The organism is Nocardia sputorum (assembly GCF_027924405.1).
GTDB lineage: Bacteria > Actinomycetota > Actinomycetes > Mycobacteriales > Mycobacteriaceae > Nocardia > Nocardia sputorum.
The window spans coordinates 393932-450536 of the sequence record NZ_AP026978.1; the positions used below are offsets into that span (position 1 = coordinate 393932).

Here is a 56605-nt window from a genome sequence, read left to right on the forward strand (position 1 = left end):
GATCCCGGTGCACTGGGCCAGGCTGGCGCATCCCGAGGCCGCACATCCCCTGCTGGCCCGGCTCGGCGCGCGCTCGGCCACCGCCGAGGATCTCCTGATCGATCCGGGCTTGCGCGCCGATTTGGAGGACCACCCGGACGACCCCGACACCGCCGACGCCGTCCTGCGTCTCGCCGCGCACGCCGACCGGGAGGCGCTGCCGCGGTGGCTGAGTTCGCTCGAATTGCCCGATGTGGAGGGCGATCTCCGGCCCGCCGACGAACTGTTGCTGCCCGGCGCGCCGTTGCGTGAGTTACTCGTGCCCGACGCGCCGTTCGGCACGGCCGATCCGGAGCTGGTCGACCGCTACGGTGCGGACGCGTTGCGCGCTGTCGGCGTCGGCTGGGACTTCAGCGTGGTGGTCGAGGCCGATCCAACCGGACCGGACCACGATCTGGACGACGAGGAACACTGGTGGTCCACGCTGGCGGACGATCCGCCGGAGCTGGTCGCCGTCCGCGACCTGGATCTGATCGACGACGCGGCGTGGCCGGAAGCGTTGCGGCAGTTGTCCGCGACGCCGCGCACCCGCCGCCTGCTCGCCGACGCCGACGGCTACACCGCGTGGTGGCTGCGCAGATACGCGCGGATCGACAGCACGCCGCTGGGACTGTTCCGCCATCCCGCCGACGTCGAATTCGACGGGCTGTTACCGGCGTTCGCCGTGGCGGGTGTCGACCCGGACGCCTGCCGCGCCGTCCTGGCCGATCCCGAGACGATCACCGAGGAGCTGGCCGCGGCGCTGCTGGAGGCGCTCGGGGATTCGTCGAGAACCCCCTCGGCGGAGGTGGTTTCGCGGACCCACGCCCGTTTGGCGGCCGCCGTCGCCGCGGACCGGCTCGATCTCGCCGATCTGCGGCCGCCGGATCGCGTGCGCGCGCTGTCCGGTGTCGTGGCCGATCCGGCGGACGTCTTCGTCCTCGACCGGCCGTGGTTCGGCTTGGTGGTGCCTGCGGATCGTCTGGTAGTCGGCGATACCGAAACAGCCTCGGCCCTGGCGGCTCTGCTCGACCTGCCGCTGGCGTCCGAAGCGGTGACCGCCGAGGTGATCGATACCGGCCGCCGCACGACGTGGGCGGCGGAGCCGCTGGGCGTCGTGCTGCGGCAGCTGTTCGCCTTGCCCGCGCAAGCAGGCGAGCTGGTCGTGCACCACGACCTGACGGTGCGGCTGAGCGGCGCGATCGAGGCCACGGTCGCGGTGCCCTGGTGGCAGACCGACTCGGCCGTGCACGTCCAGGCACCGCACCTGCGCGGCTGAACGCGGCTACTGTGCCGCGTATCCGGTGATCATCTCGCTCAGCAGATCGAGCTGGCCGCGCACGCTCTCGCTGTCGTTGTCCACCAGCCAGCGCAGCACCACACCGTCGATGACGTTGAGCGTGAACCGGCTCAGCGTCTGCACCGGGACCGACCACGTATTGCCGGTCGCGTCGCGCGCGTGCTCCAAGATGTCGGCGACGGTGGAGTCGTTGAAGTTGTACTGTTCGCGCGCGATCGCCAGTTTCGCCGGGGTTTGTTCGCCCTCACGCAACGCGTAAGTGGTGGTTTCGTAAGTGAGCAGCTGCCGTTCCGGAGTGGCTTCAATGTTCAGCCACATGAGTTCCAGTCCCGCGCGGATCAATTTTTGAAGGGCTTCTTTTCCACTTCCGACGTCCTGCCATACCGTTTCGTTTGCGTCGACGGAATCGCGTAATTCCATCGACAACGCTTTGACCAGCTCGGTCATCAGCGCGTCCTTGTTTTCGAAACAGTAATGCACCACACCCAGCGAGACACCGGCCGCCTGAGCGACATCGCGCGTGGTCACGCCCGCGACGCCCTTTTTCTCGGCAAGGCCGATCGCGGCCTCGATAAGGTGGGCCCGTCGTTCTTCGACGCTCAATCGGGAGGACACCCAAGGGAGTTAAGCGCCCACGGCCCCCGCAGTCAATTCGCCGGCCGGAAAAACTCGGACTGGACGAGTGACCAGTTGTGTGGTTCGCTGCATCGGGACAGAAGGGAGACGGGTATGCCGGTGTCACGCAGAACTGTTCTGGCCCGGACCGCGCTCGGTTCCGCCGCCCTCGCGACCGCGACGGTGCCCGGGATGAGTGACGCGCTCGGCGTTCCGGCGGCCGCCGCCCCGGATTCCGGCGACTACGAGATCGGCGTCGGCATCTCCGACATCACCGGCCCGGCCGCCGAATGCGGGATGATGGGCTACTCCCAGCTCGAGCAGCAGACCGCGGGCATCCACCTGCGCCCGCGCGCGCGGGCGTTCATCATCGGGAGCGCGGGACGGCGCGTCGTCTTCGTGGTCGCCGAGAACGGAATGATCTTCCAATCCGTGCACCGCGGCGTGCTGACCGAACTGGCCCGGCGCTTCGGCGGGCTCTACACCGAGCAGAACGTCCTGCTCACCTCGACCCATTCGCACGCGACCTGCGGCGGCTCCAGCAACGACTACGCCTACAACCTGTCCATCCTCGGCTTCCAGCAGCAGGTGTACGACGCCGAGGTGCAGGGGATCATCGAGGCGATCGCCGCCGCGCACGCCGATCTCGGCCCCGGCTCGCTCGCGCTCGGCCGCGCCGAGCTGCGCGACGCGAGCGTGAACCGCTCGCGGGTGGCGTGGGAACTCAATCCGCCTGCGGACAAACAACATTTCCCGGACGCCATCGACCCCACCGTGACCACGCTCGTCCTGCGCAAAGGCGGTCGGACGGCCGGGACCATCACCTGGTTCGCCACCCACAACACGTCCATGACCAACGCGAACCGGCTGATCAGCTCGGACAACAAGGGCTACGCCGCGTTCTCCGCCGAGCACATCGAGCACGGCGTGCGCTACCTGGACGGCAAGCCCGAGTTCGTCGCGGCCTTCGCGCAGACCAACGCCGGCGACATGTCCCCGAACCTGAACCTGCGCCCGGGTTCGGGACCCACCGAGGACGAGTTCGAGAACACCCGCATCCTCGGCGAGCGTCAGTACGCGGCGTCGAAAGACGCGGCGGCGCAAGCGCGACCGATTTCCGGCTCGGTCGACGCGATGCTCTGCTACATCGACTTGGCGGACATCGCCGTGGACGGTCGTTTCACTCCGGACGGCCTCCCGCGGCGCACCGCACCGGCCGCGGCGGGCGTCTCGCTGATCGCGGGCAGTGTCGAGGACGGTCCGGGCCTGCCCGGCGGCCCGATCCCCGAGGGTGTGCGCAATCCGTTCCTCGCGGCGCTGGGCGACCCCGCCCAGCCCGCGCCGGCCTGGCTGGCGGACGCGCAGGCGCCGAAAGCGATCGCGGTGCCGCTCGGCCTGCTGCCGCCGGTGGCGTGGGTGCCGAATGTGCTGCCCATCCAGCTCGTTCGCATCGGCGAGCTCTATCTGGCCGCCGCGGGTGGCGAGTTCACCATCACGTCGGGCCTGCGCGTCCGCCGAGCTGTCGCGGCGGCGCTGAACGTTCCGCTCGAGCAGGTGCTCATGCAGGGATACGCGAACGCCTACCACGAATACGTCACCACGCCCGAGGAATACGACTCCCAGCAGTACGAGGGCGCTTCGACATTGTTCGGCCGCTACACCCTGTGCGCCTACCAGCAGGAGTTCACCCGCCTGGCCGCGGCATTCGCCGCTCGCAGCGCGGTGCCGCGCGGCCCTGCGCCGCGCGATGTGTCCCAGCTACAGCCGAACTTCCAGCCGGGCGCCGGTCCGGACGCGTCCGCCCCGGGCCGCGGGTTCGGTGACGTGCTGGTGCAGCCGCACCCGTCCTACGCTCCCGGGGATCAAGTCCTGGCCGAATTCGTCTCGGCGCATCCGAAACACGACAATCGCCGCAACGGGACCTTCCTGGAAGTGCAGCGCAGGACCGCGTCGGGCGCATGGGCGCGGGTGGCCAACGAGGGTGAGTGGGCGGTGAAATACCACTGGAGCAAGCGCGGGCTCGCCGAGTCGGTGGCCCGATTCACCTGGGACATCCCGCTCGACGCCGAGCCGGGACGCTATCGCTTCCAGCACTACGCGACCCGCCTGGATCCCGATGGCGCGTTCTACCCGCTCACCGGCACGACCGACGAATTCGAGGTGGTCCGACCGTAAGCCGCGTGGGTCACAGACCCGTCTGCGCGCCCTTGTCCCCGCGCCGGGCGCCGCGCCGCTGAACCAGATAGATCACGAGTGCGATCAGCCCGACCACCAGTCCCATCAGGCAGACCGGCCGGGCCGACGCCCAGCGGTCGCCGCCCGCCCACACCACCACGGTGGCGATCAGCCACAGCGCGCTGCCGACCGCGAGCACGGGGCGCGGATCGGTCAGGCGCGGCGGCAGCTGCGGGACTTTCTGTGTCACGGGCCCAGCCTAATCCGCCCGCCCGGGTGCGGCGCTCCGGCCGACCCGAGCGGAGTGGTCGCGGCCTGGCGGGAAGCCGCGACCGGCCGCCCGTGGTCCCGTATCGTTTGGCACTGTGACAACGCCATCGGATGTCAGAGCCCTCGCTGGTGAGCTCTCGCTGGCGGTCGTTCGACTGACGCGACACCTGCGCGGCCGTCGTGCCGACTCGCAGATCTCGCTGACGCAACTCTCCGCGCTCGCCACCCTGGCGCGCGAGGGCGCGATGACGCCGGGGGCGCTCGCGGCGAAGGAACGGGTGCAGCCCCCCTCGATGACCCGGGTCATCGCCTCGCTCACCGACCTCGATCTGGTGGAACGCAACCCGCATCCGACCGATGGCCGTCAGATCATCGTCTCGCTGTCCTCGGCGGGCCGCGCGCTGATCGCCGACGAAGCCAGCGCTCGGGAGGCGTGGATGACCGAGCAGCTGTCGACGCTCACCGAGGAGCAGCTCGTCGTGCTGACCCGCGCGGTGGCGATCATGAAGCAGATCGTCGCGGAATCCGAATAACGCGTGGGGATTCGGCGCCGACGGCGGCACGGCTCAGCGGTTCCCCCGCACCAGCCGGACGACGATCCCGCCGCCCCACCACAGCAGGCCGCCCGCGATGGTCAGGCACAGGAGGAAGGCCGGATAGACCAGGACCCCGTAGTCGTCGGCCCAGCGGGGCAGATGGGTGAGCTGGGTGGCGGCGCCGATGAGCAGCAGCAGCCCCAGCGTCACGGCGATCGGCGCGAGCGGTGCGGTGTCCGAGTCGGGCCTGCGGGCGGTGCGGTCGGTCATGGTGGAGCCCTCCCGTGCGGTCGGCTCGGCGCCCGTTCGGGGCGCGGTGGGCACTGGAAAAGATCAGTTACCTTCTAGCTAACTTTCGCACGGCGATGTGATTTCGTTAACAGCATGTGATGCAGATCACAAATTTATCGCGAAATGGGGCCGCCCGGCGTGCCCCGATGGACCGGATGCCGGTGGCTACCGCGCGCCGAACGGCTGATCGCTGTCCACGATCTCCCGTCCGAGCGGGAACAGCGAGATCGGGATGAACTTCAAGTTGGCCCAGCCGAACGGGATTCCGATGATCGATACGAACAACGGAATGCTGGTGAGCAGATGGCCCAGCGCCAGCCACCAGCCCGCGACGATGAACCAGATGATGTTGCCGATCAGCGAGCCGGCACCCGCCCCGGGCTTCTCCACGGTGGTCCGGCCGAACGGCCACAGTACGTAGGCGGCGATCCGGAACGACGCGATGCCGAACGGGATCGTGATGATCAGGATGAAGCAGATGATCCCCGCCGCGATGTAGCCCAGCGCCAGCCAGAACCCGGCGAGGATCAGCCACAGGATGTTGAGGACCAGCTGGATCGGCTTCATGAGACCAGCATGCCAGCCCGCGGCGCGCGGTGCCCGGTGTCAGAAGAACCAGCCGAGCACCGCGTCGCGCTCCGCGCGGAAGGCGTCGTCGAGCGCGCGCACGTGCGCGGAGTCCTTGGCTCGCAGACGGTTCGCCGCGGCGAACAGGCGCGCGGGATACGCGCCCAGATACATGCTGCCGAGAACGTCGATGCCGAGGTCGATATCGGGTGTGCGATCGGTCGGTTCGCATTCCGCCTGCCCGTTCCGTACGCGCAGTGCGAACGTGCCGCCCGCGTTCCGGAAGGGGTCGGTCACCTCGAGCGTCACGTCCAGATCGCTCGGGTAAGCGCGCGCGGTGAGCGCCGCGGGCACGTCCATCAAGCGAAGCCATAGTCCGTCGTAGCGGGCGGTGGTACGCACCAGCCGGGGATCGGTCAGCAGATAGGGCAGCGGGTCGTGGTCGGTGAGCACCGCGTCCACCCGCCGCATCAGATCGAGCCCGAGCAGGGCACGCCACAGGGCCGCGTGCGCTTCGGCGGTGACCGTCCGCATTTCGACTACTTCGACCGTCCGCGCCCTGCCGTCGGAGTGGACCCGATACAGCGCGTAGCCGTCGCTGTGCAGAAGTCCGAACAGCGTGCTGCCGCCTTCGCGGAAACGTTCCGGATCATCGAAAACGATGTCCCAGGCCGCCGCGGGGCGTACCTGCGCACCGGGCGTCAGTCTGCGCCAGCGGTCGTAGATCGCCTCCGCCGCCACGCGCACTTCGCTCGGCGGGCGCAGCGTGACACCGCCCGGATCCGGCGTCGACGGCAGGAATTCCGCGAACCGCCGGTCGATGCCCACGGCGTTCTCCCGCGTCGCGGGACCGTAGCCGAACCGGCCGTAGATGCCGCCCTCGCTCGCGGTGAACATGGTCAGCGGCAGCCCGGCCGCCTCGACGCGCCGGTGCTGTTCGGTGTACATGGCGCGGAGAAGGCCGCGCCGTCGGTGGGTCGGAGCCACCCCGACGCCCGCGATGCCGCACACCCGGACAGTCCGTTCGCCGGGCACCGTGACCGTCATGGTGGTGGACTGCACGTGCCCGACGACCTGCCCGTGCTCGACCGCCACGATGGTGTTCTCCAGCGGGAACAGCAGGGGGATCCGCTGTAGTTCGGCCGGGTCGTAGCGGGTGCCGAACGAGGTCTCCACCAGCGTCGTGATCGCGGGTCCGTCGTCCTCGGTAGCCGACCGGATGGTGATTCCCGGGAGGGTCGTCATGCTCCGACCATCCCACGTCCGCGCACCTGCCCGCATCAGGTTTTCCGCGCTCCGCGACCGCCCGGCGAACGCCGATTCGGACCCGGCCGCGACGGTTCGGCAGGATGGAGCGGTGGCCGAAGTGATCGACATCGATGACCCCGCCGACCCTCGGGTCGACGACTTCCGCGATCTCAAGTCGGCCGATCGCAGGCCCGATCTGCCCGGGCGTAAGGGGCTGGTGATCGCCGAGGGCGTCGTGGTGGTCCAGCGGATGCTCGACTCGCGCTTCGCGCCGGCCGCGCTGCTCGGTGTGGAGCGCAGGCGTGCCGAACTCGCCGATGATCTGGTGGCTGTCGACGTGCCGTACTACCGGGCGACGGCCGAGGTGATGGCCGAGGTGGTCGGTTTCCACCTCAACCGCGGCGTGCTGGCCGTCGCCCGCCGCCCCGCCGAACTCGGCATGGACGAGGTGCTCGACCGGGCGCGCACCATCGCGGTGCTCGAAGGCGTCAACGACCACGAGAATCTCGGCGCCATGTTCCGCAACGCGGCCGGGCTCGGAGCCGACGCGATCCTGTTCGGCGACCGCTGCGCCGACCCCTTGTACCGCCGGGCCGTCCGGGTCTCCATGGGACATGTGCTGCGGGTTCCGTTCGCGTCCGTGCCGGACTGGCCGGGCGGACTGGATATACTGCGCCGCAAAGGATTCCAGATCATCGCCCTCACTCCCGACGGGTCGGCGGCGAATCTGGCGGCGGCGATGACGGGGGAGCGGGTGGCGTTGTTGCTCGGGGCCGAAGGGCCGGGGCTGACCGAGGCGGCCATGCGGGCCACCGACGTCCGCGCGCGCATCCCCATGACGCCCGGCACCGATTCGCTCAATGTCGCGACCGCGGCCGCGATGGCGTTCTACGAGCGGGTGCGCACGGCATGAGCGGTCAGGCCCGGAGGAGGCAGCGCAGCGTGACCACGCAGGGCCCCGCTCATGCCGGAAAGGACACGGCATGAGCGGTCAGGCCCGGAGGAGGCAGCGCAGCGTGACCACGCAGGGCCCCGCTCATGCCGGAAAGGGCACGGCATGAGCGGACCGTATCGACCGTATCCGTCCTACCAGGACCCGACGCCGTGGGGCGCGGGCCTCACCGTGGCGGTCATGGTGGCGCTGCTGGCGGCGGTCGCGGTGTATTCGTTCGGGGCCGCGCTGGCCGAAGTGCACCCGTTGCTCGCGGTGGCGGTCAACTTGGTGGCGGTCGGCGGCGCCGCGCCCACCGCGTGGCGCTGGCGTTTCGCCCCGGTGACGCGGTGGGTGATCGGCGGCGGCGCGGTGGGGGTGCTGCTCGGATGGATCGTGCTGCTGGTCGGCGGATCGGCCGCCTAGCGCCGGGCTGCGGCGTTCAGCCGACCGGGTCGTGTCCGCGCAGCCAGCCGAGCAGTCCGCGCTTGCGCGAGGGCGTATGCGCCCCGCTTTCGGTGGAGCCGCGACCCGGCGGGCCGGGCATCTGGCCCTTCGGGTACAGCGCGAACTTGCAGACGGGAATGTCACCCGGCACGAGCGCGCGAGGCGCAGCCGGCCCGCGGTAATGGAAGCCGAGCCATTCATTGTTGGCCGCGTCGGCGAAATCGGGTGGGTCGAAGGGCAGCGCTTGGGGGTCGGGCAGTTCGCCCGCGCGCCACCGCACCGGATGCTCGCCGGCCCAGTACGGCCGTTCCCACACCAGCGGAAGTCCTTCGTCCTCCAGGATGCGCACCCGGGTCGAGCTGAACGATCTGCGGAATTCGCCGCGCTCCCAGTGGGCGAACGCGCCCCAGCCGTGCTCGAGGTCGAACGACACCAGATACGTGTGTTCCGAGGCCAGCGGCCGCACCAGCAACTCGGGGATCTCGGTCGGGTGGATACGCGCGGCTTGGGCCGAACACAACACCGTCACGCCGGGAAAGCAGCCGATGCACACCTCGTCGGTTCCGGGGCCCGCGCAACCCGCCAGCGTGCCGAGCATGACCGGTCGCACATCGCGGTCCTCGTGCAATTGCTTCGCCAATGCCAGTGCGGCTCCGGGATCCGGATCGTGGTTCGCGCGCAATATCGTCAGGGCATCGGGTGCGTCGACGTACCAGAGCGACCAAGCCTTGGAAAGCATCCGGCACCTCCCGATAGTTGCACGAATCGACTCCGCGAACCTCGAGCGAACGCCCGGCCGCGCCGAACGGCCACCGCTGGGGTGACCCCTGGCGCCGACGCGCGTCGTCGACCACACCGAAAATTTACTCGCCACGGGCCGGCCCCGGTGCGGCTTCGCACCGCGAACGCCGGTTCGTGATCATCGATTTCGCGAGGCAGCGCTATCGGCCAGAGGGCGGCCGACGCACGGGGGCTCCCGCGCCTCCGTCGGCGGCCGATCGACGGCCCGGAAGGCCGGCGCTCAGTGACCGGAGCTGCGCACCCCGAGCAGCACGTCCTCCCACGACGGCATCGGCGCCTTGCCGCGCTTGCTGCGACTCGGCTTGGCCGGAGCCTTGGCCGCGGGCTTCGCAGGCTCCTCGGTGGGGGCGGGCGCCGGCGCGGCGGTGTCCGCGGGGGTGGACGTCGCCGCTGTCGCGGCGCCGCTGGCGGCCGCGGCGGTAGCGGCAGTGGCCGGGGTGGCGGCCGCTGCGGGCGTCGAGCCGTTGCCCGCCGGGATCGCGGCGGCGCTGCCACCGGCCGCGACGGCCCGCTGTTCGTAGTACTCGTCCAGCATCGGCTGGCTCTGGCGGCTGGCGGTACGCGCGGGCGGCGCGGCCGGGGCGGGACGCGGTTCGGCCACCGGCTCCGGCTGCGGCGCGGCCGGTTCGGGCTCGGGCGGCGCGATCGTCGCCAGGCCGCGCAGGGCGCGCCCGAAATCCGGATCGATCAGATCGGAGGCCGGGTCGTCGAGCGGGGAGACCGAGCCGCCGTGCGCGTCCGGCTGGTAACGCCAGTGCGCGGCGATCTCGGATCGTCCGTTCTGCCACTGCAACTGGGCGACCCAGTACCCCTTCTCGTCCTTCCAGGCATCCCATTCGGCGCCCTCGATGTTGTGCCCGCGCGCGGTGAACGCGGCGGTGACCACATCGATGAGAGTGTCCACGGCGGGACCGTCGGGGCGCACCGGGTGCGCTTTCTGGGCGAGCTCGGCGGCGCGGGCCCGCTCCAGCAGCACCGGATAGGCGAATCGCTCGACGCGACTGGCCGGCATTCCGGATTCTTCGGTGACCTGTTCCACGGAGGCCCCTGCGCGAATACGGGCCTGGATATCGCGGGGACGCATAGTTGCTTCCATTTCGATCTCAATCTGGCCGAATCGGGCAAGGTCTCCGCGCGCGGCGGCTCGCAGTTTGTCGTCGGCGGGCAGCCGGAACTTCTGACCGGACTCGGTGTCGATACACACGATGTGCGTGGAGTCGGGCGTCACCCCGATCACTCGAAGTTCACGCACCGTTACCTCCTTATCGCGTCGACTCGCGACACCGCCCACTTTCCGAAACAGTAGTGCACATCTGAGATTCATGGGGCAGGACACGCGGCACGGAAATCTCTCGGGAGACGTCCGTGCCCCGCTAATCTGCTCTGTTCGCTCGGCTACGCCTAATTTCGCGGCGTGTCGATCCCGGGCGTGTTGCGGCCGTCAGGGGCCGAAAAATGCGGCTGTCAGCCGAGATTCTGCACGACCCAATCGATGGCGCGGGTCAGCTGGCTGACGTCGTCCGGATCGATCGCCGGGAACATGCCGATGCGCAGCTGGTTGCGGCCCAGCTTGCGGTACGGCTCGGTGTCCACGATGCCGTTGGCGCGCAGGATCTTCGCCACCGCGGCCGCGTCGACCGAATCGGCGAAGTCGATGGTGCCGACCACCTGCGAGCGGTGCGCGGGGTCCGTGACGTACGGAGTGGCGTACTCGCTCGACTCGGCCCAGGAGTACAGCCGCGAGGAGGAGTCCAGCGTGCGCTTGACCGCCCAGTCCAGACCGCCGTTGCCGTTGAGCCACTCGATCTGGTCGGCGAACAGCAGCAGGGTGCCCAGCGCCGGGGTGTTGTAGGTCTGGTCCTTCGTGCTGTTGTCGATCGCGATCGGCAGCGAGAGGAAGTCGGGGGTCCAGCGGCCCGACGCCTTGATCTCCTCGACCCGGGCCAGCGCGGCCGGGCTCATCAGCGCGACCCACAGGCCGCCGTCGGAGGCGAAGCATTTCTGCGGCGCGAAGTAGTAGACGTCGGCGTCGGTGATGGTCACCGGGAGACCGCCCGCGCCGGAGGTGGCGTCGATGGCGATGAGCGCGTGCTCCGAGCCCGCGGGGCGCCGCACCGGGATCGAGACGCCGGTCGAGGTCTCGTTGTGCGCCCAGCCGATCAGGTCCGCCGACGGGTCGGACACCGGCTCCGGCGCGCTGCCGGGCTCCGCCGAGACCACGATCGGGTCGCCGATGAACGGGTTGCCCTTGGTCACCGCGGCGAACTTCGAGCTGAACTCACCGTTGGTCAAGTGCAGCGCACGCTCCCGGACCAGGCCGAACGCCGCGGCGTCCCAGAATGCGGTGGTGCCGCCGTTGCCCAGCACCACCTCGTAGCCGTCCGGCAGGCCGAACAGCTCGCGCAAGCCCGAGCGCACGCGCGCCACCACGTCCTTGACCGGTTTCTGCCGATGCGAGGTTCCGAACACCGAGGCGCCGACGTTCACCAGCGACTGCAGCTGCTCCGGACGCACCTTGGAGGGGCCGCAACCGAACCGTCCGTCGGCGGGCTTGAGATCGTCGGGAATGGTCGGAAACGCAGAGGTCATGGCGAACAGGGTAGTCGGTGGTGTCGCTGTGGCGACGCCCACACTCCGGCTAACGTAAGCGCCCATGAGCATGCCCTCAGCTAACTCAGGGTGGCGACTGCGCGAGCGAGCCCGGAATTTCCGGCTGCGCGGCGCGACGGTCTCGGACGCGATGCGGCGCGAGTTGCTGATCCGGGGCGAAGCGGGCACCGCGACGATCCTCGGGGTCCGTCCGCGGCGCACCGAACCGGGGCACGTGTTCTGGGTCCGGGTGCAACTCGCGGAAGAATTCCCCTACGAGAGCCGGGTGCGGCAGCGGGTGCCGGACGCCGACCTGGAATGGATGCGGCCCGGTGACGTCGTGTGCTGCCGGGTGGATCCGCGCGACCGCGATCGCCTCGTGCTGTACGTGCCCGACCTCGCGGAATCCGGCCGGGCGAGCATCGCCAAGATCCTCGCCGACGGCCGCCGCGCCGACGCCACCGTGCTCGCCGCCGCGCCGGTCGCGGCGGGGTACTCCGGTCGCGACGACCCGGTGCTGCGTCTGGACCTGGAACTGCGCGCCTGGGACGAACCGCGACCGTGGCGGGTGCGGCTGGTCCAGCCGGTGCCCCTGCACGCCCTCCGCCTGGTCGATTTGGGCCGGCACCTGGAGGTCGCTTTCTTCGAGGTGGACCGCGGCGATACGGTCGCCGTCGACTGGGTCGCGTCGCTCGACGAGTGAACTACCGGCGAACGCTCCTACAGGTGCACGAAGGTGAAACCCGTCGCGCGCAGCTTCGGCAGCGCCGCGATCATGCCCGCCGCGGTTCCGGAGTGCGGCCGGTGCATATGGGCCAGGGAAATGGCCCCGGGCGCGCCGGCATTCATCGCTGTTTGCACTTGGGCGGCCGACGCGGTCGCGCCGAAATCGGCGTTGATCGTGAAACCGACCGGGGTTTCACCCAATTCGTTGACGATGGACACCGCGACGTCATCGTAATGCGCGGTGCCCGCCCGAAAGAATCGCGGGGGCTTGCCCGTCAGCGTGGTCAGCAGCTCATGGTTCGCCCATACTTCGTCGGCGGCCTCCTGCGCCGATCCGGTCCCGGCGATGCCATAGGCTTCCCGGCCGTTCACCGACAGCGGTTTGTGTGCCACGCCGTGATTGGCCAGTTCGAACAGTGGATTCGCCGCCAGCTGGGCGGTGCGCGCGCGGTTGGCATCGATCCAGCGCTTGTTCAGGAACAGCGTCGCGGGAATCCGCTCGGCGATCAGGAAATTCACCAGCGACTCGTCGATGTCGTTGTTGCCCGCGCCGCCGCAGGCGTCGAAGGTGAGCGCCATCTGTTTGCCCGCGGCAGCGAAAGTGCTCGTGATCCCCGCCATCGCGACGCCCCACTGCTGTGGCCGGATCCCGGCGTGCCTGGCGGCCACGGCGGACGGCGTGCCCGCGACGGGGACCGCCGAGACCGGAGCGACCCGTGCCCCCGTGGTGCTGCCCGGCGCGGCCGAGGCGCGCGCCTGCGCCAAAGACGTGTTCTGGGTGGCGGCGCACCCGGTGGCGGTGAATCCCGCGGCCAGCGCGGCTCCCAGCCCGAGCATCCGCCGCCTCGATATTGTTTTGTCCAGCATCCCTCGAGTCCTCTAGCTTCCCCCCGGATGCTACGCGAGCCGGACATCGACGGCGGGGCAACATCTTCCGCCGTCGCGTTCGGCTCGCGCTCGTGCGCTGTAGTTCGGTGTTACGTGTGCGCGATCGTGGCCCAGCCCTCGACCTCTTCGGGCTTGCGCGGACCGGGTCCGGTGTAGATGGCTGCGGGGCGGACCAGCTTGCCCAGTTGTTTCTGCTCGAGGATGTGTGCGCACCAGCCGGCGGTGCGGCCGCAGGTGAACATGGCGGGCATCATGTGCGCGGGCACCTCGGCGAAGTCGAGGATCACCGCGGCCCAGAACTCCACGTTGGTCTCGATGGCGCGATCCGGGCGGCGTTCGCGCAGTTCCGCCAGGGCGGCCTGCTCCAGCGCGGCGGCGACCTCGTAGCGGGGCGCGGCCAGTCGCTTGGCGGTGGCGCGCAGGACGCGGGCGCGCGGGTCCTCGGCCCGGTAGACCCGGTGGCCGAAGCCCATCAGCTTCTCCTTGCGGTCCAGGATGCCCTTGACCAGGGCCCGTGCGTCGCCGGTTCGCTCGACCTCTTCGATCATCGGCAGCACGCGTGCGGGCGCGCCGCCGTGCAGCGGACCCGACATGGCGCCGATCGCGCCGGACAGCGCGGCCGCGACGTCGGCTCCGGTCGAGGCGATCACCCGGGCGGTGAAGGTGGAGGCGTTCATGCCGTGCTCGGCGGCGGAGACCCAGTAGGCGTCGATGGCCTCGGTGTGGCGCGGGTCCGGGTCCCCCTTCCAGCGCGTCATGAAGCGCTCGGTGACCGTGGTGCACTCGTCGATCTTCTTCTGCGGGACGGCGGGCTGGTAGATGCCGCGCGCCGACTGCGCGACATAGGACAGCGCCATCACCGAGGCGCGGGCGAGGTTCTCGCGCGCGGTCTCGTCATCGATGTCCAGCAGCGGCTGGTAGCCCCAGATCGGTGCGAGCATGGCCAGCCCGGCCTGCACGTCGACGCGCACGTCACCGGTGTGCACGGGCAGCGGGAACGGCTCGGCGGGCGGCAGGCCGCGCCCGAACGATCCGTCGACCAGCAGGGCCCACACGTCGCCGAAGGTCACCCGGCCCTCGACCAGGTGCTCGATGTCGACACCGCGATAGCGCAGCGCGCCGCCGTCCTTGTCGGGTTCGGCGATGTCGGTGGTGAAGGCCACCACGCCCTCGAGGCCGCTGACGAAATCGCTGGGAACGGTGGCCTGCCCACCGGAAACCGCGGGGCTGGTAGTCATGTCACGACTCTCCTTGCACTTGGGTCGCACGTTCTCGCCGATGGGAAGATGTCGGATTTGACGAGCACATGCCGATCATCAAAACCTTAGCTCCCTGCTACCGCGGAGTAACGTCTGGCCCATGCGTGACCTGGACAATTCATCGGATCTGGCGGCTATGCGGGTCGACTACGGCGGCCTTCCGCACGGCGGCAACGACGACGTCGACTTGGACGAGACCTGGCTCGCCGGGGGCTGGGAGCCGCTGCTGCGGCATTGGATCGAACAGGCCACCGCGGTGGGCATCGCCGAACCCAACGCCATGGTGCTGGCCACGGTGTCGCTGGCCGACGGCACGCCGCGGCCGGTCGCGCGGACCGTGCTGTGCAAAGGGCTCTCCCCCGAGGGCGTGATCTTCTACACGAACTACGACTCGGCCAAAGGCGCGCAGCTGACCGCCGTCCCGTACGCCGCGGTCACCTTCGTCTGGCCCGCGCTGGGCAGGCAGGTGCACCTGCGCGGCGCGGTCGAGCGGGTCCCCGCCGAGACCACGGCGGCGTACTGGCGGTCCCGGCCGCGGGACTCGCAACTGGGCGCCTGGGCCTCGCGCCAGTCCCAGCCGATCGCGTCGCGGGCCGAATTGGACCGCACGCTGGCCGAGGCGACCGCGCGGTTCGCCGATGTCGACGAGATCCCGGTCCCGCCGCACTGGGGCGGATTCCTGGTCCGTCCCGACGAGGTCGAATTCTGGCAGGGCAGGCGAGGGCGGCTGCACAACCGCATCCGGGTGCGGATCGAGGGTGGGACGACCACGGTGGAGCGCCTGCAGCCCTGAGGTATTCCCCGCACCGGCGTGAGAATTCTCGCGCCGGGCCGGGGCGGGGGAGTGATTACGCTGCGGCAGTGAAACTGCTCGCCGACACCACTCCGCTGCGCAATCCGGACTATCGACGCCTGTGGAGTTCGGGCATCGTCACCATGATCGGCGCGCAACTGTCCGTCGTCGCGGTGCCGCAGCAGATCTTCCAGATCACCGGCAGCTCCGGCTACGTGGGGCTGGCCGGGCTGTTCGGCCTGGTGCCGCTGATCGTGTTCGGCTTGTGGGGCGGCGCGCTCGCCGACGTTCTGGACCGGCGCAAGCTCCTGCTGATCACCAATTCGGGCACCGGGCTCACGGCGCTGGCCTTCTGGCTGCAAGCGGCGGCCGGGGTGGACAACGTGTGGATCGTGCTCGGCCTGTTCGCCGTGCAGCAGGCGTTCTTCGCGGTGAACCAGCCCACCCGCAGCGCCACCATCCCGCGGCTGCTCCCGGAAGGCCAACTCGCCGCGGCCAATTCGCTGAACATGACGGTGATGCAGTTCGGCGCCATCGCGGGGCCGGTGCTGGCCGGTGCGCTGATCCCCGTCGTCGGGCTCGCCACGCTCTATCTGATCGACGCCGTCGCGCTGCTGGCCACCCTGTGGGCGGTGTGGCGGCTGCCCGCGCTGCCGCCCACCGGGACGGTGCGCCGGGCCGGATTCCGCACGGTGCTGGACGGTTTCGGGTACCTGGCCACGCAGCGGGTGCTGCTCGCGTCGTTCGCGGTGGACGTGATCGCCATGGTGTTCGGCATGCCGCGCGCGCTGTTCCCGCAGATCGCGCACGAGACCTTCGGCGACCCGGCCACCGGCGGCGTCGCGCTGGGCTTGCTGTTCGCCTCGATGTCGGCGGGCGCGGTGCTCGGCGGGGTGTTCTCCGGCTGGATTCCGCGCATTCGCAGGCAGGGCCTCGCCGTGCTGGTCTGCATCGCGCTGTGGGGGCTGGCCATGGTCGGCTTCGGCCTCGCCGTCGGCTTCACCGGCCACGGTCTCGGCGTCGGCGCCGGGCTGTGGATCGCCTTGGTGTGCTCGGCTTTCGGCGGCGCGGTGGACATGGTCTCGGCCGCGCTCCGGGTGACGATGCTGCAGACGGTGGCCACCGACGATCTGCGCGGACGGCTGCAAGGGGTGTTCACCGTGGTGGTCGCGGGCGGCCCGCGCATCGGTGATGTTGCCCACGGTTTCGCGGCGGCGAGCCTGGGTACCGCTGTAGCCGCGGCGGGCGGTGGCGCGCTCGTGGTGGCGGGCGTGGTGCTCGCGGCGGTCGCGTTTCCGGCCTTCACGCGTTACCGTGTCGCTCGCGCTCATGCCGAAATCGCCGCGTGACGTGCAGCGCGAACACCTGGCGATCACGTTCCGCCGTGGCTGTGGGACCTCACCGCGCCGGGACGTGTTTGTGAGCCGCCGCAGGACTACCCTCCGGTATTGTCCGCGTCGGCCAACGGCTAGCGTTGAGGCAAGCGCATCGTGCGCCACCGCGCCGGTGCCTGTGGTTCTAGCCTGAGAGGGATCCTTCCGTGCCCGCTGAGAACATCATCAACGTCGACGACGACGCCAAGCCGGTTCTTTCCTACCCCGGCGGCGAGTTCCCGATGACGGTCACCAGGGCCGCCGAGGGCAACGACGGGATCGAGCTGGGAAAGCTGCTGGCCAGCACCGGGTACGTGACATACGACCCGGGCTTCATGAACACCGCCCCGACCAAGTCGGCGATCACCTACATCGACGGTGAGGCGGGCATCCTGCGCTACCGCGGTTACCCGATCGACCAGCTGGCGGCGGCCTCGACCTTCATCGAGGTCAGCTACCTGCTGATCTACGGCGAGCTGCCGACCCAGGCCCAGCTCGAGGACTTCACCGACCGCATCCGCAGGCACACCCTGCTGCACGAGGATCTGAAGCGGTTCTTCGACGGCTTCCCGCGCAACGCGCACCCCATGCCGGTGCTGTCCTCGGCGGTGAACGCGCTGTCGGCCTACTACCAGGACTCGCTGGACCCGCGCGATCCCGAACAGGTCGAGCTGTCCACCATCCGGCTGCTGGCCAAGCTGCCCACCATCGCGGCCTACTCGTACAAGAAGTCGGTCGGCCAGCCGTTCCTCTACCCGGACAACTCGCTGAGCCTGGTGGAGAACTTCCTGCGGATGACCTTCGGCTTCCCCGCCGAGCCCTACGAGGTGGACCCCGAGGTCGCCGCCGCGCTGGACATGCTGCTGATCCTGCACGCAGACCACGAGCAGAACTGCTCCACCTCGACCGTGCGCTTGGTCGGCTCGTCCGACGCCAACCTGTTCACCTCGGTGTCCGGCGGCATCAACGCGCTGTGGGGCCCGCTGCACGGCGGCGCCAACCAGGCCGTGCTGGAGATGCTCGACGGCATCAAGGCCAGCGGCAGCGACGTCAAGGAGTTCATCCGCAAGGTCAAGAACAAGGAAGACGGGGTGAAGCTCATGGGCTTCGGCCACCGCGTCTACCGCAACTACGACCCGCGCGCCTCGATCGCCAAGAAGCACGCCGACGCCATCCTCAGCAAGCTCGGCGGCCACGACGAGCTGTTCGACATCGCCCAGGCCCTGGAAGAGGCCGCGCTCACCGACGACTACTTCATCGAGCGCCGCCTGTACCCGAACGTCGACTTCTACACCGGCGTCATCTACAAGGCGATGGGCTTCCCGACCCGCATGTTCACCGTGCTGTTCGCGATGGGCCGGCTCCCCGGCTGGATCGCGCACTGGCGCGAGATGCACAGCGAACCGCTGAAGATCGGCCGTCCCCGGCAGATCTACACCGGCTACGGCGCTCGCGACTACCGCGAGATCAACAACCGTTGACGAAATCCATCCATCACCTATCGAAGGGGATAGCCGCATGACCAAACCGGAGATCGAGTTCCAGGCAGGGCCCGCGCCCACCGAGCTGGTGATCAAGGACATCATCGAAGGCTCGGGCAAGGAAGCGGTGCCCGGCGGCACCGTGGAAGTGCACTACGTGGGCGTCGAATTCGAATCCGGCGAAGAGTTCGACTCGTCCTGGAACCGCGGCGAATCCATCACCTTCCCGCTGCGCGGCCTGATCCAGGGCTGGCAGGACGGCATCCCCGGGATGAAGGTCGGCGGTCGCCGTCAGCTGACCATCCCGCCGGAGCTGGCCTACGGCCCGGCCGGCGCCGGTCATCGGCTTTCGGGCAAGACGCTGGTCTTCGTGATCGATCTGCTGAACGCTAATTAATCTGGCGGCGCCTTCGGCGCCGCGTGTTCGCGGCCCCTTTATGGCTCGCGTCCGAGCGACCACTGCTTGCGACTTCGTCGCTTGCGCAGCGGCCGCTCGGACGCGAGCCGGGCCGCGAACGGCGGATGCTCGGTCTCGCTTCGCTCGAAAGACGTGGTTGGGGTGAGCTGGGCACGTCGGCAGGTCAGCTGCGGATGAAGTGCACGCGATTCCAGAGAGTCAGCGGTCGAGCGACCGGTATCCCGTAAGTCACCGTTCGCCCACCCGCCGTGCGACTGGAGATGTATGGCCCGTGTTCTACAGCGGAACACGGGCCATCGTCGTGTCCGGCTACTTTCGGACGATCTCGACCGGGTCGGTGAGCGCCGCTGCCAGGGCTGCTTGCTGGGTGCCGCTGCGCTGGGGCAGGGCGGCTACGGCCTTGTCGGTTTGGGTGCTCAGATTGTGGACGATGTTCTGCAGCTGGTTCACGCCGCCGGTGAGCTGGCTGATCGCGCCGATCAGCTGGGCGCCGCCCTGTTCGGCGAGCTGGGGGAGGCCCTCGGCGAGCTTCGCGCCTTCGTTCAACTGCGCGCTCGCGCCGGTCAGGCGGTCGACGACGGTGCGCAGCAGCGTGCCGAGATCGGTGTCGGGGTCGACCGCGCCGCCGACGAGCGAGCCGAGGCCGGTCAGCTGGGAGCCCGCCTGCGCGGACACGCCGCGCAACGCCTCCAGTTTTCCGATGATGTCGGCGAGCGCCGGATCGTTCGCGAACGGCAGCGCGCGCAGCAGCGGCAGCACTTGGTCGAGGCCGCCGCTCACCGTGTTGGCCGTCTGTTCCACCTGCGCGATGGTGATGCCGGTGGAATCGAGCGCCGCGGCGAGCTGACCGGCCTGCGCGGCGGCGCCGTCGACGGTGGAGTTCAGCAGCGCGATGGCCGAGGTCAGCTGCGCCGAACCGGATTTGGCGAACTCCAGGAAGCCGAGCAGCTGGTCGGCGCCGGAGCTGAACTGGTCGGCTCCCGCGGCGGCCGCCTCGACGCCCGCGTTGAGCAACTGTGCGGTGAACTGCACCTGCGACATCTGGGAGCGGGCCTGCGCGACGGCGGTGAGCGCGGCGTCCACCCCGGCCGCGCCGATCCGATGCGTCACCTCGGTCACGACGCCGTGCACCAGCTCGGCGTCGGCGTTTTCGTGGGACTGCACGGTGACCTCGGCCCGCTTCGGCTCGGGCCCGGCCAGGGTGCCCATCGACGCGGTGAGGTCGGCGGGCAACGTGATGACGACGGCGTAGTCGTCGGTGCTCGCCTCGCCGGGCGCGGCGGCGGTCCATTCGTAACCGCCCGCGTCCTGCAGCGCCTTCACCACCCGCGCGCCGGTCGGCCCCGCATCGGCATTGACCAGCGCGACGCCCGTCGGCCCGCGATCGGTTCCGGTACAGGCGGTGATTCCGGCGCCGAGCGCACCAGCTGAAATGAGGGCGACGACGAGAAGGCCCCAGCGGGCGCGTTTTCCGATCACGCCGCAGACCCTAAACGCGGGTTATGGCGTGGCCCTTGGCGTTTCTCTGAGAGTTGAGTAAGGAGCCGCGGGTGCGTCGCGAATCACACCGCCCCGGGCAGATCGAGGACCAGACGGATGCCGCCGAGCGTGCCCGCGTCGAAATACGCTCGGCCGCCGTGTAGCTGGGCCTGCTGGGCGACCAGCGCCAGGCCGAGGCCGGAGCCGCCCTTGCTCGCCTGGCTGCCGCGGAAGAAGCGGTCGAAGACGGCGTCGCGTTCCTCCGGCGGGATACCGCGGCCGTTGTCATCGATCGAGATGACGATGCGGCCGCCCGGCCCGCGGTGCGCGCAGACCAGGGCCTCGGTGGCTCCGCCGTGTTTGACCGAGTTGGCCAGCGCGTTGTCCACCGCCAGCCGCAGCCCCGCGGGCAGGCCCCGGGTGACCAGTTCGGCATCGGAATCGATGCGTACGGTGAGGCCGGGGAAATGTCGCATGGCGTCGTGCGCGGCCTGGTCGCACAGGTCGCCGACATCGGTGGCGACGTGGTCGCGCTCGTTGGTCAGATCGCCGGTGGCCAGCCGCTCCAGCGCCGCGAGCGTGCTCTCCACCCGGCCCTGGCTGCGCTGCAGGTCGTCGAGGATCTCGGCCCGCTGCGCCTCGTCGAGGTCGAGCGTGCGCAGCACCTCCAGGTCGGTGCGCATCGCGGTCAGCGGGGTGCGCAGCTCGTGGGCGGACACGGCGGCGAAGTCGCGCGCGGTCTCCAGGGCGGCGGCCGTCTGGGCCTGCGCCTGATCCACCCGCTGCAACATGGTGTTCACCGCGACGGCCAGCTGTTCCGCCTCGTGCACGCCCGCGCCCTCCACCGGGGCTTGCGGATTGTTCGGATCGGGATAGGCGCTGCGTGCGCCCACCTGGCTGGTCAGCCGCACGATCGGGCGCACCGCCGCGCCGGCGAGCAACCAGCCGAGCGCCGCGGCCGCGGCGATGGACAGCAGTGCGCCGCCGAGCACCCACCGTTGCTGCTCGGCGGTGGCCTGCGCCGCTCCGGCGGCGGGGATGCCGAGCGAGACCGTGCGGCCCGCGGGTTGATTCTCGGTGGTGGTCAGGATCCGGTAGGGGGTGCCGCCCACCGTGACGGTGCGGGAACCGGTCGGCAGCGCGGGTACTTCGGTGGGTGTGCTGGCCACGACACCACCATTGTCCCGGACGGTCACCGCCATGTCGTTGTTCAGCCCGGTCAGGCTGATGATCCGCACCGCGATCTGCGGTTCGAGCAGGACGATCCGCGCCGCGACGGCGAGCTGCTGGTCGGCCTGCTGGAGGTTGTTGCGCTCGATCGCGCGGATACTGATCAAGCTGATCAGCGTCACGATGATGATCGCGCCCGCGGCCGCCGCGCCCGCGACGCGGGTGCGCAGCGAGAACGACCGGCGCCGACGGCTTCTCGGCGACGCGGTGGCGGGCACGGTCATTTCGGCGCTCGGAGCACGAACCCGACGCCGCGGATCGTGTGCAGCAGCCGTGGCGCGCCGTCCACCTCGAGTTTGCGGCGCAGGTAGCCGACGAAGACGTCCACCACGTTGGTGTCGGCGGCGAAGTCGTAGCCCCACACCAGTTCCAGCAGGCGTTCCCGGCTCAGCACCACGCCGACGTTCCTGGCCAGCGTCGACAGCAACTCGAATTCCCGCTTGGTGAGCTCGATCTCGCGGCCGTTGAGCAGCGCGCGGTATCCCGCGACGTCCACTACGAGCGGACCGACGGTGACCGCGCCCGGGGTCGCGGGCGCCTGCGTGTCGGACCGGCGGCGCAGCAGCGCCCGGATCCGGGCCACCAGCTCCTTCAGCACGAACGGTTTGACCAGATAGTCGTCGGCGCCGGACTCCAGGCCGGAGATGCGGTCGTCCACCGACGCGCGGGCACTGAGCACACAGATCGGCACCTCGTTGCCCATCGCGCGCAACGCGGTCACCACGCCCGCGCCGTCGAGCACGGGCATGTTCATGTCCAGCACGATGGCGTCGGGCGCGTGCTCGTTCACGCTGCGCAGCGCTTGCGCGCCGTCCCTGGCCACGAGCACCTGGAAGCCGGACAACCGCAGGCCGCGCTCGACCGAGGCGAGCACATCCTCGTCGTCGTCGACGACGAGGACCGTCGGATTCGAGGTCGAGGTCACGTCATCCATTCTGCTCCCCGCCTCTGGTGAATCTGCGGACCGTACGAATGGGGCACGCGGCATGCGCATTCGGTCTCTCGGTGGTGACCCGCCGGGTATCGGACATACCCGGCGAGTCGCCCACGTCCCCGTGGAATCAGTAGTTGTGGCAGGTCTCGGCCACGACGCGGATGGTGTCGCGCAACTGCGCGGTCCGCGGGTCGTTCTCCGCCTGGCGTACCGCATCCGGGTTCTCGTCGATGGCGCGGCGCAGCTCGGCCCGGCGCTGCTCGACCGGCTGGTCGAACCGGCGCTGCAATTCGGCCTTCTGGCTCGGGTTCGCGTCGAGCACCGCGGCCAGCTGCGGGGCCTTGTCGTGCAGCGCCGCGTCGACCTGAGCGAACGAGCAGTCCGAGGTCAGGAGCGGCTCGGCGTATTCCATCGGGCCCGCGGTGGCGATGGCGGGGCTCAGGAACAACGTGACCGTGGCGATTCCGCCTGCTGCGAGAGCGGCGACGGCGGGGCGGCCTACGGAACGTTTCATGATGTATTGCCTCCAGATCATCGAAGGGTTTCGGGGCGGTCTCGAGGCTATTTCGAACTGCTGGCACCCGCGTGAACATCCTCTGAGGAAACTCTGAGGACGTGTCCGGGCGACGCGGAACTCAGGACGGCACAACCGGATCCGCGTCCGGCGCGACCACGTGGTCGGTGTTCTCGTTGTCGTCGTTCGCCGGGTCCCGCCACTCGGGACGGGCCGTGCGGATCTGCTGCTCCAGCGCCGCGAGCACCGCGGGATCCTCGATGGTGGACGGCACTTCGAACGTCTCGCCGGAGGTGATCTGCCGGATCGTCTTGCGCAGGATCTTGCCGGACCTGGTCTTGGGCAGCGCCGTCACGACGATGGCGTCGTGGAGCGTGGCGATCGCGCCGACCTGGGTGCGCACCCGTTCGATCAGCTCGTCGCGCAGCCGATCGGGATCGATCTCGACGCCGGACTTGAGCACCACGTACGCCAGCGGCCGGTGCCCCTTGAGTTCGTCGGGCAGCCCGATGACGGCGCATTCGGCGACCGCCTCGTGCCCCGCGATGGCCGCCTCGATGCTGCCCGCGGAGAGCCGGTGCCCGGCCATGTTGATCACGTCGTCGCTGCGGCCGAGGACGTACAGGTAGCCGTCCTCGTCGAAGTAGCCGGAGTCGCCGGTGAGGTAGTGGCCGGGGTAGGCGGACAGATAGGAGCGCTCGTACCGGGCGTCGTCGCGCCAGAGCCCGATCAGCGTGCCGGGCGGCAAGGGCAGGCCGATGACGATGTTGCCCTCGGTGTTCGGCGCCACCGCGTTGCCGGAGGAGTCGAGCACGCGTAGTCGATAGCCCGGCACCGGCACCGAGGCCGAACCCGGTTTGATCGGCAGTCGCTGCAGGCCGAGCGGGTTCGCGCAGATCGGCCACCCGGTCTCGGTCTGCCACCAGTGATCGACGACCGGGCAGTCCGAGCGGCCGGCGAGCAGGGTCTCCTCGGCCCAGGCGTAGGTGGCCGGGTCCAGGCGCTCGCCCGCGCAGAACAGGGCGCGCAGCGAAGAGAGGTCGTGGCGGTGGGCCAGTTCCGCCTCCGGGTCCGCCTTGCGGATGGCGCGCAGCGCGGTCGGAGCGGTGAACAGCACGTCGACCTTGTGTTCGGCGACCACCCGCCAGTACGCGCCCGCGTCCGGCGTGCCGATCGGCTTGCCCTCGTACAGCAGCGTGGTCGCTCCGACCAGCAGCGGCGCGTAGACGATGTAGGAGTGCCCGACCACCCAGCCCACGTCGGAGGCGGCCCACATCACCTGGCCCGCGTCCACGTCGTAGATATTGCGCATCGACCAGGCCAGGGCCACCGCGTGGCCGCCGTTGTCCCGGACCACGCCCTTCGGCTTCCCGGTGGTGCCGGAGGTGTAGAGGATGTAGAGCGGATCGGTGGCCGCGACCGACACCGGATCGGCCGGTGCCGCGTCACGCACCGCGTCGTCCCAGTCCAGCCACTGCGCGGCCACGGTCTGCGTCGAACTCGGCAGGTACTCGGTGGCCGGCTGCGGGGCGGGGAAATGGATGGTGTCGAACTGCGGCCGCTGCTTGACGATCACCGTGCGCGGGGCGGTGGTCCGAGCCAGATCCAGCGCCCGCAGCACGATGGGCGGGTATTCGATCTTCTTGCCCGGCTCCAGGCCGCCGGAGGCTGTGATGATCAGCACCGGCTCCGCGTCATCGATGCGCGCGGCCAGCTCCGGGGCCGCGAAACCGCCGAACACCACCGAGTGGACCGCGCCGATGCGGGCGCAGGCGAGCATCGCGATCACCGCTTCGGGGATCATCGGCAGGTAGATCACCACGCGATCGCCCGCGGAGACGCCCAGCCGGACCATCGCCCCGGCGAACCGTGACACCTCGTCGAGCAGTTCGGCGTAGGTGTAGACGACGGCGGTGTCGGTCATCGCCGAGTCGTAGATCAGGGCGGGCTGGTCGGCGCGGCTGGGGGCGCCTGGAGTAGTGGGGTGGACGTGCCGGTCCAGGGCATTGAAGGAGGTGTTGAGGCGAGCGCCGGAGAACCATCTGGCCACCGGGCGGGCGCCGGTGTCGACGATCTGGTCCGGCGGCACGTCCCAGTCGATCGCTTCGGCCGCGCCGGCCCAGAACTCGGCGGGATCCACCAAGCTGGTCTGGTAGGCCGGTCGGTACTCCTGCCGCACGTTCAACCCCGTGACTCCCTAGCCTCGCCTCGATGCCCGCCTCGATAGATCTGGTTGATTGTGGCAGACTTCACGCGACGCCCGGGTGGGTGCCGCTACCTTTGGTTTTGCCTGGAACCGGCAGGTCAATGATCGCGACATCACGCCCAGTCACCCAAGAAGTTATTGATCCGTTAGAATCTGATGTCACTTATTTGGGCCGTCGTAGACGCAATTTCTCGGCCAGCCGCAGCTCTCGGCCAGCTCCACCTGTCGAGCCAAGCACGCGAATGTGGAGGTTCGGTTGATGGCGCGTGGTAGAGGCCAGTTTGGAAAGTGAGTGGGAGATGCGTGACGCCGCTAGGTCCGGCAGCAGCCGCTGGGCTCTGGGCAACTGGGACCTGCGCTGGAAGGTGACGGCGGTGCTCGCCGTGCCTCTGGCGGTCGCGGTCGGGCTCGGCGTGTCCAGGATCTCGTCGGAGTTCGCGGAGTCGAACCGGCTCGCCGACATCTCGGAGAACGTCGCCGCCATTCCATCGGTCACCGCGCTCAGCGCGCAGACCGCCACCACCGCGGGCTCGCAGATGATCTCGCTGGGTACCAACCAGTCCGTGGTGACCGACCAGAACCTCGCGGATCTGGACAAGGCGATCGCCAACGCCGAGAAGGCGGTCGCCAAGCTCGACGGCGTGCCCGGCGCGCGCGAGGCCATCGACAGCATGCTCACCCAGGCCAAGGGTGTGCGCGCCCAGGGCAAATCGGTCTCGACCGGCCCGCCGGCGGACACCCTCGCGCTGATCGACCGCGTCCGCAACGACAGCGTCCGGATCGTCGAGACCACGGTCGGCCAGGTCAGCGACACCGCCGTCGACGCGGCCAAGCTGCGGCTGGTCGACTCGCTCAACACCCGCGCCACCCTGGTCAGCGAGCTCGCCGCCTTCCCCGAGGTGCTGCGCTCCCAGCAGTCCGGCGTCCAGAACTTCCTCATCGCCTCGAACACCGAGCGCGCGCTGCTCAACGTGCTCGCGCACCGCTTCTCCGACGGCGACACCTCGATCGCCGACCTGCGCGCGGGCATCGACACAAGGATCGCGCTGCTCACCAGCCCGCAGTCGCAGGCGGGCCAGCTCCCCGTCGGCGACCTGAAGAAGTCGCTGACCGACAGCCTCGCGGTCTACGAGCACGTCGTCGGCAAGGCGACCAAGGACATCGACTCCGCGATGCACTCGCTGGTGAGCACCGCCCAGCGCGACGCGTGGACCTACACCGCGGTCGTCATCGCGACCATCCTCGCCGCGCTGCTGCTCGCGGTCTTCGTGGCCCGCTCGATGATCGTGCCGCTGCACCGGCTGCGGTTGGCCGCGTTGCGCGTGGCCGAGAGCGACCTGCCGCACGAGGTCGCCCAGCTCCGCAACGGCGCGTCGCCGGAAGAGGTGCCGCTGGAGCCGATGCCGGTGCGCAGCACCGAGGAGATCGGTCAGCTGGCCCGCGCCGTCGACGACATCCACGGCCAGGCGCTGCGTCTGGCGAGTGACCAGGCGAAGATGCGTTCGCAGGTCAACGACATGTTCGAGACCCTGGCGCGGCGGTCGAAGTCGCTCGTCGACCATCAGCTCACCCTCATCGAGGCGATGGAGTACGACGAGAAGGACCCACGCCTGCTGGAGAACCTGTTCCGGCTGGACCATCTCGCCGCCCGCATGCGTCGTAACGGCGACAACCTGCTGATTCTCGCCGGTACCCGGCAGCGGCGCGCCAAGTCCGCCCCCGTCGAGATCGCCGACGTGCTGCGCGCCGCGATCTCCGAGGTCGAGGACTACGAGCGCGTGAAGCTCGGCGCCACGCCGCGCGGCTCGCTCAAGGAACCCGCCGCCTCCGACCTCGCGCACCTGTTCGCCGAGCTGCTGGACAACGCACTGCGCGCCTCGCCGCCGGAGACCGACGTCAAGTTCACCTTCGCCCAGGCGCACGATCAGGGCCTGCTCATCGAGGTGGCCGACCGCGGCATCGGTATGCCGCCCGCCGAGATGGCCGACATCAACCGCCGCTTGGAGCAGACCGCCGAGCCGGGCCCGGACACGGCCCGCCACATGGGTCTGTTCGTGGTCGGCAGGCTGGCCGAGCGGCACGGTCTCACCGTGCGGTTGCGCCCGACCTTCGACACCGCGCGCGATCCCGGCGTGACGGTGACCGTGCACGTGCCGGTCGGACTGATCGTCGCGGGCAAGCCGAGCGCGGGGCAGCCCGTCACCCCGCAGCCTTCGCCGCAGGCCGCCGCTCCACAGCGTCCGTCGGCGCCGTCGTCTATGCAGATGCGGGCCGTCCAGCGGACTCCTGGGGGCAATGTCATGGTCACTGTCGATCCCGGGGTGAGCGGTCCCATCCCGGCCGCGAGCGCCAAGCCCACCGGCTCGCCCAGCGGGCCGATCCCCACCGGCCCCGGCGGACTGCCGCAGCGGCAGCCGGGTTCGGCGATGTCGTCCGGTATGCGCTCCGAGGCGCAGCAGTCGGCGACGAGCCTGCGGCCCGCGTCGGGTCAGCCTGCGCCGAGCGGTCCGCAGCGGGGCAAGCTCGCCGCGGCCAACCTGCCCAAGCGCACCCTCAGCCCCGGCGGTCCGCCGCCGCGTCAGCCCGGTGGTCCCACCGAGCAGTCCGGTACCGGACTGCCGCCGCGGGATCCGAGCTCCGGCGAACTGCCCGTGCGTCAGCCGGGCGCCAACGGTGTGCCGCAGCCGAGCACCGGCCTTCCGCAGCGCCAGCCCGGCACCAATGGAGCGCCGTCGCGGGACGCGTCGAACGGCCTGCCGCAGCGGGAGTCGGCGAGCGGTCTGCCGCAGCGTGAGTCCGGTTTGGGTGGTCTTCCGCAGCGCGAGTCCGCCTCTGGGGGCCTGCCGTCGCGTGATTCGGGTCCCACCGGCCTACCCCAGCGGCAGCCGGGTGCGAACGGTGTGCCGCAGCGTGAGTCGGCGGCAGGCGGTCTGCCGCAACGTGAGCCGACCTCGGGTGGTCTGCCGTCACGGGAGCCCACCTCGGGTGGACTCCCGTCGCGCGAGTCGGCGTTGGGCGGTCTGCCGTCGCGTGAGCCGGGTTCGAGTGGTTTGCCGTCGCGTGAGCCGGGTTCCACTGGTCTGCCGCAACGTGAGTCGGCGTTGGGCGGTCTGCCGCAGCGTGAGTCGGCGTTGGGTGGTTTGCCGCAGCGTGAGCCGGGCTCGACTGGTTTGCCGTCGCGTGAGCCGGGTTCCACCGGTCTGCCGCAGCGTGAGTCCGCGTTGGGTGGTTTGCCGCAGCGTGAGCCGGGCTCGACCGGTTTGCCGCCGCGGCAGCCGGCGCCGAACCTCCCGCAACGCGACGCCGCACCAGGTGGTCTGCCGCAGCGTGAACCGGGTAGCGGTTTCCCGCAGCGGGATTCCGGCGCGCACCATCTTCCGCAGCGTGAGTCCGCGAACGGCTTGCCGCAGCGTGACGCGGGCTCCGGCGCGCTGCCCGCCGTCAACGGCCTGCCGCAGCGGGACTCGGCCGCGAGCGGCCTGCCGCAGCGTGAGTCGGCGGGTGGCTTGCCGCAGCGCGAGCCAGGCGCGGTGAACGGTCTGCCGCAGCGTCCGCCCGCACCGTCGAGTACACCGCAGCGCGAGAGCGGTCTGACCGGTCTGCCGCAGCGGCAGCCGGGCGCCCAAGCACCGCAGCGCCAGCCGGTGCCACCGGGCATCGCGCTGCCGCAGCGTGATCGCGGCGGCCAGCATGCCGCGAGCGAAGAGCAGCCCGCCACGTCGCCGGGCCGAGATCCCGGTAAGCACAGCTTCCGGTCCAACCCGGCCAAGACGGCCTCGTTCTTCCAGACCAGGCTGCAGCCGGCGGAGGAGCCGGGTGCGTCGATGGGCGGAACGCCGATCTTCGCCGAGATGATGTCGGCGTGGCTGTCGGATCCCAACGCGGATAGGTCACAGGTGGCCGCTTCCTTCGAATCGCCGGGTGACGAAGGTTGGCAAGCGGCTCGCCGCGCCAGCGAGGCCCAGCCCGAGACGAAAACGGCGGCCGGCTTGCCGCAACGCAATCCGGGCGGAAGGCTTGTCCCCGGCGGCGTCAGCGGTGCGGCGGATCGGGCGCCGCGCCGTGACCCAGAAACGATCAGGTCCAGCTTGAGTCGTCACCAGCAGGGCGTCCGGGATGGCCGCGCAATGAGAGCAATGAACCTAACCGGAGATAAAGGAGACCGATGAACCCCGATCTAGGTGGTACGAATCGTCAGCTGGATTGGCTGGTTTCGAACTTTGCCAACGAGGTTCCTGGCGTAGCCCATGCCGTCCTGGTCTCGGCGGACGGCCTACTCATGGCCGCGAGTGCCCAGCTGCCCGTCGACCGCGCCGAGCAGCTCTCGGCCGTCACGGCCGGTCTGGCGAGCCTGTCAGTCGGCGTCTCGAACCTGTTCGAGGGTGGCACCGTGCTGCAGTCCGTCGTCGAGATGGAGCACGGTTACCTGCTACTCATGGCTGTCGGCGACGGTTCCTATCTCGCGGTGCTGACCAACACTTCGTGTGATATCGGTCAGGTCGGTTACGAGATGGCTCTGTTGGTCGAGCGGGTTGGCCAGACTGTTCAGGCCACACCACGCGTCACGATGGGTTCCTGATGGTGGGATGGACATAGAAGATCACCGCGTGGGGAGCGCCGAGCCGAGCCTCGTTCGCCCATACTCGCTGACCGCAGGCCGGACCAGGCCCGCGGTCGAGTTGGCGTTGGAGGCTCTCGTCGCATCGCATCCGGTCGCCCTGGAGCGGCAGTTCGAACTGACCAACATCGAGACGTCAATCGTGGAGTTGTGCAGAGAATCGCCGTCCGTTGCCGAGGTAGCAGCTCGATTGGGTATCCCGATCGGGGTGGCCCGTGTGCTCGTGGCCGATTTGATCGAGGCCGGGCACGTGCGCGTATCGGCGACTTTGAAAGACGATTCCAGCGACGATGAACGTCGCGAGCTGATCGAAAGGGTTCTCAGTGGACTCCGGCGTATTTGATTCGACGGCGCAGGTCGACACTCGTACCAGCAAGCCAACATCGGCGAAGATCGTGGTCGCCGGTGGCTTCGGCGTCGGGAAGACCACGTTGGTCGGTGCTGTCTCGGAGATCGTTCCGCTGCGCACCGAGGCATTGGTGACCAATGCCAGCGCCGGGATCGACAACCTGACCGGCATTCCGATGAAGTCGACCACCACCGTGGCGATGGACTTCGGCCGGATCAGTCTCGCCGACGATCTGGTGTTGTATCTGTTCGGCACGCCTGGCCAGTATCGGTTCTGGTTCATGTGGGACGACCTGATCCGTGGCGCCATCGGTGCCGTCGTCCTGGTCGACACCCGCAGGCTGGAGGACAGCTTCGCGGCCGTCGACTACTTCGAAGCGCGCGGCCTGCCGTTCCTGGTGGCGCTCAACGAATTCGATGACGCGCCGCGGTACCCGATCGAGGACATCCGGCAGGCACTCGCCGTGCCCGCCGATGTGCCGATCCTGTCCATCGATGCTCGTCGTCGTGAGCCGGCCAAGCAGGCGCTGGTCGCGCTCACCGAGTACGCGCTGCGCAAGGTGATGCAGGGCTACTGAGTGCTCGTGTGGTTCGCCGGAGCGCCGGGTAGGGCGGGATAGGCTCGCCCGGTGCGTACTTCGGCGCGTGAGTTGCTCGAGCAACTGCTCGACACGGACTCGTTCGTCAGCTGGGACCGGCCACCGGTGACGGTGGCCGCCTCCCCGCAGTACCGCGATGCGCTGCGGAAGGCGGCGGTCGCGGCAGGCACCGACGAATCGGTCCTGACCGGCGAAGGGTTGCTGCGTGGTCGGCGCGTGGCCGTGATCGCCTGTGAATTCGGTTTTCTGGCCGGCTCGGTCGGCGTGGCGGCGGCGGAACGGATCGTCTCGGCGGTGGAGCGCGCCACCGAGCTCGGGCTGCCTCTGGTCGCCTCGCCGACCTCCGGCGGGACCAGGATGCAGGAGGGCACCGTCGCCTTCGTGCAGATGGTGAAGATCGCGGGCGCGGTGGCGGCGCACAAGTCGGCGGGGCATCCCTACGTCGTCTACCTCCGCAACCCCACGATGGGCGGAGTCTTCGCGTCGTGGGGGTCATTGGGCCACATCACTTTCGCCGAACCCGGGGCGCTCATCGGATTTCTCGGCCCACGGGTCTATCAGGCCCTGTACGGCAGGCCTTTCCCAGAAGGTGTGCAGACGGCGGAAAACCTGTATCGGCGTGGCGTTATCGACGGTGTTCTCACGATCCCGGTCTTCCGCCGAATCGCCCATCGCGCGTTGAGTGTGTTCAGCGGCGTCGAATTTCCCGACAATGTTGCGGTACAGCGGAATTACGAGCGGATCGCGGTGCCGCGAAAGTCGACGGTTGTGGATCACGCCCCGGACGCGAATGTCGCTGGAGCAGAAGGAAACCAGCTCGACGACGCGCGGATCGCCGACCAAGGCAATCGGGTGTGGCAGTCGGTTCTGATCTCGCGCCGCCCGCAGCGTCCCGGCATCCGAGAACTATTACGTCATGTGACACAACGGGTTCCGCTCAGTGGCACCGGCCAGGGCGAGTCCGATCGCACTGCCGTGCTCGCCCTCGGCCGTTTCCGTGGGCAGCCGTGCGTGGTGTTCGGGCACGACCGGCGTGGCCAACAGGGCGAGAACACCATGGGCCCGGCCGCGCTGCGGGAGGCGCGGCGCAGTATGGCGCTTGCTCAGGAGTTGCGGCTGCCGCTGGTGTTGGTCATCGACACGGTGGGCGCTGCGCTGTCGAAGGAAGCCGAGGAGCGCGGGCTGGCGCCCGAGATCGCCCGCTGCATTGCGGACCTGGTGACGCTGGACACCCCGACCGTCTCCGTGCTGCTCGGCCAGGGCACCGGCGGTGGCGCGCTGGCGCTGCTGCCCGCCGACCGGGTGCTCGCCGCCACGCACGCGTGGCTGGCCCCGCTGCCGCCGGAGGGCGCGAGCGCCATCGTCTTCCGCGACACCGACCATGCGGCGGAACTCGCTGCGGCACAAAGGATCAGCGCCGCCGACCTGCTGGCCGACGGTGTCGTCGACCGGATCGTGCCGGAGTTGCCCGACGCGGCGGAGGAGCCGGTGGACTTCGCCCGCCGCATGGTCGCCGCGATCGCGCACGAACTGGCGGCATTGCGCGCCCGGCCGGACGCGGAGTTGCGCGCGGCGCGACAGGCGCGCTACCGGCGGCTCGGCTTGCCCGGCTGACCGGCGGCGAACGCCGTTCACCATCCGTTTCCCAGCAAATTGCAAGCCAACACACCCGAGGGCGTGATTGACGGTTCGCCGCCGCACTTCTACCGTCGGAATGTGACCTTCAAAAGCGAGACCAGCACCGTTCCCTCGATCGTGCTGAACGACGGGAACGTGATCCCGCAGCTCGGCTTCGGCGTTTTCCAGGTACCCGCCGAGGACGTCTTCCCGGTCGTCACCACCGCGCTCGAGGTTGGCTACCGCAGCATCGACACCGCGGCGATCTACGGAAACGAAGAGGGCACCGGCCGCGCGATCCGGGAATCCGGCCTGCCCCGTGACGAGATCTACGTCACCACCAAGCTGTGGAACTCCGATCAGGGCTACGACTCCACGCTGCGCGCGTTCGACGCCAGCATGCAGCGGCTCGGCCTGGACTACCTCGACCTCTACCTCATCCACTGGCCGGTGGCCGCGGCCGACCGCTTCGTGGACACCTTCCGCGCTTTCCAGGCGCTGAAGTCGCAGGGCCGGGTGCGCTCGATCGGGGTCTCGAACTTCACAGTCGCGCATCTCCAGCGGCTCATCGCCGAGACCGGCGAGATCCCGGCGGTGAACCAGATCGAGCTGCACCCGAGGCTGGCGCAACGCGAGCTGCGCGAATTCCACGCCGCCAACGCGATCGCCACCGAGGCGTGGAGTCCGCTCGGGCAGGGCACGCTGCTCGACGAAAGCGCCGTCACCGCGGTGGCCGCCGAGGTCGGTCGCACTCCGGCGCAGGTGATCATTCGCTGGCACCTGCAACTGGGCAACGTGGTCATCCCGAAGTCGGTCACGCCGTCGCGGATCGCGGAGAACTTCGACGTGTTCGGTTTCGAGCTGACCGCGGCGCAGATGGACGCGATCACCGCGCTGGACACCGGTTCGCGCACCGGCGGTGATCCGGACACGTTCACCATGGGCCTGATCGACTGACGATTCCGGTCGGCGGTCGGTCAGCGCAGTCCGAGATGTTCGGTGAGCTCGAGCGCCGCGGCGCGTCCCGCGCGATTGGCGCCGACCGTGCTGGCCGACGGCCCGTAGCCGATCAGATGGATGCGCGGATCGGCGGCCACCTGGGTGGCCAGTCGTCCCGACATGGTGACGCCGCCGCCGGGCCCGCGCAATCGCAGTGGCGCCAGGTGGTCCAATGCGCTGCGGAACCCCGTGGCCCACAGGATCACGTCCGCCCGCTGGAAGGTCCCGTCGGCCCAGCGAACGCCGCCGGGCTCGATGCGCTCGAACATCGGCAGACGGGTCAGCACGCCGCGGGCTCGCGCCGCGCGTAACCGGTCGTCGAGCGGAAGACCGGTGACCGAGACCACCGATCCCGGCGGCAACCCGCGCCGCACCCGGTCCTCGACCATCGCGACCGCGACTCGCCCGTCCTCCTCGGTGAAGGCGCCTTCGCGGAAGCGCGGCGGCGTCCGGGTGACCCAGGTCGTGGTGGTGACCTGGGAGATCTCGTCGAGCAGCTGGACCGCCGAGATGCCGCCGCCGACCACCACGACGTGCTCGCCCGCGAACTCCTCGGCACTGCGGTAGTCGCGAGTGTGCAACTGGCGGCCCGCGAAGGTCTGCGCTCCGGGATAGTGCGGAACGAACGGATGCTCCCAGGTACCGGTGCAGTTGATCAGGCCGCGTACCCGGATCGGGCCCGCCACGTCGGTCTCCGCGTTGAGCACCGCGCCGCGTGCGGCGGGAGCGCCGTCCTCGGAGCGGTCACAGACCACGGTGACCGAGACCTGTCGGCGGACCCGCAGGTCGAACCGCTTCTCGTACAGCTCGTAGTAGTGCGGCACAGCCGAGGCCGCCGGCGCGGACGACGAACCCGGCGGCAATGTCTCCGCGAACGACATACCGGGCAGATCGTGCACTCGGTTGACCGTGTCGAGGGTGAGGGAGGGCCAGCGGAACTGCCACGCGCCGCCGGGACCGGGCGACCGGTCGACCAGCAGGAAGTGCCGCTCCGGGCGCAACCCGAGGCGTTGGAGGTGATAACCGGCCGACAGTCCCGCCTGACCAGCGCCGATCACCAGGATGTCGAAGTCGGTCGGCACAGCCGCTGATCGTATCGCCCGGCGTGGAGCGGGTAGTCCACTGTGGCAGAGTGAAAAGATCAGACGGACCGTTCAGTCGGGGAGGTCGTATGCTCGGTGTCAGCCGGGACGGTGACGTGGTCACCATCGAACTTCAGCGGGAAGAGCGCCGCAACGCGCTCAACCACGAACTCGTGACACTGCTGCGCGAGGCCGTGCTCGCCGCTGTCGCCGACCAGGCGCGCGTCATCGTCTTGACCGGGCACGGCACGGTGTTCAGTGCGGGCGCCGATCTGTCCGGGGTGTACTCCGACGATTTCCTGTCCGGATTGCTGGAAACGCTGCACACGATCGAATCGGCGCCGATCCCGGTGATTTCGGCGATCAACGGCGCCGCGATCGGGGCGGGCGTGCAGCTGGCGCTCGCTTCGGATCTGCGGGTGATCGCACCGGAGGCGTACATCGCGGTGCCGGCGGCGAAACTGGGCATCACCGTGGATCGCTGGACCGTGCGCAGGCTGGCCGCCCTGATCGGCGGCGGCCCGGCGCGCACGGTGTTGCTGGGCGCCGAGCAGATCCCGGCCGAGGACGCCTACACCTTCGGGTTCGCCAACCGGATCGGCACGGTGGCCGACGCGCAGGCCTGGGCCAAGCAGATCGCGGCATTGGCCCCGTTGTCCCTGCGGTACATGAAGCTGGTGCTCAATGATGACGGAACGCGCGATCCGGAGACCGCGCAGCAGCGCGCCGCACTGGAGGCCGCGTGGACGAGCGAGGATGCCAAGGAGGGTCGTTTGGCCAGACAGGAAAAGCGCCCGGCGAAGTTTGTGGGGCGATGATGGACATCAGACGCGTCGCGGGCGCCGCGGCGGGCGCGCTCGGCCTCACCTGGCTGGCTCGGGCGGTGTGGGACATCCCGTCGGCGATGGGCGCCTCGATCTCGGCCATCCAGCCGTACGCGGTGGGCGCGGCCACCTATCGCGACCGCCAGTTCCACAATACCGAGCCCAGTAGCCAGGTGGTGGCGGGTTCGACTCCCTCGCTGCTGGTCTCGGCGCTGACCCGGCGCAACGCGGGCAGACCGCGCGGCCCCGTCCCACTGCGGACCCCGCGGCAGCCGGCCGAGGCGGCCGCGCTGGCCGTCACCTGGTACGGCCACGCCACGGCACTGGTCGAGGTCGACGGGTACCGGATTCTCACCGATCCAGTGTGGAGCGAGCGGGTTTCGCCGTCGCCGCTGGTCGGACCCGCGCGCATGCATCCGGTGCCGCAGCCGCTGGCCGATCTGCCTCCGATCGACGCGGTGATCATCTCGCATGACCATTACGACCACCTGGACAAGGAGACCGTCCGGGAATTGGTGGCACGCCAGGACGCGCCGTTCCTCGTTCCGATCGGCATCGGCGCCCACTTGCGGCACTGGGGTGTCCCGGACGAACGCATCATCGAATTGGACTGGGGCGGTTCGGTGTCGCTCAGCGACCTCGGCCGGGGCCGCGACGGCGCCGATCTGGTGCTCACCTGCACGGAGGCTCGGCACTTCTCCGGACGCGGCTTGCTGCGCAACACCACGCTGTGGGCCTCGTGGTCGATCGTCGGGCCGACCCGGCGGGTGTACTTCGGCGGCGACACCGGCTTCACGAAGGCGTTCGCCGAGGCCGGCGCGGCGCTCGGCCCGTTCGATCTGACGCTGCTGCCGATCGGCGCCTACGACGAGCGCTGGCCGGATGTGCATATGAACCCCGAGGAGGCGGTCCGGGCACACGCCGACCTGTGCGGTGGGAATCCCGGTCACGGACTGTTGGTGCCGATTCACTGGGCCACCTTCAATCTCGCCTTCCACGGCTGGTCGGAGCCGGTCGCGCGGATGGTGGCCGCGGCGCGAGCGGCGGGCACGAGTGTCGCGGTGCCGATGCCCGGCGAGCGTGTGGACCCGTCGAGCGCCCCACCTGCGGATTCTTGGTGGGAGAATATCGGGTGAAGCACTCCGGATAGTTGGCGACAGGAAGGATCACGGCGATGAGTTTCGCGGATACGGTCAAGGGCCTGGTCGACAAGGGAAAGGACGCGGCGGCCAAGAACGCCGACAAGATCAATCACGCGGTCGACAAGGCCGGTGACTTCATCGATCAGAAGACGCACGGCAAGTACACGGACAAGATCGCCAAGGGCAAGGAGGCCGCCAAGAAGGTGGTTCCGCCCGATCAGTCCGGGCCGCACGCCTGAGCCCGCGGCGGAGACCTTCGCCGGGTCTCCGCCGCTACACTTCGGATATGGCGGCCCGCCGCGAGTTCGGTGGTATCGAGGTTGACCTGAGCAACCTCGACAAGGTGCTGTACCCGGCCACCGGAACGACGAAAGGCGAAGTGATCGCCTACTATTCGGCGATCGCGCCGGCCATGCTGCCGCACATCGCCGGGCGGGCGGTGACCCGCAAGCGCTGGCCGAACGGCGTCGACGAACCGTCTTTCTTCGAGAAGAACCTCCCGGCGCATGCTCCGTCCTGGATCGAGCGGCGCGCCCTGCGGCATTCCGATCGCAAGGTCGTCTACCCGCTGATCGATTCCGAAGCCGGACTGGCTTGGCTCGCGCAGCAGGCCGCGTTGGAAGTCCATGTGCCGCAGTGGCGTTTCGACGACGATGACATGGGTCCGGCGACCAGGCTGGTCTTCGATCTGGATCCCGGCGAGGGGGTCGGGCTCGCCGAATGCGCCGAGGTGGCGCTCGCGGTGCGCGAGATGGTGGAGGGCATCGGTCTGCGCGCCTTCCCGGTGACCAGTGGCAGCAAGGGCATACACCTCTATGTGCCGTTGGATCGCGATCTGAGCTCCGACGGCGCGTCCACCGTGGCGAAACAGGTGGCCACGAATCTGCAACGGCTGCGTCCGGACCTGGTCACGGCGACGATGGCGAAGGCGGCGCGCGGCGGCAAGGTCTTCCTGGACTGGAGCCAGAACAACGCCGCCAAGACCACCATCGCGCCCTACTCGATGCGGGGGCGGCCGGAGCCGAATGCCGCCGCGCCACGCACGTGGAAGGAGATCGAGAATCGCAAGAAGCTGCGGCAGTTGCGGTTCGACGAGGTGCTGGCCAGGTACCGCGCCGACGGCGATCTGCTCGCCGAACTGGATGCCGCGCCGGCGGGGGATGATTCGTCCGGGACGGCTCCCGACGCGTTGACGAAGTACCGCTCGATGCGTGACCCGTCCCGCACCCCAGAGCCGGTTCCCGCGCAGGCGCCCGCGCCGGGGGAGAACAATCGCTACGTCGTGCAGGAGCATCACGCGCGGCGCCTGCACTGGGATGTGCGGCTGGAGCGCGACGGGGTGCTGGTGTCCTGGGCGGTGCCGAAGGGTCCGCCGACCTCGCCCGAGCAGAACCGCCTCGCCGTGCACACCGAGGACCACCCGATGGAGTATCTCGACTTCCACGGCGCCATCCCGAAGGGTGAGTACGGCGCGGGCGAGATGACGATCTGGGACTCCGGCACCTACGAGACCGAGAAGTGGCGCGACGACGAGGTCATCGTTCGATTCCACGGCAGGCGGCTCACCGGCCGGTACGCGCTGATCCAGACCAACGGCAATCAGTGGCTGATGCATCTGATGCGTGCGCAGAACGGCGCCGAACCGCAGGAGGAGGAGCCGGACGAACCGCAGGGCCGGATCATCCGTCCGTCCGGCGGGCCCGCGCCGCTGCCGCGCGGTCTGTCGCCGATGCTCGCGACGCACGGTGACGTCGCCGAACTCGGCGCCGCCGAGTGGTGCTTCGAGACGAAGTGGGACGGCTTCCGGCTGATCGCCGAGATCGAGTCCGGCGCGATCACGCTGCGCAGCCGGGCGGGCCACGTCGTGACCGACCGCTATCCCGGCATCGCGGCGTTGCGGCGGGAGTTGTCCGGACATCAGGTGGTGCTGGACGGCGAGGCCGTCGTGTTCGACGATCACGGCGTCGCGAATCTGGGTCTGCTGCAAGCCGATGCGGCGCGGGCGGTGTTCGTCGCCTTCGACGTGCTGTACCTGGACGGCACCTCGCTGTTGCGCAAGCGCTACGCCGACCGCCGCAGGGTGCTGGAGGCGCTCGCCGCCAACGCGCCGTCGCTGGTCGTGCCGCCGCGCCTGGACGGCTCGGGCGCCGACGCCTTGCGCTACAGCCAGGAGCACGGGCTCGAGGGCGTGGTCGCCAAGCGCAAGGACTCGGTGTATCTACCCGGCAAGCGCGGGCACGCCTGGGTGAAGCAGCGCAACTGGCGCACGCAGCGGGTGCTGATCGGCGGCTGGCGGCGCAGCTCGGCACGGGAATTCAAGTCCCTGCTGGTCGGCATTCCACACGACGGGCGGCTGGTCTATGTCGGACGGGTCGGCACCGGGTTCGACGACTCGAACTTGCGGGAGCTGGCCGCGCGGCTGCGCCCGCTGGAACGCAAGACTTCGCCGTTCGACAACGACCTGACCGCCGAGGAACGCAAGGAAGCGGTGTGGGTGACGCCGAAACTCGGTGGCACCGTGCGGTTCATGAACTGGACCGAGACGGGCCGGTTGTGGCACCCGGCGTGGCTCGGCGCTGGGTAGGGTTGTCTCGCGGTGGTTCTCAGCACGAGACGAGGAGTGCAGGGTGGACTTCAAGAACCTGGCGGGCAAGGCGATGGACCTGGCCCAGAAGAACGCGGACAAGCTGGACGCGGTGATCGACAAGGCGGGCGATCTCGTCGACGAGAAGACGGGCGAGAAGTTCGCGAGCCAGGTCGACGCCGCCCAGGACGCGGCCAAGAAAGCCCTGCAGGAGCAGTGAGCGTGGAACGGGACCCGGCCGTGGCCGGGTCCCGTCGGGTCAGTTGGCGCCCGCGAGCAGCGGTGTGATGGTCGCGATATCGGTCACCAGCGCGTGGCCCTGGAACTCGAAGTCGTCGTACGCCCGCGCCATGGCCTCCTTGTCCCGTCCGCCCACCGCGTCGCTGATCACCACCGGCACGAAGCCGAGATCGGTGGAATGCGTGACCGTGGGCGCGATGCCGATCTCCAGCGCGACGCCCGCGATGGCGTAGGCGTCGATGCGCAGGTCGCGCAGCATCGAGGCCAGCGGAGTCCCTTCGAAGGCCGACATCGACGTCTTGTCGAACACCACCTCGTCCGCGCGCGGCCGCAGCTCGGGAACCAGCTCGAAGGCCGGGGTGTCGCGCTGCAGGATGAAGCGCACCTTGTCCACCGAATCCACTTGCTGCCAGCTCATGGCCATGCGCAGCGCGAAAGTTCCGCTCAGGCGCTCGGGCAGGAAGAAATGGCGCAGGAAGACCACGGGGTAGCCGCCCGAGCGCGCCGCGTCGACCACCCCGACCACGCGCTCGATGATCTCCGGCCCGTCCGGCAACTGGCTGAGCACGCCGACCTGCATGTCGTAGACGATCACCGCCATTCGGTCCGGGGCGCACACGTCGGCGAGTCCCTCGGGGATGTCCAGTCCGTTGCCATGCCGCATGCTCGGCTACTCCTGTTCGTTGCGCTCGCGCTGCGAGGGGGGGTGGCCCTGGACAGCTATTCGATTGCGCTGGGGGCGTTTTGGCCAACACTGTAACCAGCCCGGCGGACAGCAGCGGCGGTGGGTGTGACCTGCGATCGACCGTTGCCGGGCCGATCGGCCCGGCAGTACCGTGGAGGTCTCGAGGTCAGGTGAGCCCCGGCCACAGCGGGACACCCGCCGCCTCGCCGGGACTGGGGAGGCCCTGATGAAGGATGTGCACGCAGCGCCTGTCGTCGCGCAGGCGAGCAACCGTCCCGTGTGCGCGGTGATCCTGGGGATCATCTTGTCCACGGTGATCATTCTGGCCGCCGCTCCAGGGGCACACGCCGAGCTACCACCACCGGACCGGGACCCGTTCTACGCGGCACCCGCCGACCTCGCGCGCTATGGCAACGGCGCCGTGCTGGATTCCCGCCCCATCGCGTTGTTCGGACTGCCTCTGCCGATTTCGGCGTGGCAGGTGAAGTATCGCACCACCGACGCGAGCGACGATCCCGTGGCCGACGTGGCGACCGTGCTGGTGCCGATGCTGCCGTGGTTCGGCCGGGGCGCGCGGCCCCTGCTGTCGTATCAGGTGCCCGAGGACAGTCTCGGCACGCGGTGCGCACCGTCGTTCGCCCTGCGCGGCGGCTGGGACACCGGCGCGGTGAACACGGTGATCGATACGCCGTTCATGGCGGAGGCGCTGCGCCGTGGGTGGGCGGTGGTGGCCAGTGACTACGAGGGGCCGCGATCCCGGTTCCTCGACGGGGTGAACTCCGGACGCGGTGTGCTGGACGGCATCCGGGCAGCGCGCGATCTCCCACAGGCCGGACTCGGACCCGCGACGCCGATCGGCGCCTGGGGCTATTCCGGCGGCGCGTTCGCCACGTTGTGGGCCGCGCAGTTGCAGCCGGAGTACGCCCCGGACGTGCGGTTCGCGGGAATCACCTCGGGTGGCGTTCCGGCGGACTGGCCGGCCATAGCTCGCGAGGCGGACGGCACCGTGCAGTCCGGGCTGGCGCTGCTGATCCTGTTCGCGCTCGCCCGAAACGATCCCGGCAACGGGCTGCTGGAGTTGCTCAACGATCGGGGGCGTGCGGCGCTGGCCGAGAATGCGACGATGTGCGGGTCCGACCTGGTGCCGAAGTACGTCGGCGCGCGGGTCGACGACTTCGCCGTCGTGCCGGACCTGCTGCGACATCCGATTTTCCGCGCCGCGACCGACGCCCAGGAACTCGGCGGCAGCGCGCCGGAGACGCCGATGTACCTGTACCACAGCCTGACCGATGACGTGATCCCCGTCGCGGGCTTCACCGACCTGATCGGCCGGTACTGCGCGCAGGGAGCGTTGATCACCTCGGTGCACTCGATGCTGCCCACGCACAACCCGGCGGCGATCGGTGAGGCGCCGGGCGCGATGAACTTCCTCGCCGATCGGTTCGCGGGTCTGCCGGTGTTCCCCGGGTGCCGTGAGCGGTAAGTGGACGATCGCCTGTCGTCGGTGACGGTCGGAACACCGGAGCCGTCCACGGTGATTGAGCGCGGTGTCCGCCTCGTGAGTCATCGACGGTGCGGCACCGGAGCCGTCGACGGGTGCTCGAGGGCGGTGTCCCGCTTCGGTGAGTCATCGACGGTGCGGCACCGGAGCCGTCGACGGGTGCTCGAGGGCGGTGTCCCGCTTCGGCGAGTCATCGACGGTGCGGCACCGGAGTCGTCGACGGGTGCAGGTGCGTGGGCGCGTGGTGCTCACGCACCAGCGGACCGCCGGCTGTCCGCACAGACGAAAGCGCACCGAACCGCGGGAGATTCGGTGCGCGTTGTCCCCGGAGGCGCCGGTCAGTTCTGCGAACGCCCGGTGGTGTCCATCCACTTGGTGGTGCCGGGCGGGGCGGCCAGCGTGCTGATCAGATCGATACCCGCGATGATCAAGGCCGGTCCACCGACGACGATGGTGCCGATGATGCCGCCGATACCCGCGCCCGCGAGCACGGTGGCGATACCGACGGGTCCTCCGATGAGGCCCGTCAGGCCGACAAGCGCTCCGATGACCGTGCCGATGAACCCGCCGACCGCGGTGGCGATGCCGAACTGCGACAGGAAGGCATCCATCGCGCGCTGGTTCTCGAACGGCGAGGCGACCGGCGTGGCCGCCGGGCGGGCCTGCGCCGCGTCCTTGACGACGGTCAGCTCCAGCACTCGGCCCGCGTCGCGCACGAGGTGGGCCATCGGGTATTCGAGCCCGTCCTGCCGGAAAGCGAGGGGCAGGGTGACCGCGACGTCGCCCGCCGCGTCCTTGATGTCGACCGCGTCACCGCGCAGCTCGAACGTGCCCTCGGTGAGCGTCGTGACGACCTTGTTCCCGATCAATTCGGCTCGATAGCCGATATCCGGGACCGTTGTCGCGTCCGGTTCGGCGTGCGAGACGCCGGACCCCACCGTGAGCGCGGCGACCAGTGGCACGACAGCGGCAGTGACTTTCCGCAGAATCATTCTCGGTTTCCAATCTTCATCAGGCTTCGAGCAATAGAGAACGCGGCGCACGCCGAATTTCCTTCCCCCGCCGGCGTGTTCATCCGGGATGTGATCCAAAAAACAGCTACTTCCGAGTGATAACTGTACTGTGACGGAAGAGGTTTGGGACACGAATTCGGAGGGTAATCTTCCGCCTTTTACCGTCCGGTTGTTTATAGCCGCCGGCTATTTTCAATGGGGTCTTGCGGGCCTTCGGGGCGAGTCGATCGGCCTTCGCGGGGGCGAGGGAGTGCAACCCCCGAACGAAGCATTGATCGCGAAGTACTCGGATGTCGGTGCTCGGACGGCGTAACCCGCAGTTCGGCAATGGCTTTGGGAGTATTGGGGCGGGGCCGGTGGAGGGCGCGTTCGCCTGGCACGTGTGTCACGTCGACCGGGAAACTCGAGCGAGGGGATGTACCGCGGCCCGGCTCCGCGATCGGGATCGGCGGCTACCGTCCGACGCGTAGGCGGTCGTGCGCGGCGCGCCCGGCTCTTGGGCCGGCGGTTGTCTCACCTGATGCCCGTCGGTCTGCAAATAGTCAGCGAATTCTCTTGCCGGAATGTGGCCGGAGACCACTAGGGCCCCAACCGACCGTAATCTGGTTCCGATCCCCATTTTCCATCCGGTCTACTTCGTGGGCCTGTGCTCAGAGCAGCAGGTGCAGAGCGACACAGCCGAGGCAGACGGCGACGACCAGCACGAGCGCCAGAGCGTCGCGCAGGCCGGGTGCGCTGGGATGGGCGGTGAGTTGCCCTGTGCCGCCGCGTGCGGTGATCGCCTCGCCCAGTTCGCCCGCACGCCGGGTGGCGACCGCCATGGCCGCGGTCAGGATGTCGATCAGCGGGTTGCCGGCGGCGCGGGCGATCATGCCGTCCTTGGGGCGCAGGCGCCGAGCGGCGCGCAGCACCCGGATCTCCTCCATGAGCAGCGGCAGACCGCGGAGGGTGAGCGCGACGACGACCGCCCATTCGTCCACCGGCATCCGGAGTCTGCGCAACGGCGCGCCGAGTTTGGCGAGGGCGGGCGCGATGTCGCCCATCGGCGTGGTCCACGCGATGAGAAAGGAGGCCGCCACCAGGATCAGCGTGAACGTCGCGATCTGCGCGTAGCGCAGCACCGCCGCACCGCCGACGGGCGCCGTGAGCAGGCCGCCGAGTACGAACAGCGCCGAGAACCACCAGGGCAGCCGCGGTAGCGTGCCCAGCGGCAGCCGTGCGAGGACGCCCACGAACACCAGAAACACCGTCATCACACCGAGCACGGGCCAGGACGGCAGGAACATCAGCACCAGGCTGATCAGGAACACCCCGATCATCTTGGTGCCCGCCCACAGGCGATGCACCGGACTGGCGACCGGTACCTGGCGCAGCAGGACTGTGCTCATCATCGACCTCCGTGATCGAAGCGCCAGGCCGCTTCACCGGGCGCGCGCAGCGCTCCGGAATCGGCTCGCGCGGCGGCCTTGCTCGGCGCCGGCGTGGCCGCCCACGCGGACTCCGCGCTCAGGATGCGGCCCGATCGCAGGTGCACCGTGCGGTCGCACACCGCCGCCATGTCCGCCACGTCGTGCGAGATGACGATCAGCGTCAAGCCGGCGTCCCGGAGCCGCGCCAGCAATTCCACGATGTCGGCCCGGCCCTCGGGGTCGAGACCGGCCAGCGGTTCGTCGAGCACGACCACTTGGGGGTGGCTGGCCACGATCGCGGCGAGCACCACCCGTTTGGCCTGGCCGCCACTGAGTTCCTCGATCGAGCGGGCGGCCAGCGACCGGTCCAGCCCGACCGCGTCCAGCGCGCGCCCGACCGCGCCGGAGCCCGTGGCGCGCCCGCCCCAGTCCCCGATCTCCGCGCCGACGGTGTGCTTCTGCAATTGCAGGCGGGAATGCTGGAACGCCAGCCCGACCGCGCCGATCTGCTTGCCGACCGGCTTACCGCGCAGTTCGCACCGGCCGGAAGTCGGTTCGACCAAGCCCGCCATGATCCAGGCCAGGGTGGACTTGCCCGACCCGTTCCCGCCGACGACGAGCAGCGCTTCGCCCTGGCGGACGGACAGGTCCACGCCGTGCAGTGCGGGCGCTTCCCACGGCGTCGCGCGGTTGTAGGTGTGCCGGACATCGCGCAGTTCGAGGATCGGTTCGCCCATCGGCCTGCGCCGCGCGGCGCGCGCCGGGCGGGGCCACGCGGGCAGGTGCGCGACCGAGCGTCCCCCGGCCAGGTGCACGACCCGGTTCGCGGCCGCGGCGTCGGCTTCGTGATGGGTTACCAGGACCACGGCCATGGGGTGGCGCTTCGGCAGGCCCGCGAGCAGTTCCACCAGTTCCCGGCGTCCGTCCGGATCGATCATCGAGGTCGCCTCGTCGGCGATCAGCAGTGCGGGCCTGCGGGCCAGCGCGGCCGCGACGGCCAGCCGCTGCTGCTGACCGCCGGAGAGCGTGGCGGTCTCCTTGCCGCCCATCCCGGCCAGACCGACCTCGCCCAGCAAGCCCTCGACGTCCACCTCGGCGGCGAGTCGCGCGGGCAGCCCCCACACGACGTCGTCGGCGACGAGCACGCCGAGGGTCTGGCTCTCCGGTCGCTGCAACACCAGCGCCGTGCCACCGAGCTGCCCCAATCCGGCCGAGCCGGGGCGCCGCACCGATCCCGAGGTGGGCGGCAGACCCGCCAGCACCCGGGTCAGCGTCGACTTGCCCGAACCGTTGTGGCCCACCACGGCGACGAATTCCCCGACCTCGACGGTCAGATCGACGCCGCTGAGCGCGTCGCGCGCCGCGCCGGGGTACCGGAATCCGGCAGCACTCAGCGTGACCGGCAGCGGCGCGATGGGCCGGTCGTCGGGCGGCGCGGCGAGCCGGTCCTGGCCGGGCAGCCAGTCCAGCCGGTCGAGCACCGAGCCCAGGACATACCAGGAGCACACCCCGGTGGCCAGCATGCCCAGCGCGATGCCGCCGCCCACCCAGACCCACCACGAGCGCAGCACGGCATCGGCGAGGTCCGCCACGACTTGCCCCAGCGGAGCCAGGCCCACGCGGCCCGCGAGATCCTGCAAGCCGCGCGAGCCGTTGCGGATGTTGTCGAACACCAACTCGCGCGCACTCGACATCGCGAGCAGCGCCCCGACGGCCAGCGCGGCCCAGACCAGCCCGGCCAGTAGCGAGAGGCAGAGCACCGCGACGAGGCCGCCGCCGCGCCGCTTCACGGTCCCGATGATGGCGCCCATGGTGGCCGAGGCCACCAACACCGTCGCCGAAGCCAGACCGGCCGCCACGAAAGTGACCAGCGTGGCGGCGATGGTCGCGGTGACCAGCGCCCGCGCCCGGAAACGGTGCGCGATCAGCCCGATCGGCACCGCGGCGACCAACTGCAGCGCGCCGGCGAACGGGACCACCGAACCGATGGTCACCAGCCCGACGGTGGCTCCGCCCAGCACGGCGCCGGTGGCCAACTCGAGGGGACGCAGCGGCCCGCGTTCGGCCGATGCGCCCGGACGGGCCAGTTCATTCACAGCACAAGTCTGCCAGCCCGGCGGCTGGTGGCGGGCGGAGGCGAATCCGAGCGGGGCCGGAAGCCGCGCGATCGGTCACGAGACGGGGGTGAGGGCGTAGTGGCGCGGATCGAAGCGCCGGGTGCGGCGACGGTAGCTGGTCTGCGAGCCCGGCCAGTTGTTGGTGATACGACCGGCGGCATTGCGGTACCAGCTCGAGCAGAAATTCCACGGGGTGCGGGCCAAGCGGCGCTGGAGCGCGGTGTTGTAGTCCTCCTCCAGCTCCGCGCGGACCTCGACATAGTGGCGTGGGTGGTCGGCCAGCCACTGCACGGCCTGACGGATGTAGCGGGTCTGCGACTCGATCATGTAGATGATCGAGCCGACGCCGAGATTGGTGTTCGGTCCGTACACGAGGAAAAGGTTCGGGAAGTCCGGCACCGTGATGCCGTAATACGCGTGCGCGCCGTCGGCCCAGGCGTCGGCCAGCCTGCGGCCGCCGCGGCCCCAGATCTCCATCGGCCACAGGAACTCGGTGCCCTTGAAACCGGTGCCGTAGATGATCACGTCCGCCTCGTGGGTCGCGCCGTCGGCGGTGCGTATCCCCTGCGGGGTGATCTCGCTGATCGCGGCCGTCTCCACCCGCACGTTCGGTTGGGTGAGCGCGGGGTAGTAGTCGTTGGAGAACAGCGCGCGCTTGCACCCGATCGGATAATCCGGGGTCAGTTTCGCGCGCAGCTGCGGGTCCTCGACCTGCTCGGCCAGGTGCCGGGAGGCGATGCGGGCCACCCAGCGGGCGATGGCGGGGACCTCGACCAGACCGAGCGAGACGAATTCCGCGATCGACCACCACCCGAACCGTTCGGCCAGCAGCGCGCCCGGCACCCGCGCGAACAGGTTGTGCTGGATCGGCGAGTAGTCCGTGTCGAACTTGGGGATCACCCAGGGCGGTGTGCGCTGGAACAGGGTGAGGTGTGCGACCTCGGGCTGGATCTCCGGGATGTACTGGACGGCGCTGGCCCCCGTGCCGACGCAGGCGACGCGTTTGCCGCGCAGGTCGACGTCGTGGTCCCACTCGGCGGAATGGAACGACGGGCCCGCGAAGGTGCCGATTCCGGGTATGGCGGGCAGGGACGGACGCGACAGCTGCCCCACCGCCGAGATCAGCACGTCCGCGATCCGGCTGTCCCCGTCGGCGGTGTGGACGGTCCACCGGCCGGTGGCGTCGTCGAATTCCGCGTCCGTGACGCTGGTGCCGAAACGGATCGCCGGCAGCACGCCGTGGCGGTCGGCGACGCCGCGCAGGTAGGCGTGGATGGCGGCGCGGCCCGAGTACCGCTGCGGCCAGTCCGGCTTGGGTTCGAACGAATACGAGTACAGCGGGGACGGGACGTCGCAGGCCGCGCCGGGGTAGGTGTTCTCCCGCCACACCCCGCCGAGGTCGGCGGCCCGCTCCAGGATGGTGATGTCGTCGAAGCCGTTGCGCCGCAGCTCGATCGCCATGCCGATACCGCCGAAGCCCGCGCCGATGACGAGGATCGACGGCCGATCGCGCCCTGTCATGTGAGACTCCTCACTCCGACCGTAGATGAGTCCACTGTAGAGCCGCCGTGCCGTCGCATAGAGAAATTCGGCCATAATGTCCGCGTGGAACGGGTGCAGGATCCGGATATCCGCGATTGGAACTTTCCGCGCGGCGTGGCCAGCGTGGCGCTGATGGTCGGCTACGCGGCCGAACACGGCGTGCCCGCGGCGCGGATGCTGCACGGCACCGTGCTCGGCGAGCAGCAATTGCGCGATCCGGACGCGCAGATCGACGCGCACACCGAACTGGCGGTCATCCGCAACCTCGTCCGCGAACTCGGCGACCGGCCCGCGCTGGGCGTCGAGGTCGGCCGCCGCTACCGGATCACCACCTTCGGCATCTTCGGCTTCGCCTGCGTCAGTAGTCCGACGCTCGGGGAGGCGATCAGTTTCGCGCTGCGCTACCTCGATCTCAGCTTCACTTTCTGCATCCCGGTGGCCGAATGGGGCGAGAGCGAGTTCGTCGCGGTGGTGCACGACGAGTCGGTGCCGACGGATGTGCGCCAGTTCCTGGTCGAACGCGACGTCACCGCGATGCACCGGGTGATGAGCGATCTGCTCGGCACGCGCCTGCCCTTGACCAGGGCCGAATTCCGTTTCCCAGAACCCGCTTACGCCGATCGGATCGCGGAGGTCACTCTCGTGCCGCCGGATTTCGGCAGGCCGCGCAACCTGTTCGCCATCGAGCCCATGCTGTTGGAGAAACCGCTGCCGCAGGCCAACGAGCACACCTGGGCGATGTGCCTGGCGCAGTGCCGGGAGCTGGTGCACCGCCGCAGAGCCCGCACCGGCATCGCGGCGGAGGTGCGCGAACGTCTGGTGCCGCGGGGCGGCGCGGACGGATTCGCCGCCCCGCCCGGCATCGACGCTGTGGCGAACGATCTCAACATGAGCACTCGCACGCTAAGGCGGCACCTCGATGCCGCGGGGACCAGCTATCGCGCGTTGCTGGACGAAGTGCGGCGCGCTTTGGCGGAGGAAATGCTCACCGCGACACCGCTATCGGTGAGCGACGTCGCGATCCGTCTCGGCTATGCCGAAGCCTCGACCTTCATCTTCGCGTTCAAGCGGTGGACCGGTAACACCCCGGCGGCCTACCGGCGCGAACGCGCCGTCCGGCGTTAGGTCTCTTCGCCCCGGCCGCTCCTGCTGCCGGTGTAGGCCAGCTCGCGGATCTTGCCGATGGCCTTGGGGAACAATTCCACCTCGGCCGGATGGTTGAGCATCGGATCGAAGTAATCGGTACGGTACTCGGCGCTTTCGGCGAGACGCAGCGTGAGTTCGGCGACCCGCCAGGTGGGCCCGCCGAGACGGCCCGCCGTGAGTGTGAAACTGACCAAGTCCTCGTCCAGGTGAGCTTGCATCGCCTCGAGCGACGCGGACGTGGGCTGAACGCTGTCCGGCTCGGCGAAGAACCAGGTCGGCGCGGAATTGCTGATTCGGTAGGGCATCAGGCAGCCGTATCGTGCGCTGGCCCAGCCGCGCGCCGGGGTGATCACCAAGCGGCCCAGCGGTCCCCGGCCGGTGGTGGCCAGCGCGAAATCCCAAGGCTGATCGTCCCGGTCGAGCACGCGGAACGCCAAGCCGAGCACGTCGGGCAGCCCGTCCGGCAGTCCGATGCCTTTGGACACCCGCGCGATGACCGCGCGATCACCGCCGCCGAACAGCGGCTCGAACTCGGGCTCGGCATGCAGACGACCGGCCAGGTGCAGGCCCGCCGGGTGGAAAACCCGCGCATGCCGGATCCGCGCACCGGTCGCGAACGCGCTCTTCACCACTGCGGCTGGTAGGTCGACCATGGTGGTCCTCCCGGGTAGGCGTCGTGTGCCTCCCGATTGCCCCGGCTCGCACCGGGTAAACCGCGCTCAGGCTGGTTGCACGCCGATCCGGCCGCCCATGGGCACCGTCCGGAAATGGGTGGTCAGACGGTAGTCGTCGCCGAAGACGTGCAGCGCGACCGCCGGGTCCGGCGCGTAGTCCATGACGTGATCGGGCAGGTCGAGTTCCCATTCCCCGCTCAGGACCGACGCGGTGCTGGGAGCCACCAGTAGCGGGCGGCCGCCGAACGTGGTGGTCGCGGCGGAATGCGCGTGCCCGGTGAGCACGGCGGCGATCCGGCCGTCGCCTGCCACCAGGTCGGCGAGCGGCTGCGGATCGGCGAGGGAGATCCCGTCGACGATCGGGCTGAACAGGTGGGCGGGCGGGTGGTGCAGCGCGAGCAGGATCGGCTTGCCCGCGGGCGCCGCGACGAGCACCTCGCGCAGCCAGTGGTAGGTCTCGTCGGACAGTCGTCCACCCGGCTCGCCGGGGACGCTCGAATCCAGCAGTGCGACGGTGAGATCGCCGATGCGGCGCACTTGGTTGATGGGGGCGCCGGAGGAGGGCTCGCCGAGCAGGGCGGTACGGAAGCCCGCGCGGTCGTCGTGGTTGCCGGGGAGGGCGTACACCGGGATGTCGGTGTCGAACGCGAGCTTGGCCTCCGCGTACTGCTCGGGTTTGCCGGAATCGGTGATGTCACCGGTCACCAGGATGGCGTCGGGCCTGCGGCGCAACCCGGCGAAGAAGTCCATCACCCGCCGCACACGCTGGGCGTTGCGGGCGCCGAGATCGAAATGGGTGTCGCTGACCTGAGCCACCAGGATCATCGGCATTCGCTTTCGCTAGGGGTTCGCTGCATTGCGTCAGAGGGTGCGCGGGTCGCGTCCACAGCACGTCATCAGGCTAGTTGACCTGCGTATAACGCGTCGCCATGACGCTCGCCACCGCGCGGAGGATCCTCATAGACTTGTGCCCGACATCACAATGCGGTCGGCTGGCGGGTCAGAACTCGGAGCGTTCGGCCACCGAGTCGGAGAGTGTGCGCAAGGCGCGCAGGAATACGCGGCGGTCCGCCTCGGGGAGCCGTTGCAGTAGCCGCTCCTCGCCGGCCTGGATGTCGCGCTGGGCTCGGTCGCGTAGGTCGCGGCCCGCGTCGGTGAGCGAGACCAGGTTGACCCGCCGGTCCGCCGGATCCGGTTCACGGGTGATCAGGCCGCGGCGCTGGAGTTCGTCGAGCACGCCGATGATGCGGGTCTTGTCGGCGCCGATCGCCTTGGCCAGCGCCGCCTGGGTGTAGACGGGTTCGCCGCCCAGGCCGAGCAGCACGGAGTAGCCCCACATCGACAATTCGTGGCGTTCCAGGATGGGCAGTTCGGCGGCGATGAGCGCCCGCCCGAGCGGCGCGATCATCGCGGCGAGATCGGGGCGGGCGTTCGGCATGGGACGACGATACTGGTTGGCAAACCGTAAGCTTGCGCATACGATATGCTCATGCTTACTGATTCCCGGAAAAATCTGCGCGACCGGCATGCCCGTTCGGTTCGGCTGAGTGTGGACGCCGTCTCCCGCGTGCGCCCCGATCGGCTGGACGCCGAAACCCCCTGCGCTGGTTGGCGCCTTCGTGACCTGCTGGAACACATGATCGCGCAGAACCACGGTTTCGCCGCCGCCGCGCGGGGCAGCGAGGACACCGAGGTCTGGAGCGTCCGCGCGTCCGCGGATCCGGTCGCCGACTATCGCGCTTCGGCCGACGACGTGCTCGCCGCCTTCGCCGCCGAGGACGTCTTCGAGCGCGCGCTCCTGCTGCCGGAAGTGACCGATCAGCGGATTCCCGCCACCCGCGTCATCGGCTTCCACCTCGTGGACAGCGTCGTGCACGCCTGGGACGTCGCCCGATCGATCGGAGAGACCATCACCGTCGACCCCGACGTGGCCGCAGCGGCGCTGGAGATCTCCCTCGCCGTTCCCGACGGCCCTGAACGCACGGCCCCTGGTGCGGCCTTCGCCCCGGCGCTGTCCGTCCCGGAACAAGCGCCGACCCTCGACCGGATCCTGTTGCTTCTGGGTCGCTCCCCGAACTGGCCGAACTGACTGTGGTTCCCTGCGCACGGCTGCCACTCCGGTCGTGCGCACTCGGATGATCTGCCTGGGGACGACTGTGGATGAATCGCGAGCGGAGGCTCACCCGTTCCGGTTTCTCCTGCTGTGCAGGGCGACAGCCGTGCGAAGCGGTGGGTGCCGCGACCTCCGTGCGTCGTGACCTGGCCGCTCTCCGGCCGGGCCAGGCGCTACGCACACCGGCAGCGGCGCGGTCAGGTAGACGCCCAGCAGCAGGTCGACGGTGCCGCGGTGGCCTGTCACATCCTGGAGAGCGGGAAACGTCGAGATCGTGACCGGCAGCGTCGGCGCTGCCGCCGGCCAGGCCGGCGCGATTTCGAAAGCGCCGCGCCGGACGTTTCCTCGGCGTGGTCGCCCGCCAGGGGTGCCCGACGCGGAGAAGGTCGCGCGGCTTCGCGGCAAGGCGCGCGTCCGGCGCCTACTCGGTCTGGCACGCGAACTCGAGCACGGCGGCCGTCGAACCGCGTCCTGTGCGTTGTCCACAGCCGAGACCACCCGGAGGCGGTGGGCGCTCTCGGCACACCCTTAATTGATGGGCGGGCCCGCGGGCTTCGACGAGTCTGGCACGCCGCCGGTCCCCCGGATGCGGCCGTTCGCGATAACGACCCCGTCCTCGGCGCGGTGGGAAACGCGCTAGTCGAGGGTCCGCAGCGCGTCGGCGGCGCGTTCGAGGGCGTCCGGGGCGGCGGATGCGTCCAGGGGGCGCCAGAAGGCGGCGTCCGGCTCGGCGGTCAGCGTGAGTTCGGGCGGGGTGCGCCACGAGGCGGCCAGGCCCAGCCGCCAGGAGTGCAGGTAGGTGCGCGGTTGCGCGCCGGAGCGGTCGAACAGGGGATCGCCGACGATCGGATGCCCGGTCCAGGCGAGGTGGACGCGAATCTGGTGGCGACGACCGGTGACCGGGCGCAGTGCGAGCACGGTGTGCGCGGGGCCGCGCAGCACCGTGACGAACCGGGTGAGCGAGGGGTAGTTCTTGGCGGGCAGCAGGTCGGCGTCGTCGACGAACCAGCGGCCGCCCTCGTGCCGGATGCTCTCTCGCGGCGCCGCGATCCGCACCCGGTTCTTGCGTCCCACGCTGAGCGGCAGGTCGAATACGCCGGTATCGGGCAGACCGGTCGCGGCGACGACGGCAAGGTACGCCTTGTCCGCCGTCTGCTTGTTGAACTGCCTGGTCAGCTCGCCGTGGGCGCGCAGCTCCTTCGCGAACAGGATCAAGCCGGAGGTCACCTTGTCGATCCGGTGCACCGGATACAGCGTTTCCCCCGCGGCGGCCGCCAGTTCGACGAGATCGGTGTCGTGGCGCTCACCGGTGACGGAGATCCCGGCAGGTTTGCGTAGGGCCAGAATCGCCGCGTCCTCCTCGATCAGGCAACGCGCGCGCAACTGTGACCAGTCCTTGTCCACCGGACGAGCCTAGGGCGGCGGACGGCAGGCGCTGTCGGCTACCTGCCGTTCTTGCCGTTGCGGCGCAGTAGATGCGGCCGCAGGCGGTTGAAGCCGCGCACGCGGACGCTGCGCAGGTGCTTGATGGTGAATGCCGGATCGCCCTCCAGCGCGGCCGCGGCTCCGTCATCGATCAGGACGGTGCCCGGCCGCGCGACGCCGGTTAGCCGGGAGGCGATGTTCACGACCGAGCCGTACAAGTCCCCGAAGCGTTGCAATACCGGGCCGTAGGCGAGGGCGACGCGCAGGTCCGGGGTGCCACCGACCATCATGGTGGACTCCTGGATGGCCAGCGCGATGCGTGCGGCCTCGGTGGCCGTCTCCGTCGCGAACATGACCTCGTCGCCCACGTTCTTGATCACCCAACCGCCGTTCTCGGTGATGGCGGCGGTGGTGGTGGACTCGAACGCCTCCAACAGAATGGACAGCTCGTCCGGATGCAGATGCCGGGTCAGCCTGGTGTAGCCGACCATGTCGGCGAAACCTACAGCCAGTTCGCGCACGGACTCACCCGCACTGGTCTCCGGGTCGAGCGAGCGTGACAACGCCGCGGCGAGATGGCGCCGCCACGCATAGTTGTTCAGCTCCTCCAGGGTGGCGATGGCGCCTTCGGTGGCGGCGCGCACCGTCTCCTCGGGGTCGGCTCCCGGGTCGGCCCGCGCGATGCGCTCCTCGATCTCCGCCAGCACCAGGTCGACCTGCCATTCCGCCAGGCGCGCCATGCCCTGGCCGAGCGTGCGCGCGGTCGCCGACTGCTGCCGGGTGTCGGCCGAGGCCAACACGGTCAACTGCTCGAAGTTGCGCACCGCCGTGACGTCGGCATCGGCATAGTCGACCGCGTCGTCACCGATGCTCGACGGAAAACCGAGCGCCGTCCACAATCGCCGCGTGAGCGCCGTCGTCGTCCCCGACTGCTCGGCGACCTCGGTGCGGTTGTATCGCCGCGCTCCGGCGAGCAGATAGGACTCGACGACCGAGCGCACCAATTCGGACCTGTCGGTGGGCACCATGATCGGTACCTTACGGGTCGGATCCGGCCGCTCGGCTTCCATTGGGAGGGTTCACATACCTTCGCCCGCGCCACGTCGATTCCGGTACCGCGCAGGTGCGCGGCCCGCGTCGATCGCGTCGAGTTGTTCAGCGCCCGGGAAGTCATCGTTCGGCTTCGGAAGCGGTTGTTCGAATTCACTGGATCGGTGCGCCGGGTCATGGTTTTGGCGTGGGGGTCCAGTAGCCGGAGCGGTGATTGTCGGCGGCGGCGCGGATGGCCGTGTGCAAGCGGGCGACCAGGTGGGCGGGAGCGGCGAGGTCGTCGCCGGTCCAGCGGACGACCGCCCAGCCGAGGGCGCGGAGACGGTCTTCGCGCTCCTTCTCCGCCACGGCCACCCTTTCGGCGGCGCGCGAACTGGTTCGACGGTCGCTCTCGGCGCCGAACTCGCCGATCACGCCGAGCTCAGGGAACAGGAAATCGACGCGGCCGACGCAGATCTCGTCATCGGAGAAGACGCGTGCTTGTACCTGCGGCGCGGGAAAACCGGCTCGGTGCAGCAGGATCCGGCTGCGCGATGCGCCGGCGCTCGTACTGCGGCCGTCCAGGAAATCGAGGACCAGGGCGGCTCGTCGGCATCCGGGCCGATGCCGGGCCCGGCGGAGGTGTTCCCGCAATTCCGCCGTGGTGGTCAGACCCTGGCGCAGGGCGGAGTCACCGAGGGCGACCGATTGGTCGAACCCTTCCGAACGGGCGATGTCGAGCACCGTTCGCGCCGGAGTGGTCACTCGAATGTCATCGACCAGGGTGACCTCGTCCGGTTCCACCTGGGCCGAATGGACCACGACCCGTCTGCTCAGCCGCCCGCCGTTGATCCGATTCCTGGTGAGATGGACGCGGTCGAGCGCAATGCCCCAGGTCGTCATCCCGTGCAGCACCGCCGCCGAACAGTGGCTCGTGATGGCGGAGTCGGACGTGGATTCCGCGGTCGCCAGCGTCATCAGCAGATGCCGGCCGGTGGCGCCGAGCGCGGAGCCGGGCGCGTTCAGATAGTGCCCGGCACGCAGCCGCTGCCATTGCCCGGAGCTGCACAGCCTGCGCAATGCCTTGTCGGACAGTCCGGAGGCCAGCGCTTGCCGGCGCGAGATCAGTTGCGGTGCTTCCATATGACGATCGTGATCGACCGGCGCCCGTGAAACACCCGGCCGGGCGGCGAATGTGCACAACCCGCGGGCTGTGGACAACTCCAGGGGTCAGCCCAGCTGGGTCATCCCGGCCGCGACCACCTGGGCCACGTTCAGCACCTCGTCGGCGGTGGGCAGCGGCACGCCGTCGAGCGCGTGCAGCCGGTCGGTGCTGGCGATGGCGAACATCGCCGAGACCCAGGCCGCCGCGCACGCGCGCAGGGTTCCGGGCCGGACCGGGGCCGGAGCGCTGGCCTGGAGCACCTTGGCGGTGACCTCCAGCATTTGGTCGCGCAGGCGGCGCAGCTGTCGTCGCACGTCGGGATGGGTATCGGCCTCCCGCCACAGGATCACCCGCAGCACCGAGGAGTGGTGGTCGCGCAGGTTCAACGCGGCATCGAGGTTGACCAGGCTCGTCGCCGGGTCTCCCGGCGCCACCACCGTGCCGATGTCGTCGATCGGCTGCGCGGGAATCCGCTCGGACATCAAGGCGGACAGGATCGCGTCCTTGGTGGGGAAGTAGTAGAAGACCAGTCCTTTGGGGACGCGGGCCGCGGCGGCGATGGCCGCCGTCGCGGTGGCGTCGTATCCCTGTGCCGCGAAGAGCTGCTCCGCGGCGTCGAGGATGAGCTGCCGGGCGTCGCCGTCGGCTTTCGCGCTGCGGCGACGCCCGGCACGCCGGGTTTTCGGCATCTGCATCAGTGGTGCGGAGCCATGTCGTGCAGACGTCCCGACACGGTCGGCAGCGCCGCCACCGCGACCACCGCCGTCACCACCCCGACTACCCATGCGGTCCAGGATGCGCTGCGGTACTCCGTGAAGTCCATGACCCACGGGGAAAGGAACAGCAGGACGCCGAACAGGCCCATCGCGTAGTCCGCCGCCGCCATGTCGGGGCGGGCCATCTGGGCCAGACCGGTGAGGGCGATGAGCACGCCGAGCACGATCAGCGACCACATGGCGTTGTCGTTGGTGTCCACCCAGAGGGGGGACAGCGCGGCGAAGGCTCCGAGCACGACAGCGAGGAAATCCTGCGCGCGGCTCTCGGTGAACATGGGTACCTCCTCAGGGCTGTGAGTGTTGCTGTCCTCGGTATAACCCTGATTGACCGCCCGATCAATATCGAAACGAATACGATTGCGCGGCTGTTGCTGTCCGATTCCGGCGTGATGGCTGTCACAGAGGAATGGACCAAGCAGAGGTTAGGGTGGGCTTTCGTCGCGCCGCCGATTCCGCGGAATCGGCCGCTGGGTTCCACAGAAGGGATGGCCGGATGACCGCGCCGATCGTGATCGTCGGAGCAGGCCTCGCCGGCCTGCGCACCGCGGAGGAATTGCGCCGTGCGGGCTATGCCGGTGAACTCGTGCTCCTCGGTGACGAGTCGCGGTTGCCGTACGACCGGCCGCCGCTGTCCAAGCAATTCGTGCGCGGCGAAACCGACGACACCACGCTGCGGCCGAGCGAGTTCTTCGCCGAGAAGCAGATCGATCTGCGATTGAGCACCGAAGCCGTCGGGGTGGACACCGCCGCCCGCCGCCTCCGCCTCGCCGACGGCACGACGCTGGACTACGACCAGCTGATCATCGCCACCGGCCTGCGCCCGCGCCTCCTGCCCGGCCTGCCCGAGTTGAGCGGTGTGCACGTGCTG

General features: G+C 69.7%; 54 protein-coding genes (2 of these 54 cut by a window edge). 25 read left to right on the forward strand and 29 right to left on the reverse strand.

The genetic code is table 11. The features are described 5' to 3' along the window. Positions 1 to 1297, forward strand: partial view of a sacsin N-terminal ATP-binding-like domain-containing protein gene (locus QMG86_RS01935; RefSeq protein WP_281880730.1) — the end only. It extends 1826 nt beyond the left edge of the window; only the last 1297 of its 3123 coding nucleotides appear in the window; its start codon lies off the left edge, out of view; its stop codon occupies positions 1295 to 1297. Between the two features lie 6 nt (positions 1298 to 1303). Here the strand turns inward: QMG86_RS01935 and QMG86_RS01940 are convergent, their stop codons facing one another. Next, positions 1304 to 1921 carry a TetR/AcrR family transcriptional regulator gene (locus QMG86_RS01940; protein WP_236566987.1) on the reverse strand — a complete coding sequence of 206 codons (618 nt, stop codon included), beginning with the start codon at positions 1919 to 1921 and terminating at the stop codon, positions 1304 to 1306. Between the two features lie 126 nt (positions 1922 to 2047). Between QMG86_RS01940 and QMG86_RS01945 the strand changes: the two genes are divergently transcribed. Next, on the forward strand, positions 2048 to 4108 hold the full coding sequence (locus QMG86_RS01945; protein ID WP_281877302.1) for a neutral/alkaline ceramidase: 2061 nt from the start codon (positions 2048 to 2050) through the stop codon (positions 4106 to 4108). 10 nt (positions 4109 to 4118) lie between these two features. Here the strand turns inward: QMG86_RS01945 and QMG86_RS01950 are convergent, their stop codons facing one another. Beyond that, entirely contained in the window at positions 4119 to 4358 is a 240-nt protein-coding gene (locus QMG86_RS01950; RefSeq protein ID WP_159843316.1) for a DUF2530 domain-containing protein, read from the reverse strand. A 115-nt stretch (positions 4359 to 4473) separates the two neighbouring features. Between QMG86_RS01950 and QMG86_RS01955 the strand changes: the two genes are divergently transcribed. After that, positions 4474 to 4911, forward strand: coding sequence for a MarR family winged helix-turn-helix transcriptional regulator (locus QMG86_RS01955; RefSeq protein WP_067795985.1), 438 nt, complete (start codon positions 4474 to 4476; stop codon positions 4909 to 4911). Between the two features lie 33 nt (positions 4912 to 4944). Here the strand turns inward: QMG86_RS01955 and QMG86_RS01960 are convergent, their stop codons facing one another. From QMG86_RS01960 to QMG86_RS01970, 3 genes are all read right to left on the reverse strand, one after another. Then, positions 4945 to 5184 (reverse strand): hypothetical protein, encoded by a 240-nt coding sequence (locus QMG86_RS01960; protein ID WP_281877304.1) that lies wholly within the window; start codon positions 5182 to 5184, stop codon positions 4945 to 4947. 186 nt (positions 5185 to 5370) lie between these two features. Beyond that, positions 5371 to 5772 (reverse strand): YccF domain-containing protein, encoded by a 402-nt coding sequence (locus tag QMG86_RS01965; RefSeq protein WP_281877305.1) that lies wholly within the window; start codon positions 5770 to 5772, stop codon positions 5371 to 5373. Positions 5773 to 5811: 39 nt separating this feature from the next. Further along, positions 5812 to 7017: a GNAT family N-acetyltransferase gene (locus tag QMG86_RS01970; protein WP_281877307.1), complete on the reverse strand. Its 1206-nt coding sequence runs from the start codon at positions 7015 to 7017 to the stop codon at positions 5812 to 5814. Positions 7018 to 7129: 112 nt separating this feature from the next. Between QMG86_RS01970 and QMG86_RS01975 the strand changes: the two genes are divergently transcribed. Both QMG86_RS01975 and QMG86_RS01980 read left to right on the forward strand, forming a co-directional pair. Further along, the gene (locus QMG86_RS01975; RefSeq protein WP_281877308.1) at positions 7130 to 7933 is read left to right on the forward strand and encodes a TrmH family RNA methyltransferase; all 804 of its coding nucleotides are present in this window, start codon (positions 7130 to 7132) and stop codon (positions 7931 to 7933) included. Between the two features lie 144 nt (positions 7934 to 8077). Continuing rightward, positions 8078 to 8377 (forward strand): DUF2537 domain-containing protein, encoded by a 300-nt coding sequence (locus QMG86_RS01980; RefSeq protein WP_281877309.1) that lies wholly within the window; start codon positions 8078 to 8080, stop codon positions 8375 to 8377. 16 nt (positions 8378 to 8393) lie between these two features. Here QMG86_RS01980 and QMG86_RS01985 read toward each other — a convergent pair whose 3' ends face one another. From QMG86_RS01985 to serC, 3 genes are all read right to left on the reverse strand, one after another. Then, positions 8394 to 9137: a DUF6928 family protein gene (locus tag QMG86_RS01985; protein ID WP_281877311.1), complete on the reverse strand. Its 744-nt coding sequence runs from the start codon at positions 9135 to 9137 to the stop codon at positions 8394 to 8396. Between the two features lie 282 nt (positions 9138 to 9419). Beyond that, on the reverse strand, positions 9420 to 10451 hold the full coding sequence (gene sepH, locus QMG86_RS01990) for a septation protein SepH (protein ID WP_281877313.1): 1032 nt from the start codon (positions 10449 to 10451) through the stop codon (positions 9420 to 9422). A gap of 212 nt (positions 10452 to 10663) precedes the next feature. After that, the gene (gene serC, locus QMG86_RS01995) at positions 10664 to 11788 is read right to left on the reverse strand and encodes a phosphoserine transaminase (protein WP_281877314.1); all 1125 of its coding nucleotides are present in this window, start codon (positions 11786 to 11788) and stop codon (positions 10664 to 10666) included. A 64-nt stretch (positions 11789 to 11852) separates the two neighbouring features. Between serC and QMG86_RS02000 the strand changes: the two genes are divergently transcribed. Then, on the forward strand, positions 11853 to 12491 hold the full coding sequence (locus QMG86_RS02000; RefSeq protein ID WP_281877315.1) for a hypothetical protein: 639 nt from the start codon (positions 11853 to 11855) through the stop codon (positions 12489 to 12491). Positions 12492 to 12508: 17 nt separating this feature from the next. Here QMG86_RS02000 and QMG86_RS02005 read toward each other — a convergent pair whose 3' ends face one another. Beyond that, a complete protein-coding gene (locus QMG86_RS02005; protein ID WP_281877316.1) occupies positions 12509 to 13381 on the reverse strand; it encodes a polysaccharide deacetylase family protein in 873 nt (290 codons plus the stop codon). Positions 13382 to 13491: 110 nt separating this feature from the next. Further along, complete coding sequence (locus tag QMG86_RS02010) at positions 13492 to 14640, reverse strand: citrate synthase 2 (protein ID WP_159843346.1); 1149 nt, start codon at positions 14638 to 14640, stop codon at positions 13492 to 13494. 121 nt (positions 14641 to 14761) lie between these two features. Here QMG86_RS02010 and pdxH point away from each other — a divergent pair, with 121 nt between their 5' ends. The 4 genes from pdxH to QMG86_RS02030 all read left to right on the forward strand — a co-directional run bounded on the left by pdxH (position 14762) and on the right by QMG86_RS02030 (position 18705). Next, positions 14762 to 15454: a pyridoxamine 5'-phosphate oxidase gene (gene pdxH, locus QMG86_RS02015; RefSeq protein ID WP_281877319.1), complete on the forward strand. Its 693-nt coding sequence runs from the start codon at positions 14762 to 14764 to the stop codon at positions 15452 to 15454. Between the two features lie 68 nt (positions 15455 to 15522). Beyond that, positions 15523 to 16803: an MFS transporter gene (locus tag QMG86_RS02020; protein WP_281877320.1), complete on the forward strand. Its 1281-nt coding sequence runs from the start codon at positions 15523 to 15525 to the stop codon at positions 16801 to 16803. Positions 16804 to 16994: 191 nt separating this feature from the next. Further along, positions 16995 to 18308: a citrate synthase gene (locus QMG86_RS02025; RefSeq protein ID WP_083880375.1), complete on the forward strand. Its 1314-nt coding sequence runs from the start codon at positions 16995 to 16997 to the stop codon at positions 18306 to 18308. A 37-nt stretch (positions 18309 to 18345) separates the two neighbouring features. Then, entirely contained in the window at positions 18346 to 18705 is a 360-nt protein-coding gene (locus tag QMG86_RS02030; protein WP_043719293.1) for an FKBP-type peptidyl-prolyl cis-trans isomerase, read from the forward strand. Between the two features lie 330 nt (positions 18706 to 19035). Here QMG86_RS02030 and QMG86_RS02035 read toward each other — a convergent pair whose 3' ends face one another. The 5 genes from QMG86_RS02035 to QMG86_RS02055 all read right to left on the reverse strand — a co-directional run bounded on the left by QMG86_RS02035 (position 19036) and on the right by QMG86_RS02055 (position 25068). Next, positions 19036 to 20205 (reverse strand): YhgE/Pip domain-containing protein, encoded by a 1170-nt coding sequence (locus QMG86_RS02035; RefSeq protein ID WP_281877322.1) that lies wholly within the window; start codon positions 20203 to 20205, stop codon positions 19036 to 19038. A gap of 83 nt (positions 20206 to 20288) precedes the next feature. Next, entirely contained in the window at positions 20289 to 21659 is a 1371-nt protein-coding gene (locus tag QMG86_RS02040; RefSeq protein WP_281877323.1) for a sensor histidine kinase, read from the reverse strand. Further along, positions 21656 to 22369: a response regulator transcription factor gene (locus QMG86_RS02045; RefSeq protein ID WP_281877324.1), complete on the reverse strand. Its 714-nt coding sequence runs from the start codon at positions 22367 to 22369 to the stop codon at positions 21656 to 21658. The genes QMG86_RS02040 and QMG86_RS02045 overlap by 4 nt, the downstream gene beginning before the upstream one ends. 127 nt (positions 22370 to 22496) lie before the next feature. After that, on the reverse strand, positions 22497 to 22883 hold the full coding sequence (locus tag QMG86_RS02050) for a hemophore-related protein (RefSeq protein WP_281877325.1): 387 nt from the start codon (positions 22881 to 22883) through the stop codon (positions 22497 to 22499). 121 nt (positions 22884 to 23004) lie between these two features. Further along, positions 23005 to 25068, reverse strand: a complete 2064-nt coding sequence (locus QMG86_RS02055; RefSeq protein WP_281877327.1) for an AMP-binding protein — start codon at positions 25066 to 25068, stop codon at positions 23005 to 23007. Between the two features lie 320 nt (positions 25069 to 25388). On the opposite strand from QMG86_RS02055, the gene QMG86_RS02060 reads away from it, so the two are divergent. The 6 genes from QMG86_RS02060 (at position 25389) to QMG86_RS02085 (ending at position 33228) form a co-directional block, all read left to right on the forward strand. Then, positions 25389 to 29258 (forward strand): sensor histidine kinase, encoded by a 3870-nt coding sequence (locus QMG86_RS02060; RefSeq protein WP_281877329.1) that lies wholly within the window; start codon positions 25389 to 25391, stop codon positions 29256 to 29258. Continuing rightward, entirely contained in the window at positions 29255 to 29668 is a 414-nt protein-coding gene (locus tag QMG86_RS02065; RefSeq protein WP_011207200.1) for a roadblock/LC7 domain-containing protein, read from the forward strand. The genes QMG86_RS02060 and QMG86_RS02065 overlap by 4 nt, the downstream gene beginning before the upstream one ends. A 7-nt stretch (positions 29669 to 29675) precedes the next feature. Next, positions 29676 to 30050 carry a DUF742 domain-containing protein gene (locus QMG86_RS02070; RefSeq protein WP_014981573.1) on the forward strand — a complete coding sequence of 125 codons (375 nt, stop codon included), beginning with the start codon at positions 29676 to 29678 and terminating at the stop codon, positions 30048 to 30050. After that, positions 30031 to 30633, forward strand: a complete 603-nt coding sequence (locus QMG86_RS02075) for a GTP-binding protein (RefSeq protein ID WP_174186021.1) — start codon at positions 30031 to 30033, stop codon at positions 30631 to 30633. Before QMG86_RS02070 ends, QMG86_RS02075 begins: the two co-directional genes overlap by 20 nt. Positions 30634 to 30684: 51 nt before the next feature. After that, the gene (locus QMG86_RS02080) at positions 30685 to 32268 is read left to right on the forward strand and encodes a carboxyl transferase domain-containing protein (RefSeq protein WP_281877330.1); all 1584 of its coding nucleotides are present in this window, start codon (positions 30685 to 30687) and stop codon (positions 32266 to 32268) included. A 102-nt stretch (positions 32269 to 32370) separates the two neighbouring features. Beyond that, positions 32371 to 33228: an aldo/keto reductase gene (locus QMG86_RS02085; protein WP_281877332.1), complete on the forward strand. Its 858-nt coding sequence runs from the start codon at positions 32371 to 32373 to the stop codon at positions 33226 to 33228. A 20-nt stretch (positions 33229 to 33248) separates the two neighbouring features. Here QMG86_RS02085 and QMG86_RS02090 read toward each other — a convergent pair whose 3' ends face one another. Further along, the gene (locus QMG86_RS02090; RefSeq protein WP_281877334.1) at positions 33249 to 34352 is read right to left on the reverse strand and encodes an NAD(P)-binding domain-containing protein; all 1104 of its coding nucleotides are present in this window, start codon (positions 34350 to 34352) and stop codon (positions 33249 to 33251) included. Between the two features lie 89 nt (positions 34353 to 34441). On the opposite strand from QMG86_RS02090, the gene QMG86_RS02095 reads away from it, so the two are divergent. Genes QMG86_RS02095 through QMG86_RS02115 form a run of 5 tightly spaced genes read left to right on the forward strand, consistent with a single transcriptional unit; the run spans position 34442 to position 39122 of the window. Then, complete coding sequence (locus QMG86_RS02095; RefSeq protein ID WP_281877336.1) at positions 34442 to 35170, forward strand: enoyl-CoA hydratase; 729 nt, start codon at positions 34442 to 34444, stop codon at positions 35168 to 35170. Continuing rightward, positions 35170 to 36312 (forward strand): MBL fold metallo-hydrolase, encoded by a 1143-nt coding sequence (locus QMG86_RS02100; RefSeq protein ID WP_434086189.1) that lies wholly within the window; start codon positions 35170 to 35172, stop codon positions 36310 to 36312. The genes QMG86_RS02095 and QMG86_RS02100 overlap by 1 nt, the downstream gene beginning before the upstream one ends. Positions 36313 to 36350: 38 nt before the next feature. Next, complete coding sequence (locus QMG86_RS02105) at positions 36351 to 36557, forward strand: antitoxin (protein WP_063024726.1); 207 nt, start codon at positions 36351 to 36353, stop codon at positions 36555 to 36557. Between the two features lie 47 nt (positions 36558 to 36604). Further along, a complete protein-coding gene (locus QMG86_RS02110) occupies positions 36605 to 38902 on the forward strand; it encodes an ATP-dependent DNA ligase (protein ID WP_281877338.1) in 2298 nt (765 codons plus the stop codon). A 43-nt stretch (positions 38903 to 38945) separates the two neighbouring features. Continuing rightward, entirely contained in the window at positions 38946 to 39122 is a 177-nt protein-coding gene (locus tag QMG86_RS02115) for an antitoxin (RefSeq protein WP_281877339.1), read from the forward strand. 39 nt (positions 39123 to 39161) lie between these two features. On the opposite strand, the gene QMG86_RS02120 is transcribed toward QMG86_RS02115, so the two are convergent. After that, positions 39162 to 39806 carry a cysteine hydrolase family protein gene (locus QMG86_RS02120; RefSeq protein ID WP_281877340.1) on the reverse strand — a complete coding sequence of 215 codons (645 nt, stop codon included), beginning with the start codon at positions 39804 to 39806 and terminating at the stop codon, positions 39162 to 39164. A 247-nt stretch (positions 39807 to 40053) separates the two neighbouring features. Here QMG86_RS02120 and QMG86_RS02125 point away from each other — a divergent pair, with 247 nt between their 5' ends. Next, positions 40054 to 41310, forward strand: coding sequence for a lipase family protein (locus QMG86_RS02125; protein WP_281877341.1), 1257 nt, complete (start codon positions 40054 to 40056; stop codon positions 41308 to 41310). A gap of 356 nt (positions 41311 to 41666) precedes the next feature. Here QMG86_RS02125 and QMG86_RS02130 read toward each other — a convergent pair whose 3' ends face one another. The 4 genes from QMG86_RS02130 to QMG86_RS02145 all read right to left on the reverse strand — a co-directional run bounded on the left by QMG86_RS02130 (position 41667) and on the right by QMG86_RS02145 (position 47388). After that, on the reverse strand, positions 41667 to 42320 hold the full coding sequence (locus QMG86_RS02130) for a DUF8020 domain-containing protein (RefSeq protein ID WP_281877342.1): 654 nt from the start codon (positions 42318 to 42320) through the stop codon (positions 41667 to 41669). Positions 42321 to 42991: 671 nt separating this feature from the next. Continuing rightward, on the reverse strand, positions 42992 to 43729 hold the full coding sequence (locus QMG86_RS02135; protein WP_281877343.1) for an energy-coupling factor transporter transmembrane component T family protein: 738 nt from the start codon (positions 43727 to 43729) through the stop codon (positions 42992 to 42994). After that, positions 43729 to 45846 carry an ABC transporter ATP-binding protein gene (locus QMG86_RS02140; RefSeq protein WP_281877344.1) on the reverse strand — a complete coding sequence of 706 codons (2118 nt, stop codon included), beginning with the start codon at positions 45844 to 45846 and terminating at the stop codon, positions 43729 to 43731. The genes QMG86_RS02135 and QMG86_RS02140 overlap by 1 nt, the downstream gene beginning before the upstream one ends. A 75-nt stretch (positions 45847 to 45921) precedes the next feature. Beyond that, positions 45922 to 47388, reverse strand: coding sequence for a flavin-containing monooxygenase (locus tag QMG86_RS02145; RefSeq protein WP_281877346.1), 1467 nt, complete (start codon positions 47386 to 47388; stop codon positions 45922 to 45924). A gap of 84 nt (positions 47389 to 47472) precedes the next feature. Between QMG86_RS02145 and QMG86_RS02150 the strand changes: the two genes are divergently transcribed. Next, positions 47473 to 48534 carry an AraC family transcriptional regulator gene (locus tag QMG86_RS02150; RefSeq protein ID WP_281877348.1) on the forward strand — a complete coding sequence of 354 codons (1062 nt, stop codon included), beginning with the start codon at positions 47473 to 47475 and terminating at the stop codon, positions 48532 to 48534. Here QMG86_RS02150 and QMG86_RS02155 read toward each other — a convergent pair. From QMG86_RS02155 to QMG86_RS02165, 3 genes are all read right to left on the reverse strand, one after another. Continuing rightward, positions 48531 to 49208, reverse strand: coding sequence for a phosphodiesterase (locus QMG86_RS02155; protein WP_281877349.1), 678 nt, complete (start codon positions 49206 to 49208; stop codon positions 48531 to 48533). The genes QMG86_RS02150 and QMG86_RS02155 overlap by 4 nt on opposite strands. A 66-nt stretch (positions 49209 to 49274) precedes the next feature. Then, a complete protein-coding gene (locus tag QMG86_RS02160; RefSeq protein ID WP_281877351.1) occupies positions 49275 to 50060 on the reverse strand; it encodes a metallophosphoesterase in 786 nt (261 codons plus the stop codon). 169 nt (positions 50061 to 50229) lie between these two features. After that, positions 50230 to 50667 carry a MarR family winged helix-turn-helix transcriptional regulator gene (locus QMG86_RS02165; protein WP_281877353.1) on the reverse strand — a complete coding sequence of 146 codons (438 nt, stop codon included), beginning with the start codon at positions 50665 to 50667 and terminating at the stop codon, positions 50230 to 50232. Positions 50668 to 50718: 51 nt separating this feature from the next. Here QMG86_RS02165 and QMG86_RS02170 point away from each other — a divergent pair, with 51 nt between their 5' ends. Continuing rightward, a complete protein-coding gene (locus tag QMG86_RS02170; protein WP_281877354.1) occupies positions 50719 to 51318 on the forward strand; it encodes a TIGR03086 family metal-binding protein in 600 nt (199 codons plus the stop codon). Between the two features lie 660 nt (positions 51319 to 51978). On the opposite strand, the gene QMG86_RS02175 is transcribed toward QMG86_RS02170, so the two are convergent. From QMG86_RS02175 to QMG86_RS02195, 5 genes are all read right to left on the reverse strand, one after another. After that, the gene (locus QMG86_RS02175; RefSeq protein ID WP_281877355.1) at positions 51979 to 52746 is read right to left on the reverse strand and encodes an RluA family pseudouridine synthase; all 768 of its coding nucleotides are present in this window, start codon (positions 52744 to 52746) and stop codon (positions 51979 to 51981) included. A 38-nt stretch (positions 52747 to 52784) separates the two neighbouring features. Then, positions 52785 to 53795, reverse strand: a complete 1011-nt coding sequence (locus QMG86_RS02180; protein ID WP_281877356.1) for an adenylate/guanylate cyclase domain-containing protein — start codon at positions 53793 to 53795, stop codon at positions 52785 to 52787. A gap of 196 nt (positions 53796 to 53991) precedes the next feature. Beyond that, positions 53992 to 54939: a type IV toxin-antitoxin system AbiEi family antitoxin domain-containing protein gene (locus QMG86_RS02185; RefSeq protein ID WP_281877357.1), complete on the reverse strand. Its 948-nt coding sequence runs from the start codon at positions 54937 to 54939 to the stop codon at positions 53992 to 53994. An 87-nt stretch (positions 54940 to 55026) separates the two neighbouring features. Continuing rightward, positions 55027 to 55650: a TetR/AcrR family transcriptional regulator gene (locus tag QMG86_RS02190; RefSeq protein ID WP_281877358.1), complete on the reverse strand. Its 624-nt coding sequence runs from the start codon at positions 55648 to 55650 to the stop codon at positions 55027 to 55029. A gap of 5 nt (positions 55651 to 55655) precedes the next feature. After that, positions 55656 to 56012: an SPW repeat domain-containing protein gene (locus QMG86_RS02195; RefSeq protein ID WP_159843392.1), complete on the reverse strand. Its 357-nt coding sequence runs from the start codon at positions 56010 to 56012 to the stop codon at positions 55656 to 55658. A gap of 218 nt (positions 56013 to 56230) precedes the next feature. Between QMG86_RS02195 and QMG86_RS02200 the strand changes: the two genes are divergently transcribed. Next, positions 56231 to 56605 carry the beginning of an NAD(P)/FAD-dependent oxidoreductase gene (locus tag QMG86_RS02200; protein ID WP_281877359.1) on the forward strand. The gene runs 822 nt beyond the window's last position, so the window shows 375 of its 1197 coding nt (coding positions 1-375); it begins with the start codon at positions 56231 to 56233; its stop codon lies beyond the right edge, outside the window.

Bases quoted from the DNA above. Each gene is read 5' to 3' on its own strand.
- QMG86_RS01945 (WP_281877302.1), top strand. From the start codon at position 2,048: ATGCCGGTGTCACGCAGAACTGTTCTGGCCCGGACCGCGCTCGGTTCC.
- QMG86_RS01960 (WP_281877304.1), bottom strand. From the start codon at position 5,184: ATGACCGACCGCACCGCCCGCAGGCCCGACTCGGACACCGCACCGCTC.
- QMG86_RS01965 (WP_281877305.1), bottom strand. From the start codon at position 5,772: ATGAAGCCGATCCAGCTGGTCCTCAACATCCTGTGGCTGATCCTCGCC.
- QMG86_RS01970 (WP_281877307.1), bottom strand. From the start codon at position 7,017: ATGACGACCCTCCCGGGAATCACCATCCGGTCGGCTACCGAGGACGAC.
- QMG86_RS01980 (WP_281877309.1), top strand. From the start codon at position 8,078: ATGAGCGGACCGTATCGACCGTATCCGTCCTACCAGGACCCGACGCCG.
- QMG86_RS01985 (WP_281877311.1), bottom strand. From the start codon at position 9,137: ATGCTTTCCAAGGCTTGGTCGCTCTGGTACGTCGACGCACCCGATGCC.
- serC (WP_281877314.1), bottom strand. From the start codon at position 11,788: ATGACCTCTGCGTTTCCGACCATTCCCGACGATCTCAAGCCCGCCGAC.
- QMG86_RS02000 (WP_281877315.1), top strand. From the start codon at position 11,853: ATGAGCATGCCCTCAGCTAACTCAGGGTGGCGACTGCGCGAGCGAGCC.
- QMG86_RS02005 (WP_281877316.1), bottom strand. From the start codon at position 13,381: ATGCTGGACAAAACAATATCGAGGCGGCGGATGCTCGGGCTGGGAGCC.
- QMG86_RS02010 (WP_159843346.1), bottom strand. From the start codon at position 14,640: ATGACTACCAGCCCCGCGGTTTCCGGTGGGCAGGCCACCGTTCCCAGC.
- pdxH (WP_281877319.1), top strand. From the start codon at position 14,762: ATGCGTGACCTGGACAATTCATCGGATCTGGCGGCTATGCGGGTCGAC.
- QMG86_RS02030 (WP_043719293.1), top strand. From the start codon at position 18,346: ATGACCAAACCGGAGATCGAGTTCCAGGCAGGGCCCGCGCCCACCGAG.
- QMG86_RS02040 (WP_281877323.1), bottom strand. From the start codon at position 21,659: ATGACCGTGCCCGCCACCGCGTCGCCGAGAAGCCGTCGGCGCCGGTCG.
- QMG86_RS02045 (WP_281877324.1), bottom strand. From the start codon at position 22,369: ATGGATGACGTGACCTCGACCTCGAATCCGACGGTCCTCGTCGTCGAC.
- QMG86_RS02050 (WP_281877325.1), bottom strand. From the start codon at position 22,883: ATGAAACGTTCCGTAGGCCGCCCCGCCGTCGCCGCTCTCGCAGCAGGC.
- QMG86_RS02060 (WP_281877329.1), top strand. From the start codon at position 25,389: ATGCGTGACGCCGCTAGGTCCGGCAGCAGCCGCTGGGCTCTGGGCAAC.
- QMG86_RS02065 (WP_011207200.1), top strand. From the start codon at position 29,255: ATGAACCCCGATCTAGGTGGTACGAATCGTCAGCTGGATTGGCTGGTT.
- QMG86_RS02070 (WP_014981573.1), top strand. From the start codon at position 29,676: ATGGACATAGAAGATCACCGCGTGGGGAGCGCCGAGCCGAGCCTCGTT.
- QMG86_RS02095 (WP_281877336.1), top strand. From the start codon at position 34,442: ATGCTCGGTGTCAGCCGGGACGGTGACGTGGTCACCATCGAACTTCAG.
- QMG86_RS02100 (WP_434086189.1), top strand. From the start codon at position 35,170: ATGGACATCAGACGCGTCGCGGGCGCCGCGGCGGGCGCGCTCGGCCTC.
- QMG86_RS02105 (WP_063024726.1), top strand. From the start codon at position 36,351: ATGAGTTTCGCGGATACGGTCAAGGGCCTGGTCGACAAGGGAAAGGAC.
- QMG86_RS02110 (WP_281877338.1), top strand. From the start codon at position 36,605: ATGGCGGCCCGCCGCGAGTTCGGTGGTATCGAGGTTGACCTGAGCAAC.
- QMG86_RS02120 (WP_281877340.1), bottom strand. From the start codon at position 39,806: ATGCGGCATGGCAACGGACTGGACATCCCCGAGGGACTCGCCGACGTG.
- QMG86_RS02125 (WP_281877341.1), top strand. From the start codon at position 40,054: ATGAAGGATGTGCACGCAGCGCCTGTCGTCGCGCAGGCGAGCAACCGT.
- QMG86_RS02130 (WP_281877342.1), bottom strand. From the start codon at position 42,320: ATGATTCTGCGGAAAGTCACTGCCGCTGTCGTGCCACTGGTCGCCGCG.
- QMG86_RS02135 (WP_281877343.1), bottom strand. From the start codon at position 43,729: ATGAGCACAGTCCTGCTGCGCCAGGTACCGGTCGCCAGTCCGGTGCAT.
- QMG86_RS02145 (WP_281877346.1), bottom strand. From the start codon at position 47,388: ATGACAGGGCGCGATCGGCCGTCGATCCTCGTCATCGGCGCGGGCTTC.
- QMG86_RS02155 (WP_281877349.1), bottom strand. From the start codon at position 49,208: ATGGTCGACCTACCAGCCGCAGTGGTGAAGAGCGCGTTCGCGACCGGT.
- QMG86_RS02160 (WP_281877351.1), bottom strand. From the start codon at position 50,060: ATGCCGATGATCCTGGTGGCTCAGGTCAGCGACACCCATTTCGATCTC.
- QMG86_RS02165 (WP_281877353.1), bottom strand. From the start codon at position 50,667: ATGCCGAACGCCCGCCCCGATCTCGCCGCGATGATCGCGCCGCTCGGG.
- QMG86_RS02170 (WP_281877354.1), top strand. From the start codon at position 50,719: ATGCTTACTGATTCCCGGAAAAATCTGCGCGACCGGCATGCCCGTTCG.
- QMG86_RS02180 (WP_281877356.1), bottom strand. From the start codon at position 53,795: ATGGTGCCCACCGACAGGTCCGAATTGGTGCGCTCGGTCGTCGAGTCC.
- QMG86_RS02185 (WP_281877357.1), bottom strand. From the start codon at position 54,939: ATGGAAGCACCGCAACTGATCTCGCGCCGGCAAGCGCTGGCCTCCGGA.
- QMG86_RS02190 (WP_281877358.1), bottom strand. From the start codon at position 55,650: ATGCCGAAAACCCGGCGTGCCGGGCGTCGCCGCAGCGCGAAAGCCGAC.
- QMG86_RS02195 (WP_159843392.1), bottom strand. From the start codon at position 56,012: ATGTTCACCGAGAGCCGCGCGCAGGATTTCCTCGCTGTCGTGCTCGGA.